The 57,671-nt window shown below is 38.6% G+C and carries 55 protein-coding genes and 1 pseudogene (2 of these 56 running past the window's edge); 40 read left to right on the top strand and 16 right to left on the bottom strand.

Features of this window, described 5'->3' with window-relative positions:
• The 5 genes from IGI42_RS09030 to sstT form a co-directional block, all read left to right on the top strand.
• Positions 1–666 carry the 3' end of an ATP-dependent Clp protease ATP-binding subunit gene (locus tag IGI42_RS09030; RefSeq protein WP_438715516.1) on the top strand. It extends 1,833 nt beyond the left edge of the window, so the window shows 666 of its 2,499 coding nt (coding positions 1,834–2,499); the start codon falls outside the window, past its left edge; its stop codon occupies positions 664–666.
• 301 nt (positions 667–967) lie between these two features.
• Positions 968–1,888, top strand: coding sequence for a peptidase U32 family protein (locus IGI42_RS09025; RefSeq protein WP_438715515.1), 921 nt, complete (start codon positions 968–970; stop codon positions 1,886–1,888).
• Positions 1,889–1,900: 12 nt separating this feature from the next.
• Positions 1,901–3,142 (top strand): peptidase U32 family protein, encoded by a 1,242-nt coding sequence (locus IGI42_RS09020; RefSeq protein ID WP_438715514.1) that lies wholly within the window; start codon positions 1,901–1,903, stop codon positions 3,140–3,142.
• Positions 3,143–3,176: 34 nt separating this feature from the next.
• Positions 3,177–4,526, top strand: a complete 1,350-nt coding sequence (gene gor, locus IGI42_RS09015; RefSeq protein WP_438715513.1) for a glutathione-disulfide reductase — start codon at positions 3,177–3,179, stop codon at positions 4,524–4,526.
• 191 nt (positions 4,527–4,717) lie between these two features.
• Positions 4,718–5,950, top strand: a complete 1,233-nt coding sequence (gene sstT / locus IGI42_RS09010) for a serine/threonine transporter SstT (RefSeq protein ID WP_438715512.1) — start codon at positions 4,718–4,720, stop codon at positions 5,948–5,950.
• A 52-nt stretch (positions 5,951–6,002) separates the two neighbouring features.
• On the opposite strand, the gene IGI42_RS09005 is transcribed toward sstT, so the two are convergent.
• The 4 genes from IGI42_RS09005 to IGI42_RS08990 form a co-directional block, all read right to left on the bottom strand.
• On the bottom strand, positions 6,003–6,959 hold the full coding sequence (locus IGI42_RS09005; protein ID WP_438715511.1) for a biotin--[acetyl-CoA-carboxylase] ligase: 957 nt from the start codon (positions 6,957–6,959) through the stop codon (positions 6,003–6,005).
• Positions 6,960–7,155: 196 nt separating this feature from the next.
• Entirely contained in the window at positions 7,156–7,959 is an 804-nt protein-coding gene (locus IGI42_RS09000; protein WP_438715510.1) for an ABC transporter ATP-binding protein, read from the bottom strand.
• Positions 7,937–8,869: an ABC transporter permease gene (locus IGI42_RS08995; protein WP_438715509.1), complete on the bottom strand. Its 933-nt coding sequence runs from the start codon at positions 8,867–8,869 to the stop codon at positions 7,937–7,939. The genes IGI42_RS09000 and IGI42_RS08995 overlap by 23 nt, the downstream gene beginning before the upstream one ends.
• 25 nt (positions 8,870–8,894) lie before the next feature.
• On the bottom strand, positions 8,895–9,890 hold the full coding sequence (locus IGI42_RS08990; protein ID WP_438715508.1) for an ABC transporter substrate-binding protein: 996 nt from the start codon (positions 9,888–9,890) through the stop codon (positions 8,895–8,897).
• Positions 9,891–10,591: 701 nt separating this feature from the next.
• Between IGI42_RS08990 and rpoB the strand changes: the two genes are divergently transcribed.
• The 3 genes from rpoB to msrA all read left to right on the top strand — a co-directional run bounded on the left by rpoB (position 10,592) and on the right by msrA (position 18,724).
• Complete coding sequence (gene rpoB, locus IGI42_RS08985; protein WP_438715507.1) at positions 10,592–14,212, top strand: DNA-directed RNA polymerase subunit beta; 3,621 nt, start codon at positions 10,592–10,594, stop codon at positions 14,210–14,212.
• A gap of 69 nt (positions 14,213–14,281) precedes the next feature.
• Positions 14,282–17,935: a DNA-directed RNA polymerase subunit beta' gene (gene rpoC / locus IGI42_RS08980; RefSeq protein ID WP_438715506.1), complete on the top strand. Its 3,654-nt coding sequence runs from the start codon at positions 14,282–14,284 to the stop codon at positions 17,933–17,935.
• Positions 17,936–18,202: 267 nt separating this feature from the next.
• Entirely contained in the window at positions 18,203–18,724 is a 522-nt protein-coding gene (gene msrA, locus IGI42_RS08975; protein WP_438715505.1) for a peptide-methionine (S)-S-oxide reductase MsrA, read from the top strand.
• Between the two features lie 23 nt (positions 18,725–18,747).
• Here msrA and IGI42_RS08970 read toward each other — a convergent pair whose 3' ends face one another.
• Positions 18,748–19,443 (bottom strand): prepilin peptidase, encoded by a 696-nt coding sequence (locus IGI42_RS08970; protein ID WP_438715504.1) that lies wholly within the window; start codon positions 19,441–19,443, stop codon positions 18,748–18,750.
• Positions 19,444–19,572: 129 nt separating this feature from the next.
• On the opposite strand from IGI42_RS08970, the gene IGI42_RS08965 reads away from it, so the two are divergent.
• Positions 19,573–20,040, top strand: coding sequence for a Dps family protein (locus IGI42_RS08965; protein WP_438715503.1), 468 nt, complete (start codon positions 19,573–19,575; stop codon positions 20,038–20,040).
• Positions 20,041–20,095: 55 nt separating this feature from the next.
• Here IGI42_RS08965 and argH read toward each other — a convergent pair whose 3' ends face one another.
• Both argH and IGI42_RS08955 read right to left on the bottom strand, forming a co-directional pair.
• Entirely contained in the window at positions 20,096–21,475 is a 1,380-nt protein-coding gene (gene argH / locus IGI42_RS08960) for an argininosuccinate lyase (RefSeq protein ID WP_438715502.1), read from the bottom strand.
• Between the two features lie 332 nt (positions 21,476–21,807).
• On the bottom strand, positions 21,808–23,016 hold the full coding sequence (locus IGI42_RS08955) for an argininosuccinate synthase (RefSeq protein ID WP_438715501.1): 1,209 nt from the start codon (positions 23,014–23,016) through the stop codon (positions 21,808–21,810).
• A gap of 313 nt (positions 23,017–23,329) precedes the next feature.
• Between IGI42_RS08955 and rplM the strand changes: the two genes are divergently transcribed.
• Both rplM and rpsI read left to right on the top strand, forming a co-directional pair.
• A complete protein-coding gene (gene rplM / locus IGI42_RS08950; protein ID WP_347565066.1) occupies positions 23,330–23,776 on the top strand; it encodes a 50S ribosomal protein L13 in 447 nt (148 codons plus the stop codon).
• Positions 23,777–23,791: 15 nt separating this feature from the next.
• On the top strand, positions 23,792–24,184 hold the full coding sequence (rpsI, locus tag IGI42_RS08945; protein ID WP_438715500.1) for a 30S ribosomal protein S9: 393 nt from the start codon (positions 23,792–23,794) through the stop codon (positions 24,182–24,184).
• A gap of 459 nt (positions 24,185–24,643) precedes the next feature.
• Here the strand turns inward: rpsI and IGI42_RS08940 are convergent, their stop codons facing one another.
• Positions 24,644–25,168, bottom strand: a complete 525-nt coding sequence (locus IGI42_RS08940) for a hypothetical protein (protein ID WP_438717069.1) — start codon at positions 25,166–25,168, stop codon at positions 24,644–24,646.
• A 126-nt stretch (positions 25,169–25,294) separates the two neighbouring features.
• On the bottom strand, positions 25,295–25,720 hold the full coding sequence (locus tag IGI42_RS08935) for a sigma-70 family RNA polymerase sigma factor (RefSeq protein WP_438715499.1): 426 nt from the start codon (positions 25,718–25,720) through the stop codon (positions 25,295–25,297).
• Between the two features lie 297 nt (positions 25,721–26,017).
• Here IGI42_RS08935 and IGI42_RS08930 point away from each other — a divergent pair, with 297 nt between their 5' ends.
• Positions 26,018–27,652 (top strand): hypothetical protein, encoded by a 1,635-nt coding sequence (locus tag IGI42_RS08930; protein WP_438715498.1) that lies wholly within the window; start codon positions 26,018–26,020, stop codon positions 27,650–27,652.
• A 59-nt stretch (positions 27,653–27,711) separates the two neighbouring features.
• Here IGI42_RS08930 and IGI42_RS08925 read toward each other — a convergent pair whose 3' ends face one another.
• The 3 genes from IGI42_RS08925 to IGI42_RS08915 form a co-directional block, all read right to left on the bottom strand.
• Positions 27,712–27,990 (bottom strand): hypothetical protein, encoded by a 279-nt coding sequence (locus IGI42_RS08925; RefSeq protein ID WP_438715497.1) that lies wholly within the window; start codon positions 27,988–27,990, stop codon positions 27,712–27,714.
• An 835-nt stretch (positions 27,991–28,825) separates the two neighbouring features.
• On the bottom strand, positions 28,826–29,083 hold the full coding sequence (locus IGI42_RS08920; protein ID WP_438715496.1) for a hypothetical protein: 258 nt from the start codon (positions 29,081–29,083) through the stop codon (positions 28,826–28,828).
• Between the two features lie 574 nt (positions 29,084–29,657).
• Entirely contained in the window at positions 29,658–30,905 is a 1,248-nt protein-coding gene (locus IGI42_RS08915) for a replication initiation factor domain-containing protein (protein WP_438715495.1), read from the bottom strand.
• A 185-nt stretch (positions 30,906–31,090) separates the two neighbouring features.
• On the opposite strand from IGI42_RS08915, the gene IGI42_RS08910 reads away from it, so the two are divergent.
• From IGI42_RS08910 to IGI42_RS08830, 17 genes are all read left to right on the top strand, one after another.
• Positions 31,091–31,912 carry a helix-turn-helix domain-containing protein gene (locus IGI42_RS08910; protein WP_438715494.1) on the top strand — a complete coding sequence of 274 codons (822 nt, stop codon included), beginning with the start codon at positions 31,091–31,093 and terminating at the stop codon, positions 31,910–31,912.
• Between the two features lie 354 nt (positions 31,913–32,266).
• Positions 32,267–32,641, top strand: coding sequence for a hypothetical protein (locus IGI42_RS08905; protein WP_438715492.1), 375 nt, complete (start codon positions 32,267–32,269; stop codon positions 32,639–32,641).
• A 71-nt stretch (positions 32,642–32,712) separates the two neighbouring features.
• A complete protein-coding gene (locus IGI42_RS08900) occupies positions 32,713–33,150 on the top strand; it encodes a hypothetical protein (RefSeq protein ID WP_438715491.1) in 438 nt (145 codons plus the stop codon).
• A gap of 145 nt (positions 33,151–33,295) precedes the next feature.
• Positions 33,296–33,529 carry a hypothetical protein gene (locus IGI42_RS08895; RefSeq protein WP_438715490.1) on the top strand — a complete coding sequence of 78 codons (234 nt, stop codon included), beginning with the start codon at positions 33,296–33,298 and terminating at the stop codon, positions 33,527–33,529.
• Between the two features lie 114 nt (positions 33,530–33,643).
• Entirely contained in the window at positions 33,644–34,270 is a 627-nt protein-coding gene (locus IGI42_RS08890) for a hypothetical protein (protein WP_438715489.1), read from the top strand.
• Positions 34,251–35,204 carry a hypothetical protein gene (locus IGI42_RS08885; RefSeq protein WP_438715488.1) on the top strand — a complete coding sequence of 318 codons (954 nt, stop codon included), beginning with the start codon at positions 34,251–34,253 and terminating at the stop codon, positions 35,202–35,204. The genes IGI42_RS08890 and IGI42_RS08885 overlap by 20 nt, the downstream gene beginning before the upstream one ends.
• Before the next feature lie 1,039 nt (positions 35,205–36,243).
• Entirely contained in the window at positions 36,244–36,522 is a 279-nt protein-coding gene (locus IGI42_RS08880) for a TIGR04197 family type VII secretion effector (protein ID WP_438715487.1), read from the top strand.
• Positions 36,522–36,884 carry a DUF3958 family protein gene (locus IGI42_RS08875; RefSeq protein ID WP_438715486.1) on the top strand — a complete coding sequence of 121 codons (363 nt, stop codon included), beginning with the start codon at positions 36,522–36,524 and terminating at the stop codon, positions 36,882–36,884. The genes IGI42_RS08880 and IGI42_RS08875 overlap by 1 nt, the downstream gene beginning before the upstream one ends.
• Positions 36,874–38,406 carry a T7SS effector LXG polymorphic toxin gene (locus IGI42_RS08870; RefSeq protein WP_438715485.1) on the top strand — a complete coding sequence of 511 codons (1,533 nt, stop codon included), beginning with the start codon at positions 36,874–36,876 and terminating at the stop codon, positions 38,404–38,406. The genes IGI42_RS08875 and IGI42_RS08870 overlap by 11 nt, the downstream gene beginning before the upstream one ends.
• Positions 38,407–38,892, top strand: coding sequence for a hypothetical protein (locus IGI42_RS08865; RefSeq protein ID WP_438715483.1), 486 nt, complete (start codon positions 38,407–38,409; stop codon positions 38,890–38,892).
• A gap of 418 nt (positions 38,893–39,310) precedes the next feature.
• Complete coding sequence (locus tag IGI42_RS08860; protein WP_438715482.1) at positions 39,311–39,796, top strand: hypothetical protein; 486 nt, start codon at positions 39,311–39,313, stop codon at positions 39,794–39,796.
• Positions 39,797–39,821: 25 nt separating this feature from the next.
• Positions 39,822–40,310: a hypothetical protein gene (locus tag IGI42_RS08855; RefSeq protein ID WP_438715481.1), complete on the top strand. Its 489-nt coding sequence runs from the start codon at positions 39,822–39,824 to the stop codon at positions 40,308–40,310.
• A 443-nt stretch (positions 40,311–40,753) separates the two neighbouring features.
• Complete coding sequence (locus IGI42_RS08850; RefSeq protein WP_438715480.1) at positions 40,754–42,700, top strand: BspA family leucine-rich repeat surface protein; 1,947 nt, start codon at positions 40,754–40,756, stop codon at positions 42,698–42,700.
• 10 nt (positions 42,701–42,710) lie between these two features.
• Positions 42,711–43,184: a tRNA (uracil-5-)-methyltransferase gene (locus IGI42_RS08845; protein ID WP_438715479.1), complete on the top strand. Its 474-nt coding sequence runs from the start codon at positions 42,711–42,713 to the stop codon at positions 43,182–43,184.
• Positions 43,185–43,202: 18 nt separating this feature from the next.
• Positions 43,203–43,691: a hypothetical protein gene (locus IGI42_RS08840; protein ID WP_438715478.1), complete on the top strand. Its 489-nt coding sequence runs from the start codon at positions 43,203–43,205 to the stop codon at positions 43,689–43,691.
• Between the two features lie 254 nt (positions 43,692–43,945).
• Positions 43,946–44,407: a hypothetical protein gene (locus tag IGI42_RS08835; protein ID WP_438715477.1), complete on the top strand. Its 462-nt coding sequence runs from the start codon at positions 43,946–43,948 to the stop codon at positions 44,405–44,407.
• A 1-nt stretch (position 44,408) separates the two neighbouring features.
• A complete protein-coding gene (locus IGI42_RS08830) occupies positions 44,409–44,693 on the top strand; it encodes a hypothetical protein (protein ID WP_438715476.1) in 285 nt (94 codons plus the stop codon).
• Positions 44,694–44,718: 25 nt separating this feature from the next.
• Here IGI42_RS08830 and IGI42_RS08825 read toward each other — a convergent pair whose 3' ends face one another.
• Entirely contained in the window at positions 44,719–45,315 is a 597-nt protein-coding gene (locus IGI42_RS08825) for a TetR/AcrR family transcriptional regulator (protein ID WP_438715475.1), read from the bottom strand.
• 274 nt (positions 45,316–45,589) lie between these two features.
• On the opposite strand from IGI42_RS08825, the gene IGI42_RS08820 reads away from it, so the two are divergent.
• Positions 45,590–46,246 carry a TetR/AcrR family transcriptional regulator gene (locus tag IGI42_RS08820; protein ID WP_438715474.1) on the top strand — a complete coding sequence of 219 codons (657 nt, stop codon included), beginning with the start codon at positions 45,590–45,592 and terminating at the stop codon, positions 46,244–46,246.
• A gap of 211 nt (positions 46,247–46,457) precedes the next feature.
• Positions 46,458–47,351, top strand: a complete 894-nt coding sequence (locus IGI42_RS08815; RefSeq protein WP_438715473.1) for a hypothetical protein — start codon at positions 46,458–46,460, stop codon at positions 47,349–47,351.
• Positions 47,352–47,745: 394 nt separating this feature from the next.
• Here IGI42_RS08815 and IGI42_RS08810 read toward each other — a convergent pair.
• A pseudogene (locus tag IGI42_RS08810) lies at positions 47,746–47,862 on the bottom strand (DUF3644 domain-containing protein); the annotation flags it as partial.
• A gap of 215 nt (positions 47,863–48,077) precedes the next feature.
• Here IGI42_RS08810 and IGI42_RS08805 point away from each other — a divergent pair.
• Positions 48,078–49,766: a metallophosphoesterase family protein gene (locus IGI42_RS08805; protein WP_438715472.1), complete on the top strand. Its 1,689-nt coding sequence runs from the start codon at positions 48,078–48,080 to the stop codon at positions 49,764–49,766.
• 398 nt (positions 49,767–50,164) lie between these two features.
• On the opposite strand, the gene IGI42_RS08800 is transcribed toward IGI42_RS08805, so the two are convergent.
• Complete coding sequence (locus IGI42_RS08800) at positions 50,165–51,112, bottom strand: hypothetical protein (protein ID WP_438715471.1); 948 nt, start codon at positions 51,110–51,112, stop codon at positions 50,165–50,167.
• 455 nt (positions 51,113–51,567) lie between these two features.
• Here IGI42_RS08800 and IGI42_RS08795 point away from each other — a divergent pair, with 455 nt between their 5' ends.
• Positions 51,568–52,065, top strand: a complete 498-nt coding sequence (locus IGI42_RS08795) for a macro domain-containing protein (protein WP_438715470.1) — start codon at positions 51,568–51,570, stop codon at positions 52,063–52,065.
• A gap of 246 nt (positions 52,066–52,311) precedes the next feature.
• Here the strand turns inward: IGI42_RS08795 and IGI42_RS08790 are convergent, their stop codons facing one another.
• Positions 52,312–53,085 (bottom strand): EFR1 family ferrodoxin, encoded by a 774-nt coding sequence (locus IGI42_RS08790; RefSeq protein WP_438715469.1) that lies wholly within the window; start codon positions 53,083–53,085, stop codon positions 52,312–52,314.
• Between the two features lie 151 nt (positions 53,086–53,236).
• Between IGI42_RS08790 and IGI42_RS08785 the strand changes: the two genes are divergently transcribed.
• The 7 genes from IGI42_RS08785 to IGI42_RS08755 all read left to right on the top strand — a co-directional run.
• Positions 53,237–53,782: a TetR/AcrR family transcriptional regulator gene (locus IGI42_RS08785; protein ID WP_438715468.1), complete on the top strand. Its 546-nt coding sequence runs from the start codon at positions 53,237–53,239 to the stop codon at positions 53,780–53,782.
• A 167-nt stretch (positions 53,783–53,949) separates the two neighbouring features.
• Positions 53,950–54,540, top strand: a complete 591-nt coding sequence (locus tag IGI42_RS08780) for a TetR/AcrR family transcriptional regulator (RefSeq protein WP_438715467.1) — start codon at positions 53,950–53,952, stop codon at positions 54,538–54,540.
• 21 nt (positions 54,541–54,561) lie between these two features.
• Positions 54,562–54,960, top strand: coding sequence for an FMN-binding protein (locus tag IGI42_RS08775; RefSeq protein WP_438715465.1), 399 nt, complete (start codon positions 54,562–54,564; stop codon positions 54,958–54,960).
• 1 nt (position 54,961) lies between these two features.
• The gene (locus tag IGI42_RS08770; RefSeq protein WP_438715464.1) at positions 54,962–55,297 is read left to right on the top strand and encodes a hypothetical protein; all 336 of its coding nucleotides are present in this window, start codon (positions 54,962–54,964) and stop codon (positions 55,295–55,297) included.
• Between the two features lie 281 nt (positions 55,298–55,578).
• Positions 55,579–56,022: a PTS fructose transporter subunit IIA gene (locus IGI42_RS08765; protein ID WP_438715463.1), complete on the top strand. Its 444-nt coding sequence runs from the start codon at positions 55,579–55,581 to the stop codon at positions 56,020–56,022.
• 11 nt (positions 56,023–56,033) lie between these two features.
• Positions 56,034–57,515 carry a fructose-specific PTS transporter subunit EIIC gene (locus IGI42_RS08760; protein ID WP_438715462.1) on the top strand — a complete coding sequence of 494 codons (1,482 nt, stop codon included), beginning with the start codon at positions 56,034–56,036 and terminating at the stop codon, positions 57,513–57,515.
• 66 nt (positions 57,516–57,581) lie between these two features.
• On the top strand, positions 57,582–57,671 hold the start of the coding sequence (locus tag IGI42_RS08755) for a MalY/PatB family protein (RefSeq protein ID WP_438715461.1). Its footprint extends 1,101 nt past the window's final position; only the first 90 of its 1,191 coding nucleotides appear in the window; the start codon lies at positions 57,582–57,584; the stop codon falls past the right edge of the window.

The following is a 57,671-nucleotide window of genomic DNA, read 5'->3' as shown; positions in this document are numbered from 1 at the left end:
GAAGAAGGTGGACAATTGACGGAAAAAATTCGTCAAAAACCTTACTCAGTCATTTTGCTGGATGAAGTAGAAAAAGCCCACCCAGATGTCTTCAATATTTTACTGCAAGTATTAGATGATGGACATTTAACGGATGCAAAGGGACGTAAAGTTGATTTTCGTAATACAATCTTGATTATGACTTCTAACATTGGCGCAACTGAAATCCGTGAGGAAAAAAATGTTGGGTTTAACGTCAAGGATATTACCAAGGATCACGACGCAATGGAAAAACGAATTCTAGAAGAGCTGAAGAAAGCGTTCCGCCCAGAGTTCTTAAATCGGATTGACGAAACAGTGGTCTTCCAATCATTGGATCAAGAACAAATCCATGAGATTGTGAAAATCATGAGTCGCTCAATTATCGAAAGAATGACTGAGCATGAGATCAAAGTGAAAATTACTGCTGCTGCGTTTGATGTAATCGGTAAGGTTGGCTTTGATCCTGAGTATGGAGCACGACCAATTCGCCGAGCATTGCAAAAAGAAGTAGAAGATCGTTTGGCTGAAGCGTTGCTTTCTGGTCAAATTCAATTAGGAGATTCAGTGACTATTGGTGCCAGCAAAGGTAAGATAACTTTGAATGTGCGTGCACCAAAAGAAGAGAAAATTCCGCAAGAAGTTTAGACTGTAAAAAGAAGTTTCCCTTCATCAATAGTGGGAAGCTTCTTTTTTCACGATTAGTAAGTTTGTTACAGCGGTTTTTTTCGAGTCAGATTTCACAAATTTGGGTGAGTTTGCGAAGCCTTTCTTTATAAAGCTGGTTGGAAACTTCGTAGAGCTATGATAGTATGGAACAGTTATAAAGAAGGTGTTAGTCTAACGTGGCACAGTGGGAAAAGACAAAGAAGCAGATCAATTAATAAACGGTTGAATGACTGATACTGATCGAAAATGTGCGCCACTATACGAAATAGGAGGACAACGGATGGTTGAAATTATAGCTACAGCAGAATCAATGACCCAAGCAAAGGCATTGTTAGCTGCGGGTGTTGATACATTATACATAGGTGAAGATGATTTTAGTTTGCGCTTGCCGACTTCTTTTTCCCGTGAGGAACAAAAAGAGCTGATCGAGTATGCGCATCAGCAAGGTAAAAAGGTGAATATTGCAGTGAACGCAATTATGCACCCAGACAGAATGAAAAAAGTTCCGGAATATCTGGATTTTTTGGCAGTGTGTCAGCCAGATCGGATTGTAGTTGGTGATACCGGTGTGATCCATGTCTTGCGTAAGGGTAACTATGACTTGCCGTTTATTTATGATGCGGAGATTCTAGTCACGAATGCCCGTCAAATTAATTTTTGGCAGAAAAAAGGAGCGGTAGGTGCATTATTGGCCCGGGAAGTTCCTTTTGAGGAAATGAAAGTTTTAGTGGAGCAAGTGGACATTCCAGTAGAAGTCTTAGTTTATGGCGCTACCTGTATTCATCAATCAAAACGGCCACTATTGCAAAACTATTTTAATTATACGAAGCAAGATGAGACGATCGATCGTCAGCGGGGGCTGTTTTTATCTGAGCCTAAAAAGGACGACACCCATTATTCCATCTATGAAGACCAGCATGGCACCCATATTTTTGCGGATAATGACTTGAACCTGATTCATGAGCTCGCTGAATTATATCGTAATGGATTTACTACTTGGAAATTAGATGGTCTGTTTACACCAGGGACGAATTTCATTGGCATCGCTGAAGTATTCGTGGCGGCCAGAGAAGCACTTTTGGCTAACAGCTGGTCTGAGGAACAAGCCCAAGAAGCCGAAGCGAAAATTCAACATCTTCACCCTGAAAGTCGCGGCTTAGACACCGGATTTTATCATTTAGATCCAGAAGCAATAAAATAGAGGAGCAAAACAATGGAACAACGAAAATTAAAACGTCCAGAGGTTTTAGCACCAGCTGGAACGTTAGAAAAATTAAAAACAGCCATTCATTATGGCGCTGATGCTGTATATATTGGTGGTGACGCCTACGGTCTTCGCTCAAGAGCGGGGAACTTTTCATTTGAAGAAATGGAAGAAGGCGTAGCTTTTGCTAATGAACACAATGCCAAGGTCTATGTAGCAGCGAACATGGTAACCCACGAAGGAAATGAAAAAGGTGCGGGGGAATTCTTTCGCAAATTACGAGACATCGGCATTTCTGCTGTAATTGTTTCGGACCCTGCATTAATCGAAATTTGTGCGACAGAAGCACCTGGGTTAGAAATCCATCTTTCCACTCAAGCCTCTGCGACCAATTACGAGACGCTGGAATTTTGGAAGGAAGAAGGCTTAGAGCGGGTTGTTTTAGCCCGAGAAGTATCGATGGAAGAGTTGGCGGAAATTCGCCGTCATACGGATATTCAAATCGAAGCCTTTGTGCATGGTGCAATGTGCATTTCTTACTCTGGTCGCTGTACCTTGTCTAACCATATGTCGATGCGCGATGCCAATCGGGGAGGCTGTTCTCAGTCCTGTCGTTGGAAATATGAACTGTTCGACATGCCTTATGCACAAGAGCATCGTTCACTAACCGCAAATGGTGATGTAACCGAAGAATTCTCCATGAGCGCAGTCGATATGTCGATGATTGAGCATATTCCAGATCTAATTGAAAATGGTGTGGACAGCTTGAAAATTGAAGGTCGCATGAAGTCGATTCATTATGTTTCAACCGTTGCGAATGTTTATAAAGCAGCAGTGGACAGCTACATGGCTGATCCAGAAAATTATGTGTGCAAGCAGGAATGGATCGATGAGCTATGGAAAGTTGCGCAACGTGAATTATCTACCGGGTTTTATTATCAGGTACCGACTGAGGATAATCAGCTGTTTGGTGCCCGTCGGAAGATTCCAGTGTACAAATTCATCGGTGAAGTGTTAAGCTACGATGAGGCGACAGGAATTGCGACGATTCGTCAACGGAATCATTTCCGCGTAGGGGATGAAATTGAATTTTACGGACCGAATTTTCAACACTTCCATCAAAAGGTGGAGGAGATGAAAAATGAAGACGGAGAATCAATCGATCGTGCGCCAAATCCAATGATGATTCTTACGATGCCAGTAGCACAACCTGTCAAACCTGGCGATATGATTCGTAAGAAAAAAGATTAACCCTCAATTTTTTAACCTATAGGAGGAACTTTAAATGGAACAATATGATTACATCGTAATTGGCGGCGGCAGCGGCGGGATCGCTTCAGCAAATCGTGCAGGAATGCATGGAGCTAATGTGTTACTAATTGAAGGCAACGAAATTGGTGGAACTTGCGTAAATGTCGGCTGTGTTCCTAAGAAAGTTATGTGGCAAGCGAGCACCATGTTAGAAATGATTGAACGGGATGTGGAAAGCTATGGGATCTCAGCAGATGTAAAGAATTTCGATTTTGAACAATTAGTTGAACGCCGTGAAAAATATATTGATTTTTTGCATGGTGCATACAACCGTGGATTGGACAGCAACCAAGTGAAACGAATTTATGGTTACGCTACATTTAAGTCTGATCATGTAGTAGAAGTAAATGATGTGGCGTATACGGCCCCCCACATTTTAATTGCTACTGGTGGTCGCCCTACTCAAATGCAAATCCCAGGTGGTGAATTGGCAATTGATTCTAATGGCTTTTTCGAATTGAAGAAGCAACCGCGGGAAGCCATTGTGTTAGGAGCCGGTTATATTGCGGCGGAGCTTAGCGGTGTGTTGCAAGGGATGGGAACTAAAGTTCATTGGGCTTTTCGTTATGGTCAACCATTGCGAACCTTCGATAATATGTTGTCAGAGAATCTAATGCAAATCTATCGTGACAATCACATGGATCTTCATCCTTACTTCGTTGCAGAAAAGATTGAGAAGGATGATCAAGGGAACTTTACTGTGTATTTTGAAAATGGCGAAACATTAACCGGCGATTGCGTCATTTTTGCTGGTGGTCGTCAACCAAATACCGATAAATTAGGAATCGAAAATACTTCGGTTGAATTGAATGAAAAAGGCTTCGTGAAAGTGGATAAATACCAAAATACTACTTCAGCAGGTGTTTATGCCATTGGTGATGTGATCGGTAAAGTTGACTTGACCCCAGTAGCGATCGCAGCTGGCCGTCGTTTGTCAGAGCGTTTATTTAATGGGAAAGAAGACGAATATTTGGATTACGATAATATCCCAACTGTCATCTTTACCCATCCTACGATTGCCACAATTGGCTTATCTGAAGAAGAAGCGATTAAACGTTACGATTCCAAAGACATCAAAATTTATCATTCTCGTTTTACCCCAATGTACTTTGCTTTAGGAGACTATCGTCAAAAATGTGATATGAAATTGGTCTGCCTAGGGGAAGATGAAAAAATCATTGGACTGCACGGAATTGGTGTCGGTGTGGATGAAATGCTGCAAGGTTTTGCCGTAGCAATTAAAATGGGTGCAACGAAAAAAGACTTCGATAATACCGTTGCGATCCATCCAACGGGCAGCGAAGAATTTGTAACCATGCGTTAATCAGTCGTAAACAGCCATCATAATCTCAGAAATGGGACTTATGATGGCTTTTTTGAATAGAAATGAAAGCAAACTTATATTTCTTCTTGAAATCTCATTTTACTACAGATAGAATGGACATGGCTGTACAGCTTTTAGGAATTATTTTTTAAGATTGGTTACAGTAAATGATAAAGAAAGAAGGAATTATTTTGTTGGAGTTTTTTAAGAATTTGTCCCTAATTAAGCGTATTGCAATAGGTATTATTATTGGGGCGCTGTTAGGAGTATTGGTTCCTCAATGGACATTTATCGCCGTTTTGGGGGATTTGTTTGTTGGTGCGTTAAGAGCGATTGCGCCTATTTTGGTTTTCGTATTGATTTTGGCTTCGGTAGCGAAGCATCAAACGGGAACAAAAACATTCATTAAGCCAATTATTGCCTTGTATTTATTTACAACTTTATTGGCGGGTGTCATTGCGGTAGTTGCTAGCTTCATTTTCCCAATGCAAATCACCTTACAACAGGTTTCTGAAATGCAAGAAGCACCACAAGCATTAAGTGATGTGCTAAATACCATTTTGACAAATATTGTTCAAAATCCTTTACTAGCGATGACCGAAGGAAATTATTTGGCAGTCCTGTTTTGGGCAGCGTTGATCGGTTTTGCTCTACGTACCCGTAATCAGCAAACTAAAGACTTGGCTGACGATATCTCAACAGCAATTACGCATGTGGTTCAGTTGATCATTGCGATTGCTCCTTTTGGTATTTTAGGTCTAGTTTATCAATCGGTAGCAACAACCGGGATACAAGGACTGGCTCAATATGGACAACTACTGTTGCTGTTAGTTGGTACGATGTTAGTAGTAGACTTGATCGCTTATCCATTGGTCGCCTTCTTCTTGCTTCGTCAAAATCCTTATCCATTAGTCTTCTTCTGTTTGAAAGAAAGTGCGATTCCAGCTTTCTTCACGCGGAGTTCAGCAGCTAATATTCCAATTAACATGATGCTGGCTAAACATTTAGGGTTGAGTGAAGAATCTTATTCCATCTCTTTACCGTTAGGTGCGACGATTAATATGGGTGGTGCTGCGGTGACAATTTCTATTATGACATTAGCAGCAGTACACACATTAGGTATTGAAGTAAATATTGGTTTGGCTTTGGTACTTTGTATCCTTTCAGCTTTGTCAGCCTGTGGTGCTTCAGGAATTGCTGGCGGTTCACTACTGTTAATTCCATTAGCCTGCAGCTTATTCGGAATTCCAAATGAGATTGCGATGCAAGTGGTCGGAGTTGGCTTTATTATCGGTGTTATCCAAGACTCAGTTGAAACAGCCGTTAACTCTTCCAATGATTTGTTCTTCACAGCAGTTGCAGAGTTGTCTGACTTACGTAAAAAAGGTCAGCCATTAAACTTAAAAGAACGTATTGCAAAATAAAAAAAGGCTCTTCTCATTCGTGAGAGGGGCCATTTTTTGGAAACTGTGAGCCTTATTGAATGGAACTTAAACTGATTTCGCCGGAGGATAAGGCGATCGTCTCATTTCCCAGATCGACGATGAGCTCTCCAGTATCGCTGATGTCGATTGCTTTGCCAGCATATTGTTGGTTTTGACGTTCGAAAGTCACGCGTTTACCTAGAACAAACGATTTTTTGCGGTAGACAGTTAAATAATCAGACTCTTTTTGTTCCAATAAGGCAAAGAAGCGATTCCAGATTTCAATGATCAGTTGATTTCTAGTGATCGTTGGCTCGCTGTGAGCAAACAGCGAAGTCGCCTTTTCCTGTAGTTCAGCCGGGAATTTTTCTTGTGGAACAGAAAAATTGATTCCCATACCGATGATGACGTGCTTCAAGCTGTTGCTTTCAACATCCATCATGGCTTCTGACAAAATACCCACAATTTTTTTACCATTTAAATAAATATCATTGACCCACTTGATCTGCGTTTCTACTCCAACAAGAGCATCAATTGCCTCTGCGACAGCTACGGCCATTAAAACCGTGTATTGAGGCAGCTCATGAAGCTGGGTCTCTGGTTTTAGCAGCAGACTCATGTAAATACCTGATTTTTCCATTGCGAAAAAGGGTCGATTGAAACGACCACGGGGCGCTTCTTGCATGTCCGCTACTACTAAAACAGGGGGGGCTTCCCCATTGATTACCGCTATTTGCGCATCCTTCATTGTGGAAACAGAAGAATCCAGTACACGAACGGCTACCTTTTGGTGAATCCCGTCTGTTAGTTCAGCAGCGTCCAATACATCGGAAGCTTGATAGCGGTAGCCAGTAGAATGATGCTCAATTTGATAACCCGCTTTTTCTAATTCTTTAATGGCTTTCCAGATTGAAGTACGGGATAGGGAAAGTTCTTGCGCCAGCTGTTCACCGGAAACATAGCTGGTGCTAGTTTTTAATTTTTGTAAGACTTTTTCTTTTGTTGACAACAAGGTCGCCTCCTTTTTTGGGAAGTATATGGTTTTTAAAATTAGAAAATTGATTAAACTAAAATTGACGATGTCTGGCTTCGAAAGCTTACTCAGTGTTCCAAAGCGTAAGCGATTTTTTGAAGCCTTTCTTGTCAGTGTATCAAAAAAAGCAGACTACCGCAAAGTAGTCTGCCAAGAAGGATGAATGTGTTAGTTAGCTAAGTAAGAGTGCATCGTCTTTCAACTCGGCACCAGAGTTTTGATGGAAGAGCTCCATCAATTTTGGTACAGTTAAATGCTCTTTTTCTTCTTCACGAATGTCGATTGCGATTTGCCCTTGATGCAGCATGATTAAACGATTGCCGTAACGAATGGCATCTTCCATATCATGGGTAACCATGAAGGCAGTTAGCTGATGCTCTTCGATTAACTTTTCAGTTAAGTGCATTACGGTAATAGAAGTCTTCGGATCTAACGCTGCTGTATGTTCATCTAGCAAAATCAATTCAGGTCGTTGTAAGGTAGCCATCAGCAAGGTAATTGCCTGACGTTGCCCCCCAGATAACAGACCGATTTCGGCATCCAAACGATTTTCTAAATTCAGATCCAGGGTCGCTAATTGTTCACGGAAAAATTCTCGGTCTTTACTGCGAACCCCTAAGCCAAATCCACGTTGAAACCCACGTTTCATAGCTAAAGCCAGATTTTCTTCAACCGTTAAACGTACCGCAGTACCCATACGTGGGTCTTGGAAAACACGGCTGATTTTTTTCGCCCGTCTAGTAACGGAATGCTTGGTAATTTCTTCTTCATTAAGGAAGACTTGACCTTCTTCAATCGGTAAAGTTCCGGCGATACTGTTGAGTAAGGTCGATTTACCAGCACCGTTCCCTCCAATAATCGTAACGAAGTCGCCAGGTTCCAAAGCTAGATCAATGCCTCGCAGCACGTGGTTTTCGTTGACGGTCCCACGTTCAAAGTATTGGTGCAGGTTGCTAATTTTTAAGACTGGTTGCATCGGTCTTCACTCCTTTCTTACGATCTTTTTTTGGGATATTTAATCCTAGTTTTTGGCGAATTTGTGGTAAGGATAGACAAACCACTAACACGATTGCTGAAGCAAGTTTTGAGTCAGTCGGTTGAACATTCATTTCGAATACTAAAGCTAAAATGAAACGGTAGATAATCGCACCACAGACAATGGTAACTAAACGAACACCGATTGGACGATTGTGTAACAATACTTCTGCAATAATAATGGAAGCTAGCCCGATAACGATCGTACCCACACCAGAGTTCAAATCCGCAAAGCCATTATTTTGAGCTAATAAAGCACCGGATAAAGCAATACAGCCATTAGAAATCATGTAGCCTAACAGCTTCATGTTTTCCGTTTTAATGCCGTTGGCTTCACTCATGTCGGGATTATCACCTGTTGCTCGAATGGCCAAACCGATTTCTGTTCGGAAAAATAAAACTAGTAAAACAATTACTAAAATCGCAATAATTAGACCGACAACAATAACGGCATTGTTTTTCAATAAGCCCATATTTTGAATCGGTGTGAAGACCGTATCTTCACCTAACAGAGCGATATTGGGTGCACCCATCACACGAGAGGTGATGGAGTACAAACCAGTCATGGTAATAATCCCAGCTAATAGAGCCGGAACCCGGAATTTAGTATTTAAAATACCGGTAACCAAACCAGCTAGGGAGCCGCCGAAAAAGGCAGCAATCGTAGCTAAAATTGGGTTAGTACCATTGACGATTAAAACCGCTGCGATCCCGCCGCCTAAAGGAAAACTTCCTTCAGCGGTTAGATCGGCAATATCTAAGATACGAAAAGTGAGGTAAACACCAATCGCAAGTAAAGACCATAAAAGCCCTTGGGACGTAGCTGAGAGTAATAGTGACAAAATATTCATCGTTCATCCTTCTTTCTGGAAGTGTTTATGCAGGTTCTTTAATACTTGCTGGATCAATTTCTAATGCTTCAGCCATGTCTTCGTTGATAACCAATTCAAGGTTAGAAGCACTTTCAACTGGTGTTGTTGCTGTTTCTGCGTCGCCGTCTAAGATTTTAGCAGCCATTAAACCAGTTTGTTTGCCTAGTTCTTTGTAGTTGATACCAATTGTTGCTAATCCGCCACCGTCGATTTGATCAGTTGAGCCGGCAACTAATGGAATTTTTTTCTCTTTTACAACTTCACCAACGATTGAAGCGGCACTTGCGAAGGTATTATCTGTTGGAACATAAATACCGTCAACTTCGTTTGCTAATGATTCAGTTACTTGTTGAACATCATTGGTCGTATTTGCAGTTTTAACCACTGCTTCTACACCAGCAGCGTCTAATGCTTCAATTGCTAGATCCGCTTGGATTTTAGAATTGGCTTCACCAGCGTTGTACATGATGCCGACTTTTTTTGCATCAGGGACAATCGATAATAGTAGTTCGATTTGTTTGTCGATCGGCACCATGTCAGTTGTACCCGTTACGTTTCCGCCAGGTTCTTCGTTAGTGTCGACTAATTTCGCTTCTTCTAAATCAGTAACTGCTGTTACGATGATTGGAATATCAGTTGTCGCATTTAGCAATGACTGAGCAGACGGAGTAGCAATTCCTAGCAACAAATCATTTTCGTCTTTGACTAATTTGTCACTCATACTTTTCAGATTGTCTTGATTGTTCTGGGCGTTTTGATAGTCGATGACTAAGTTCTCGCCTTCCGTATAACCGCCTTCTGCTAAACCTTCTTTGAAGCCTTCATAAGCTCCGTCTAATGAAGCATGTTGTACCAATTGTAAAACCCCAACATGTTTTGCATCGCTGTTGGCTGCATCTCCGCCGCCTGTGCTGTCAGTAGTGCCGCCACCCCCGCCGCCACAAGCTCCAAGTGCTAATAATGTAAGTACGCTAATTCCTGCTAATAAAGTTTTTTTCATTTTTCTCTCTCCTTTTGTAATAAAATAAAAAAATCACCCACTCAGAAATGCTAAGTGGATGATTGTACATACGAGATAATCATTTTCTTATCCTCAGCCACTTAGTGATTTCCTCTACGTGGCTGGTGGTACGTGAAATTGCTCTAGCCATCATAGATACAAACTTGCGTTTTGCCCTGTTTGTATCCAGTGATGAATACAAACATTATCTAAAATAGCTAAAGTAGCGGTTATTCAGTTGTGGTTTTTTCATCTTCATCATAAGAATGACCTCCAACTTCTGGTTGTTCATTAGTATAAGGTAAGAAAAATGAGATGTCAATAATAAAAATGACGACTTCATAGAATAAAGGTAGTTTCTAGGTTTATTTCATGAAACAAAAGAAGTAAAAACCTTAAGAATACCTATAGCAGATGCTTTGGTTCTATAAGATAGTATTGACAAGTGTGTAGTAGTGGTGTATTATTTGAAGTTGCTAAAACTATCTGAAATGATCAAAGACAGGAACGAAATATTGTCCGTTCCGGTTTTAAAATAAGGAAACAAAAGTAGAAGCTCAAGAATTTTTTCAAGAGAACGTTCTATTTTTGGTTTTTTTTTGCCTAAAAGCCGCTAAAAATGTCTGGTGTTACACAATTTTAATATTTGTAACATAAATGTCATTCATCTTCGGATCGGTTTTCAGACTTTTTAACAAGGAGTGAAGAACTTGGCTGGATATGACGTGAAATACGGGAAACACCGCACACGTAGAAGCTTTGCCCGAATCAGTGAAGTATTGGAATTACCGAACTTGATCGAAATTCAAACAGATTCTTATCAGTGGTTCTTAGACGAAGGACTAAGAGAAATGTTTGAAGACATTTTGCCAATTGAAGACTTTACCGGAAACTTGTCACTTGAATTTGTTGACTATGAATTAAAGGAACCAAAATACACCGTCGCAGAAGCACGCCAACACGATGCAAATTACTCTGCCCCTTTACATGTTATCTTGCGTTTAGTAAACCGCGAAACAGGTGAAATCAAATCCCAAGAAGTATTCTTTGGCGATTTCCCGTTAATGACTGAACAAGGAACGTTTATTATCAATGGTGCGGAACGAGTAATCGTTTCTCAGCTAGTACGTTCTCCTGGTGTTTACTTCCATGGAAAAGTTGATAAAAACGGAAAAGAAGGCTTCGGCTCAACTGTGATCCCTAACCGTGGTGCATGGTTAGAAATGGAAACAGATGCCAAGGACATTTCTTATGTACGAATTGACCGTACCCGAAAAATTCCTTTGACTACTTTAGTTCGTGCGTTAGGCTTTGGCTCAGATGATACCATCATGGAATTGTTTGGCGAAAGCGACTCATTGCGCAATACGATTGAAAAGGATTTGCACAAAAATCCAAGTGATTCTCGGACTGAAGAAGGCTTGAAAGATGTTTACGAACGTCTTCGTCCCGGCGAACCGAAAACAGCTGACAGCTCACGGAGCCTGTTAACTGCTCGTTTCTTTGATCCAAAACGTTACGACTTAGCAAATGTTGGTCGTTACAAAGTAAATAAAAAACTAGACTTAAAAACCCGTCTATTGAATTTAACCTTGGCTGAAACCTTAGTTGATTCAGAAACTGGCGAAATCATCGTAGAAAAAGATACAGTATTAACCCACCAAGTGATGGATGAATTAGGACCTCATTTGGAAAACGGCTTAAATTCTGTTACTTATTATCCTTCAGATGATGCGGTAGTAACTGATCCAATGACTGTTCAACCAATTAAAGTATATTCACCAAAAGATCCTGAACGCGTAGTAACAGTAATCGGTAATGGCTACCCTACGGCTGCTGTACGGACTGTTCGCCCAGGTGACATCATTGCTTCAATGAGCTACTTCTTGAACTTGATGGAAAACATCGGCAACGTAGATGACATCGACCACTTAGGTAACCGTCGTATTCGTTCCGTTGGTGAATTGTTGCAAAACCAATTCCGTATTGGTTTAGCCCGTATGGAACGTGTGGTTCGTGAGCGGATGTCGATTCAAGACACTGAAACCTTGACACCACAACAATTAATCAATATTCGTCCAGTTGTAGCAAGTATCAAAGAATTCTTTGGTTCTTCACAGTTGTCACAGTTCATGGACCAAACAAACCCTCTTGGGGAATTGACCCATAAACGTCGTCTATCTGCCTTAGGGCCTGGTGGTTTGACTCGTGACCGCGCCGGCTATGAAGTTCGAGACGTTCACTATTCCCACTATGGTCGTATGTGTCCGATTGAAACACCGGAAGGTCCGAATATCGGATTGATCAATAGCTTGGCATCTTATGCGAAGGTCAACAAATTCGGTTTTATCGAAACACCTTACCGTCGTGTCGATCGTGCAACAGGTCGTGTAACTGAACATATTGATTACTTAACTGCTGATACCGAGGACCACTATGTAGTAGCCCAAGCCAACAGTAAATTGAACGAAGATGGCACATTTGCTGAAGAATTGGTTATGGCTCGTGCAACCAGTGAAAACTTGGAAGTAACCATTGATAAAGTGGATTACATGGATGTATCGCCTAAACAGGTAGTTGCTGTTGCGACTGCATGTATTCCTTTCTTGGAAAACGATGACTCCAACCGTGCCTTGATGGGTGCCAACATGCAGCGGCAAGCTGTACCATTGATCCAACCACGTTCTCCTTGGGTTGGTACTGGTATGGAATACACTGCAGCCCATGACTCAGGTGCTGCTCTATTATGTAAAAATGATGGTGTCGTTGAATTTGTTGATGCTAACGAAGTACGCGTTCGTCGCGACAACGGCGCATTAGATAAATACGACATTACGAAATTCCGTCGTTCCAACTCTGGTACCAGCTACAACCAACGTCCGTTAGTCGGCTTAGGCGAAATCGTCGAAGCTGGAGATATTTTGGCAGATGGTCCATCAATGGAAAACGGTGAATTAGCCTTAGGTCAAAACGTAGTCGTTGCCTTCATGACTTGGGAAGGTTACAACTATGAAGATGCGATTATCATGAGTCGTCGTTTAGTGAAAGACGATGTTTATACTTCGGTTCATATTGAAGAATACGAATCAGAAGCACGTGATACCAAATTAGGACCTGAAGAAATTACCCGTGAAATTCCAAACGTTGGGGAAGACGCATTGAAAAACTTGGACGAAATGGGGATTATCCGCATTGGTGCCGAAGTTTATGATGGTGATTTATTAGTTGGGAAAGTAACACCAAAAGGAGTTACTGAACTTTCTGCTGAAGAACGTCTATTGCATGCTATCTTTGGTGAAAAAGCTCGTGAAGTACGTGATACATCATTACGTGTTCCTCATGGCGGCGGCGGGATCGTTCACGATGTGAAGATCTTTACCCGTGAAGCCGGCGATGAATTATCACCAGGCGTAAACATGCTGGTTCGTGTGTATATTGTTCAAAAACGTAAAATCCATGAAGGGGACAAAATGGCCGGTCGTCACGGAAACAAAGGGGTCGTTTCTCGCATTATGCCAGAAGAAGACATGCCTTACTTGCCAGACGGCACACCAGTTGATGTCATGTTGAACCCACTTGGGGTACCATCACGGATGAACATCGGACAAGTACTAGAATTGCACTTGGGGATGGCTGCTCGTTCATTGGGTATCCACGTAGCAACGCCTGTATTCGATGGCGCCGCTGATACTGATGTATGGGAAACTGTTCGTGAAGCTGGAATGGCCAACGATGCGAAAACCGTTTTATACGATGGACGTACCGGTGAACCATTTGACAACCGGATTTCGGTTGGGGTTATGTACATGATCAAATTAGCCCACATGGTTGATGATAAATTACATGCTCGTTCAATTGGACCTTACTCTCTAGTTACACAACAACCTTTAGGTGGTAAAGCACAATTTGGTGGACAACGTTTTGGGGAAATGGAAGTATGGGCACTGGAAGCATACGGTGCCGCATATACCTTGCAAGAAATCTTGACTTACAAGTCAGATGACGTAGTCGGTCGTGTGAAAACATACGAAGCGATTGTCAAAGGTGAACCAATTCCAAAACCAGGTGTTCCTGAATCCTTCCGCGTATTGGTAAAAGAGTTACAAGCACTAGGTTTAGATATGCAAGTATTGGATATCGACGACAAAGAAATTGAGCTGCGTGACATGGATGATGACGATGACGACTTAATCACAGTAGATGCGTTGACCAAGTTTGCTGAGCAACAATCAGCCAAAGAATTGGAACAAAAAGCCGCTGCTGAACGTGAGAGCCAAGCTTCAGATTTAATCCAAGAAATTGAAACAGCAGAAGACTTATAAGAGTCCGTTTGACGCAAGTCATCTAAATCTAGGTGACTTGCGGATTAAAAGAAATGGAGGGAAACCCTTTTGATCGATGTTAACAAGTTCGAAAGTATGCAAATAGGTTTAGCTTCTCCCGAAAAAATCAGAAGCTGGTCTTACGGTGAAGTAAAAAAACCGGAAACCATTAATTACCGTACCTTAAAGCCAGAACGTGAAGGGTTATTTGATGAACGGATCTTTGGTCCTACCAAAGACTGGGAATGTGCCTGCGGAAAGTACAAACGTATCCGTTATAAAGGAATCGTTTGTGACCGTTGTGGCGTGGAAGTAACTCGCTCAAAAGTTCGTCGTGAACGCATGGGCCACATCGAATTAGCTGCTCCTGTGACACACATTTGGTATTTCAAAGGTATTCCTTCTCGTATGGGTCTTGTGTTAGACATGAGTCCTCGTGCGTTAGAAGAAATTATCTACTTTGCCTCTTATGTAGTCATCGAAGCTGGGAACACAAGCTTAGAAAGAAAACAATTATTAACAGAACGCGAATACCGTGAAAAACGTGAACAATATGGTCAAGAATTCCAAGCAGCAATGGGGGCAGAAGCCATCAAACAACTGTTAGATCAAGTTGATTTAGAAGGCGAAACTGCTGAATTGAAAGAGGAATTAAAGACTGCTCAAGGACAAAAACGGACCCGTGCCATCCGTCGTTTAGACGTATTGGAAGCGTTCCGTGCTTCTGGCAACCGTCCAAGCTGGATGGTTATGGATGTTATTCCTGTAATCCCGCCAGACTTGCGTCCAATGGTGCAATTAGAAGGGGGCCGTTTTGCGACTTCTGACTTGAATGATTTGTACCGTCGAGTAATTAACCGTAACAACCGGTTGAAACGTCTATTAGACTTAAATGCACCAAACATCATTGTCCAAAATGAAAAACGGATGCTGCAAGAAGCGGTCGATGCCTTGATCGATAATGGTCGTCGTGGCCGTCCAGTTACTGGACCAGGTAACCGCCCATTGAAATCTCTTTCTCATATGTTGAAAGGGAAACAAGGTCGTTTCCGTCAAAACTTGCTAGGTAAACGTGTCGATTACTCTGCCCGTTCCGTTATCGTTGTAGGACCATTCTTGAAGATGTATCAATGTGGTTTGCCAAAAGAAATGGCCATCGAGTTGTTCAAACCTTTCGTAATGAAAGAATTAGTCCAACGAGAAATTGCTTCAAACATCAAGAATGCAAAACGCAAAATCGAACGTCAAGAAGATGTTGTTTGGGATATCTTAGAAGAAGTTATCCGTGAACATCCTGTTCTATTGAACCGGGCACCTACTTTGCACCGATTAGGTATCCAAGCCTTTGAACCAATCTTAGTTGAAGGTCGTGCCATTCGTCTTCACCCATTAGTATGTGAAGCCTACAATGCCGATTTCGATGGAGACCAAATGGCGGTTCACTTGCCTTTAGGCGAAGAAGCTCAAGCAGAAGCACGTATGCTAATGCTAGCTGCAACCCACATTTTGAATCCAAAAGATGGTAAACCAGTTGTTACACCATCTCAGGATATGGTCCTAGGTAACTACTACCTAACAATGGAAGAAGAAGGTCGTGAAGGGGAAGGCATGGTCTTCCGTGACATGAACGAAGCAGTGTTGGCATGGCGTAATGGCTATGTGCATTTACACTCTCGTGTAGCCGTTGATCCAAATACCTTAGGCGACAAACCATTTACTGAATGGCAAAAAGAACGTCTAATGATTACGACTGTTGGTAAAATTATCTTTAATGATATTATGCCTCAGGAGTTCCCTTACTTGAATGAACCAACTGATTTCAACTTGACGCAGCATACGCCTGACAAATACTTTGTCGAAAGAGGCACTGATATTCCTGCGATTATCAAGGAACAACCAATCATCTTGCCGTTCAAGAAGAAAAACTTAGGAAACATCATCTCCGAAGTCTTCAAGCGTTTCAAAGTCACTGATACCTCAATGATGTTGGACCGTATGAAAGACTTAGGTTACAAACACTCAACTATGGCTGGTATGACTGTGGGTATTGCCGACATCATGGCCTTGGCTGAAAAACAAGAAATCATCGATGCAGCTCATGAACAAGTTGCAACGATCACGAAGCAATTCCGTCGTGGTTTGATTACCGATGAAGAACGTTATGAACGTGTAATTGGCGTTTGGAATGCAGCGAAAGATGCCATCCAACAAAAACTGATGGAATCCTTAGATGCGAAAAACCCAATCTTCATGATGTCCGATTCTGGTGCCCGTGGTAACATCTCCAACTTTACTCAGCTTGCTGGGATGCGTGGATTGATGGCCGCTCCGAATGGACAAATCATGGAATTGCCGATTATTTCAAACTTCCGTGAAGGTTTATCGGTCTTGGAAATGTTTATCTCGACTCACGGAGCTCGTAAAGGGATGACCGATACAGCCTTGAAGACAGCCGATTCTGGTTACTTAACGCGTCGTTTGGTTGACGTTGCCCAAGATGTAATCGTTCGTGAAGATGACTGTGGAACAGACCGTGGATTGGAAATCTCCGCGATTCGTGAAGGCAATGAAATTATCGAATCACTAGAAGAACGTCTAGTGGGTCGTTATACGCAAAAATCAGTAAGACATCCTGAAACAGGTGAAATCTTACTAGGTGGCGATACCCTAATTACCGAAGCTGATGCAAAACGTTTGCTTGATGCTGGCGTTGAAAAACTAACAATCCGTTCAGTCTTTACATGTAACACTAAACATGGTGTATGTAAGCATTGTTACGGCCGTAACTTGGCAACTGGCGATGACGTTGAAGTTGGTGAAGCAGTTGGTACGATCGCTGCTCAATCAATCGGTGAACCTGGTACTCAGTTAACCATGCGTACGTTCCATACCGGTGGGGTTGCTGGAGACGATATTACTCAAGGTCTTCCCCGTGTCCAAGAAATCTTTGAAGCACGTAATCCGAAAGGTTTGGCTGTTATCACCGAAGTTACTGGTGAAGTAACCGAAATCGTTGAAGATGCTGCTACTCGTACCAAAGAAGTAACAGTCAAAGGCGAAACTGATACACGGACATACACCGTTCCTTATACAGGACGTATGAAAGTCGTAGAAGGTGACATGGTTCACCGTGGTGCGCCATTGACAGAAGGTTCAATCGATCCGAAACACTTATTGCAAGTGCGTGACGTGATCTCAGTTGAAACTTACCTGCTTCGTGAAGTACAACGTGTATACCGGATGCAAGGGGTAGAAATCGGCGACAAACATATCGAAGTAATGGTTCGTCAAATGTTGCGTAAAGTCCGTATCATGGACCCAGGTGATTCAGATATCTTACCAGGTACATTATTGGATATTGCCGACTTTAAGGACCGTAACTACAATACAATCGTAGCTGGTGGCACGCCTGCGACATCTCGTCCAGTCTTGCTAGGTATCACCAAAGCATCACTAGAAACAAACAGCTTCTTGTCAGCTGCGTCCTTCCAGGAAACAACGCGTGTCTTGACGGATGCTGCCATTCGCGGTAAGAAAGATCCATTACTTGGATTGAAAGAGAATGTTATTATCGGTAAGATTATTCCTGCCGGTACTGGTATGGCTCGTTACCGTAACATGGAACCAAAAGAAGTTGTCGTAGCCAGCGAAAATGTCTACAGTATCTCTGATATTGAAGCCCAATTAGCTGCCGAAGACGCTTTGAATAATCCATTGAACTAACACCTTAAGGACCTGCTCAAGTTACGAGCAGGTCCTTTTTGCCAGCCTTGCTTTTCGCAGTATACAAAGATAGAAGAACTAACTTGCTCATGATAAACAAATCAGTACGAGCAGTTTAGCAAGGTGGTATGCGCACGAAAATCAGCCTCATTTTTCCCGGTTCTGGAAAAATGAATCCCTAAAAAGAAATTAATAAAACTTGTCTATGAGCAAATTTATTCCATTTTGCGCTAATCAGCATATGATAGAGAAAAGGGGATGAATACAATGGCAGAAGAAAAAGCAATTTTTGCAGGTGGCTGTTTTTGGTGTATGGTCAAACCATTTGATCAAATGCCGGGAATCAAATCGATTGTCTCAGGTTATACTGGCGGACATGTTCCAAATCCGACCTATGAACAGGTAGGGACAGGATTAACAGGGCACACTGAAGCGGTGGAAATTACCTTCGATCCGGAAGTGATATCTTATGAAGAATTAGTGGAAATTTATTGGCAGCAGACGGATCCAACCGATGCGTTTGGTCAATTTGCTGATCGTGGTGATTCCTATCGTCCAGTGATTTTTTATAATTCACCCGAGCAAAAAGCAGCTGCAGAACATTCCAAGGAACAATTACAGATCAGCGGTCGTTTTGATAAACCAATCGTTACGTCAATCGAAGCAGCCAAACCTTTCTATCCAGCAGAAGATTACCATCAAGATTACTATAAGAAAAACAAGCTGCATTACAAAATGTACAGCGAAGGATCCGGTCGTGCAGGATTTATTCGCAAAAATTGGAAATAGATTTAAGCCTAGAGCAAAGCGCTTTAGGCTTTTTTCGTCAGCTGTATTAGACAAAGACCTAAGAAAAGAAAAGGCAAAAAAGGAATTTCCCGTAAGGCTTTCTTTCGCAGCTGGCGATAGCTGTAAAAGAGAATGCCGCTAGCTGAAGCGATCAACAGAATCACTAGTAGCTCATATATGGATAAAAATAAACTCCACAAAGCAAGGACCCAAAGATCACCGGTCCCCATGCTGTCAGGCATAAGCTTTTGGAGCAAGTAAAAGCAAGCAATCAGAATCAACGGATGACTCCAGTACAAAGGAATAGCCAACAAGAGAGCGCCAATCACCAATACACTTCCTGTAAAAAGCAGGATTCTACCCTCTACTAAATAAGTATCGTAATCAATTAATGCTAAGACAAAACTGCTCAGAAGCCAAACCAATACCCAAAAGTTTTGCCACGTAGGTTCATTCGGTAAAATTAACAGCGCTAAACAACCGGTGAATACCTCACAAAATAAATAGCGAAGGGGGAGCTTATGCTGGCAATGCTTACAGCGGAATTTCTGTAAGATGACTGAAAAGATCGGAATCATTTCCTTTAGTGATAGTCGATGGCCGCAAAATGAACAATGGGATCTAGGATAGAGAATCGATTGTTGTCTAGGCATACGGTCAACCACTAGGCAAAGAAATGACCCGACGATTGTATTAACAATAAAGTATGGAATTTGCATAGCTATCTCCCCCTTCACCTATAATTACGCAAAAAAAGTCAAAATGATTTTTTTTTTGACGAAATCTTTGTACTTTTGTAGAAATTGTACTATGCTTTAAGTGAGACAAAATTTAGGAGGAATGTATTTATGAAATTTGAAAAAACTAAAGAAGTATTGAACCAGTTGGTAGCCGATCTTAGTCAATTTTCAGTTGTTATTCATCAAACGCACTGGTATATGCGAGGACCTGAATTTTTAACATTACACCCATTGATGGACGACTATATGGATGAAATCAATGACCAATTGGATGTAATTTCTGAACGCTTAATCACCTTAGATGGCTCACCTTATTCAACGTTGAGTGAATGGGCGGAACATACCGGCATCGAAGACGAAAAAGGCCGTTGGGATCGCACTATTCCAGAACGGATGGAAATTTTAGTGAAGGGCTACCGTTACTTAGCGGACCTTTATCAAAAGGGAATCGAAGTGGCTGGCGAAGAAGGCGACGATAGCACTCAAGATATCTTCACGGGCTTCAAAACAGACTTAGAAAAGAAAATCTGGATGCTGCAAGCTAAATTAGGCAAAGCACCTGAAATTGATGCGTAACTAAAAAATGACTGTAGACCAAGCTCGAAAAGGAGGTCTACAGTCATTTTTATTTTCATTTCGCTTGCAAGGATTTTTTCGCTTCTTGAATTTGCCATTCTACTTGTTCAAAGCTGGTGCCACCTAAAGAAGTCCGGCGTACAACGGCGGTTTTTGAAGCCAGCGTGTTGTAAATATCTTCTTCGATTAGGTCAGAGATCGCTTGATATTCTTCTAACGGAACATCTTGCAAGTAGATCCCTTTTTGCGTACAACTTAGAACCAATTTTCCAACGATTTCGTGAGCTTGACGGAAAGGAATGCCCTTAGTTGCCAAGTAGTCCGCTAGCTCAGTCGCATTAGAGAAATCTTTTTCAGTTGCGTCGTGCATCGTTTGCGTGTGTACATTCATGGTGTCGATCATGCCAGTCATGATTTCCAAGCTGGTTGCTACCGTATGAACCGTGTCAAACATGCCTTCCTTGTCTTCCTGCAGGTCTTTGTTGTAGGCTAGCGGCAAACCCTTCATCACTGTTAACAAACCGATTAGATCGCCAACCACGCGTCCTGACTTGCCTCGAATTAACTCTGCCATGTCAGGATTTTTCTTTTGCGGCATAATCGAGCTGCCGGTAGAGAAGGTATCCGTTAATTCCACGAATTTAAACTCATGGCTGCACCATAAAATGATTTCTTCACAAAACCGTGATAAGTGCATCATTAAAATCGAGCTATTGCTTAAAAATTCCAAGATAAAGTCCCGATCACTAACCCCATCTAAGCTGTTGGAGTAAATCCCGCCAAAACCCAGTTCGTCAGCCGTCATTTGACGATCAATCGGAAAAGTTGTTCCCGCCAGCGCAGCACAACCTAATGGCGAAAGATCGATCCGTTTCAAGCTTTCTGTCAAACGCTCTTGATCTCTAGTCAGCATGTTGTAATAAGCCATTAAATGATGACCGAAAGAAATCGGCTGTGCATGTTGCAGGTGAGTATAGCCAGGCATGATTGTTTCGGTATGTTCTTCGGCTTTTGCCACCAGCACTTCACGAAAGGCAGTGATTTTTTCAACGATGTCTTGTACATGTTCCTTTAAATATAAATGCATGTCCGTTGCCACTTGGTCATTCCGGCTACGAGCTGTGTGAAGTTTACCAGCCACCGGTCCGATTTCATCATGCAGCATTTTTTCCAAGTTTAAATGAATATCTTCGTTTTCAATCGTAAAGGTTAATTCGTTTTTTGCTAATTTGTCGGCTAATGTATTCAGGCCAGCAACGATTGCTTGGGCATCCTCTTCTGAAATAATCCCTGTTTTGCCTAACATTTTCACGTGAGCCAAGCTTCCTGTAATATCTTGTTTGGCTAATTGTTGATCAAAAGGAATCGATGCGCCAAATGCATCAATCCATGCTTCATTTTTACCGTCAAACCGACCGCCCCAAAGCTTTGCCATAATTGTTCCTCCGCTTCATTAATAAAGTTCCTACTATCTAGATTAGCTGTTTTTCACCGAAATGGAAACAGTATTTTATTGATTCATCAAAAAAAGGCTCCCCAAACTGCTGAAAAGGCCAGTTCGTGAAGCCTAAAAAAGACCGCCGAAACGGTCCTGTTTGCTTGGGAGGAGGCATCTTCTCAGATACCTCAGGATGAAACACACTGCTGGTTTCCTTATTTCCTTACAGGAAAAGAAACTCACCTATGAGCAATGGCAAGATGTGAACCGGACAGCCTTATTTACCGGCAAGTAAAAGCTGCCTCACATCTGGTTCACCTTGCAAGTTCTTATAAACTAGGTTGTTTGTTGCTTGCTTGTACTTCAGCATTTACCTTTGTTGGTAGACCCCATAATTTAATGAAGCCAATTGCTGCATCTTGATCGAAAGTATCGGCAGAAGTATAAGTTGCCAAGTTTTCGTTATATAAGCTGTTGTTAGACTTACGTCCTTCAACAATCACGTTGCCTTTAAACATTTTCACCCGTAACACACCGTTCACAACTTTTTGTGACTCTGCCAAGAAAGCTTTCAGTGCGTCCATTGTTGGGTTGAACCATAGACCATCATAGATCATTTGACCTAATTTTTGTTCGATGATTGGTTTGAAATGCGCCATTTCCCGTACAAAGGTTAAATCTTCTAATTCTTTATGAGCTGCCATTAGAACCGTCGCACCTGGGCATTCGTAAACTTCCCGTGATTTGATTCCTACAAGACGGTTTTCAATGTGGTCGATCCGGCCAATTCCGTGTTTGCCAGCTTCGGCATTCAAGGTCATGATCAAGTCTGACAACAACATTTCTTCTCCATCTAAAGCAACTGGAACCCCTTGTTCAAAGGTAATTTCAGTAATTGTTGGTACATCTGGTGTATCTTCTAATTCCGCTGTGATATCATAAGCACCTTTAGGCGGTGTAGCCCAAGGATCTTCTAAGATTCCGCATTCACAAGCTCTGCCCCATAGATTTTGGTCGATTGAATAAGGATTGTCCAAATCCGCTGGAATCGGCACACCTTTTTCAGCAGCATAATGAATTTCTTCTTCTCTAGACCATTTCCATTCCCGAACAGGAGCGATGATCTTCAAGTTTGGATCAAGTGCGGAAATTGATACTTCAAAACGTACTTGGTCGTTTCCTTTACCTGTACAGCCATGAGCGATCGTTGTTGCGCCGGTTTGATGTGCTAGCTCAACTAATTTTTTAGAAATTAGTGGACGAGATAAAGCCGAAACTAATGGGTATGAATTTTCATAGTAGGTATTTCCTTGTAAAGCGACTAAAACGAACTCTTTTGCGAATTCTTCTCTTGCATCGATTGCATAAGAAGCACTAGCGCCAACGTCCAACGCTTTCTTTTTGATGGATTCAGTATCTCTTCCTTCACCAATATCCAAACAACATGCGACTACGTCATATCCTTCATCAACTAACCATTTAATAGAAACTGAAGTGTCTAAACCACCTGAATAAGCTAAAATTACTTTTTCTTTCATCCTGAAAACTCCCTTTTTCCTTGAACTCTAATTTTGTGTTGAAGTTATCTTAGCACCATAAAATACAAAAATCAACCCCTTTTTAAATATTTATACAAAAAAGTTTTGGATTAGTGTCTATTTATGCATTTAGCTTACAGCAGCGAGATCGAGTATATAAGGAAAGAATTAGAAAAAACTTTGTAAAGACGACAGAAAAACGTTGACACGGCGGGCATTAGGAAGTATTATGGTAAATGGTATTGTTTGCCCCACGAGAGCCCCGGAAACTCAAGTGTTTGTCAAACATTCGAAATTGAAATTGGAGGAAGAAATCGTGCGCACAACATATATGGCTAAGCCAGGCGAAGTAGAACGTAAATGGTACGTTATCGATGCAACAGATGTTCCTTTGGGACGTCTATCAACTGTAGCTGCTACTATCTTACGTGGAAAAAATAAACCAACATTTACACCCCATGTAGATACTGGAGATTTTGTAATTGTAATTAATGCTGACAAAGTGAAACTTACAGGTAATAAGGCTTCAGACAAGATGTACTACCGTCACTCAATGTATCCAGGCGGATTAAAATCAGTCTCTGCAGGCGAATTACGTGCTAAAAATTCTCGTCGTTTAGTTGAAACTTCTGTTAAAGGTATGTTGCCTAAGAACACTCTAGGCCGCAAACAAGGCATGAAACTTCACGTATACGGTGAAGCAACACATCCACACACAGCTCAACAGCCAGAAGTTTTAGACATCACAAACTTAATTTAACAGGAGGGAAATTCATTGGCACAAGTACAATATAACGGCACAGGTCGTCGTAAAAATGCAGTTGCTCGCGTACGCTTAGTACCAGGAACTGGTAAAATTACTGTAAATAAAAAAGACGTTGAAGAATATATTCCACATGCTGACTTGCGTTTAGTTATCAACCAACCTTTTGGTGTAACTGAAACAACTGGTTCATACGATGTATTCGTAAATGTTAACGGCGGAGGCTACGCTGGACAATCAGGCGCTATCCGTCACGGTATCGCTCGTGCGTTACTAGAAGTTGATCCTGACTTCCGTCTTCCATTAAAACGCGCTGGATTACTTACTCGTGATTCACGTATGGTTGAACGTAAGAAACCAGGTTTGAAAAAAGCCCGCAAAGCGAGCCAATTCTCAAAACGTTAATTCGTTTATACAGAAGATCGAAGGCACTTTCCATTTGGAAGGTGTCTTTTTTACTTTTCAATACATTGAATTTAACTACTCAATTAGGAGAAAACCAGTTAAACTTTGGAATTTTGAACTATTTTTGATTACTGATTACTGATTACTGATTACTGATTACTGATTACTGATTACTGGGGATCGTAGTTCAATATCTTAATGTGAGTTAAAGATAATAAAAGGCGCCGGTGGCTTTCACTTCTTGAGCCACGACGCCGATTTTTATCCTTTTGTTACCCTCGAACTAAAGAGCGTTTTTTACTCTATTAGGTGTCGAGAAATAATAGTCAGGGTTTCGATTTTCTGTTTCTTCCTTTATGTGTGACTCCATTTCTTTTAGGAACTTTTGTACTTGCTGATTGTTTGATGTCTTAACATATAAAATTACACGGTCTTGGTGAATATCCATAACGCATTTATTTACAGCACAATTGAAAGTGCGAATGATAGGATTATATGTGGTGATATTTGGGCTTCGATAGTTATTAATTTTTCTATTTGTTCGGCTTGAGTTAAGAAATGGCGAAATAGCATGGTGATATACACAGATTTAAAGTAATTCATGATTTTATCAGATTTAAATCGCTTAACTAATTCAATTGTTATTACTAACACTTTCACAGCAGTTTCTAGAAGGCTGATTCTTATTAAATATCCATTGATTTGTTTTATAATGTTTGAAATTTGTTGAATAAGTGTAACATCACTTTTTGAGAGAGAAACAATAATAAATTTAGCTGAGAATCCTAACAATAGAGCAAGCAATGCCGTAATAAATAAAAAGATAGTCGAATTTAAACTCAGCATAAAATAAGATTTTTTATTATAAAACACCTCGCTTCGTATAATAATTTGGACATAACAAAGGCAATGCTTGATAAAGATGAACGTTAGCTGCACGTCCCAATAAAGAAATTTGAGACAACTTTTATATCTTGTTTTCATAATATTTCCCTCTTTATTAGATTATTAACTCACTATTTTTGAGCTTGATGTTACAGTGATTTTCCCTCCTTACTATTAAGGAGAAAAAATGCTGAAGATTCGGAATCTCCAGCATTTAGAAATCTATTATTTTTCTCGAAGGATATCCTTCATTTTTTGTAATGAAGATTCAAGGCGTTTCTTCACAGTCTTATCACTCACAGCTAATTCTTTAGCGAGTCGCGAATATGGTTTATTGTCCCAGTAATATCCTAGGATAATCTGTTTCTCTAGTTTTGATAAAATGGATAGTGCGTTTTTGAGTTGTTGTGCATCTTCTTGAATAATCAGATGTTCAAGTGGGTCTAGATTAGGCTCAGCAATATTGTTAATATATTCTTTTTGTTCACCACAACTAGAAATTTGATTATTCATACTAACTGTATTGTAATGTCGATCTTTTCGTAAATCATTTTCAAACGGTTGATCTAGTAAGTTTAACGCTTGATCCCAATTGTTACTAGCGATTGCCTCATTAATTTTTTTTTCACGTTTTTTTTCAACTTTAGACATGGTATGTTCTTTCCGCCATTATGGACAGAAAGAAACGTGTATGAGCTAATAATTGATGCTAGAGATAAAATAAGCGCACCAAAAAACAGATAAACAATATTTAGCAAAGACAGACGGTTGTTGTCTGGTCATCATATTTGTTTCCATCCATCCATTTGGTGGCCACCGTAAGGACTTAATTATTTACAAGAAATATCTTGTATAAATGTATTTTCGCATGACTCAATATGGGCTATTAGGTAAAGTGGAAAAAAATGAATCTTTGTGAAAAAAGTTTCAAAGTGATACAATGTTTATATGAAAAAGAAGACACTAAATAAACAAATAGATGATTTTTTAAATACTGTTTCAAAGATGGGAGTTACAACCAAAATGATCTCAGAGGATATAGGGGTGTCTCTACACAGCTTATCGGACTGGCGACAAGGGAAAAGTACTCCAAACCAAACGAATCTACTTAAACTAAGGGATTACTCTTTAAAAATAATGGCAAAATATAGTCTAGATTTTCCATTAATAAAAGAGTTGAGGGAACCAATTGAAAGATTTTACAAGTTTGTAGAAGAATTTTTAAGAGAGATGCCTAAAGAAAACGATAAGGAGGATATTATTTTTTCTGACCATCAAAAAAATCTAGAAGCTAAAGAAATTTTGATGCCAATACTTGATTTTCAAAATCTTGATTTCTATTTTAATATTGAGACAGGCGAAGGATTTGGATTAGATCATAAAAATAGGACTGATAGGAAGATTGAAAAAAAATACAGAGAAAATTTCGTGAATAATTTTAACTTACTAGTACATTTTATTGATAAGAATTCACAAAAAGATGTTGAGGAACTCATTTTTGACGGATGGGAGAAAGATCGTGCTGAAGAATTTTATTTAAATCTTCCACATGATGATGATTATAATGTAAAAGAGAAAATTTCATCAGTAGCTGAATTATGGCTTTCAAAAAAATTAAAAGTTAGTAAAACTCAAATTCTAAATTGGAAAAAAGGAAAGGACTTTCCGAGTGCTGAAAATTTGATGAATTTGAAAAAGATATTACATTTGAAAGGAAAAGGATCCTTTTTGATGTATGAGTTTGATTGTGAGCAACTTAAAAGCATGTTTCTACCAAGTTTAAGAAAGGATTCTAATAAAAGAATGGAGGATTACCTCTATTATAAAACTTTGGAATTTTTCACAAATATTCTGTTCGTATATTGTGTTGAAAATCCTATGGTTGAGAAATTAAGAGAAGATATGAAAGATAGTTTAATTGAAGAAAATCATAAGAACGTTGTACTTTCATTTTTTAAAGAAACACATCTTATGAAAGTTTCTAGAGCTTTTATATTAGCTGAAGATGGAATAAGTCATAATCCAGAATTAGAACCATATATTAGTATGAATGAGACACGCTTAAGTTATATAATTAGGAAAAATGAGGAGCTACTAAATAGAGTTTTTACTAAAGAAAATGTGGGACTATTAAATGAAGTAAGTGAAAAAAGATTTGTTAATGAACAGAAAGAGGGGCTAGCCGAGATTATTTCACTTCTTGAGAAAAATGAAGGAGTCAGTAATACGGCTATGTTGAATCTAGCACCCAAATTCAGACTGTTATACTCTCATGACGAGCATACAATGGAACAAATTGATGTTTTGACGGATCAATTAGCTACTTATCTTCAAAGTCCATTAATAAAAAAGTGGTTTGATTCAGAATACTCATTTGAAGGTTTGACGGAGATAAATGAAATTGAAATTATGAGATTCATGCGACATGCTATGCTGTACAACAATCAAGAACTAAGAAAAAAAGTGATAGAATGCGCTAAAAAAAAAATGAAACTTGATTCAGGTTCCCAGTATGATGATTTACTTATACTTTTTGATGATTTATCAATGCCCTCTGTTATTGAAAGAATCTTTAGAAGATAAGTAGTTGTATTAATCAGGAATGCATATGTAACATACATTTTCATAAGGAATAGCTTGCATTAAGGAGTAGAGAAATCTGCTCTTTTTTTGTCTGAAAGTTCAGAAGATACAATCTCACTTTTGCAAAATAGAGTGAAACAGTTTCTTTCATCTTCTAAACGTTGTTCAAAACTTCTATGAGTTGAAAGATCTACAATATTCTCTGTATTGATATAAATGCTTGTCGTGTCTTTATCGCTGTGAGTCAAAGCATTTTGAATATCATCTAAGTTTGCTCCACCTCCTCGTGCGAGAGTCGCATAGGTGTGTCGTAATTTTTGTGGATTTAGATAAGCCAAATGTTCATGTCTTTTTTTAAGGACTTCAAACGAGTGTTTAGATATTCTGTATAAAGTCTTGCATTCATTTCGCCTTTTTTATTTATAAGGGTAAAAAACGAACTGTTCTTCATTAACAGAAATCCTATTCTTGGATAATTCTGCTTCTTGCTGAATTTTACATGTTTTTAATAATCCTACAAGTAAAGTTGGAATTTGAATCTTGATTCGTTTATTTCCTTTTATCTAAACTTTGCACTAATAATAGGGTTTCATTTGAAAAATCAATATGCTTCTACTGGAAGCCATGAGCTCCACTATTTTTTATGCCTGTTCGAAGTGTTAAATGAAATAATAGATAGCCCATCAGAGTAAATTTACCAGTGGTGTGATCTGTCTTTATATCTATTGAATCATTTAAAATAGAATTCATTGATAAAGCAAAATAAGAATTTGGTATGCTACAAATAAACGATAAATTGTAGAGTGATTCAATAATAAATTTTCTGAAATTATTCGACAATTGCACGAAAAATATTTTGAAAATAAAATTTTGAGTATTGGATATCAATTAGCTGATTTATACATACTAAGAAATGATATTTGGCTTCAAAAAATTGGGACATAGAGATAATGCGTTCCAATATTTCAGCATTGACTGTTGATTTAAAGTTAGCTGTTTTGACTGAAGAGGAGTATAATTCGATCGAACAAAATAAAAAAGGGTCTGTGATTACTTTCAGACCCTCTGGCTTCTCAAGATAGATTTGGAAGGATGTTAATATCATTTGGAATACTTGAGAATAGAATCCTATCTTATTCTCTAGAATTTTTAATATAAACTAGCAATTTAGCGTTAACACCAGTCTCGCCCCTGCCTAACTAAATTGCTAGCTTGGTTATCAACCCTTTTGATAATTACTACCGATTCTTGAAGAGGTATAAGACTCGGGGTAATATCGCGAGGACCTATGTGTAACCTACTGTTGCCCTCAGTTTTTTTGTAAATTGTTGTTGTTTCTACAATATTATTATTATCCAACTTTTGAGCAATTAGTGAACTACCGACACTAAAAGTGGCCAATAATAAGGTTATTAATACTTTTCTTTTCATTTGCGTCTCCCCCTGAACAATTTGTGCAACTATTTCTGCTATTATTGTTACTAAAATACTATTAACTAAACCTAAAGTAGCAATCCCGATGGCGAGATTAGGAATCGAACCTAAATAGCAGTGGAATTTAGTGTTAGTCAAGTATGGGTGTAATCAAAGATACAAATGAAGGTACTAATAATATGGTATCATAGTTAAAATTAAAATGGAACCATGTTCTGGACAATGAATATATGGATATCAGGGTATTTGTCTGAAAAGGAGTAAGGTTTTATGAGTTTTTTATTTTGTCAAATTTCTTCTGTATTGAGCATTAGTGACAGGAAATTTGACCAAAGAAAGAGTTACTTATATCACCGTATTTATTATCTTATCTGCCATACCATTTTGTAGTTTAGTTTGAATAAAAAGGCTGTGACATAAAACGTCACCACCTCTTTGTCGTAAGCTGTAAGTGTATATTTTTCTGATTGAATTAATTGGCAGTTTTTTTGCAACACTGAGCACTTAGTATCTCAGTGCCCCTTTTGCCTTCAACTTTGAAGTTGTCTTCCGAAATTAAAATAAACAGACCTCATTGTTTGCGGTGCTTTGCTTTTCTTTGATGTTGTAGTTTACTTTCCAACATTTTTTGATAAAATTTGATTTCTCCCTTGAACCACTCAGGATTTTCATAAACAGTGTTTAGCATCTTTTCCCCCTCTTCATTCAATTTTGCAACTTGTAAGATAAGTCCGAGTAAGTTCACATGATAAATATTTCCAAATTCTTTGATCAATTTTAGCGAGGGTGCCACATTGTTTAATATCCAATTGAAGCTCTTTTCTAAAGTCATGGGATCAGCTTTTAAGCTAAGTGAAATTTCCTCATGGTTACTAATAAAATTTTTCCATTTTTGATCGATTTTAGCTTGTGGTTTTTCAGGTGGACTGTCATAAAAGCAAATTGAATGGTTGATCAAACCCAAAATAATTGCTTCGAAATTATCAGTTTTTATCAATTTTCGAGCTAGTTCTTGAGCTTTTTCATGGCGAGTTCGGAGTTCATAGCGGTTAATGATTGGTGCCTCATCTAAGGCGACTCCTTTTTTTCTCCTTTGTTCGTAATCTTTTTGATAAAAACAGAAATGCATTAAACTTTTCCGAGAGCCAAAGTAGATGGTTGTTCCGTGCGAATCTTGATTTGAAAAGTCCTTAGACTGATAAACATCTCCTATACGGAAAGAGGAACGAAATTCGTTTCGTTCAATTTTTTTTGCTAAATCAGGAATGTTTAAGTAACCATAACGATCATTGATTGCCAGGTCTATTCGAGTGAAATTTCCACCATATTCAAAAACTCGCTTAAAAAAATCATTCCATGTTTCTTTCTTCCCATTCAGCCAACCAGCTAAATAATGACAACCAGTTCCCTTTAATTCAAAGAGTGTCCCTTTCTTCTTGTCCTCTGAAATCCGAATATCGATTGCCTTCAATAAACTATAGCGCCCACTGTATCCAAGAATCTTCGTCTCATGGAAGACCATATGGTTCATACTGATATTTAGCACTTTATCAATCAGCATTTCATAATCTGTTGAGAAGAAATGGATCGTGAGATAATCGACTATCCCTTCTAAATGCTCATTCTTTTCTTTTGAAAGAAGGCAATTTAAGAGTTGTTCAATTTTTTCGTCTGATAATTTTCTACTACCGTTTTCAAATTTTGCTAGCAAGGATCGAGAAATCCCAACTTTGTAAGCAAGTTTCTGTTGAGACCATCCTTTCTCTAAACGAGTTTCTCTCACAGCAGTTCTCATTTCTTCCAATGTTAATCCATTCATAAGTACCTCTGTTCAGTATTTGGTTTTCAAAGATCAAAAAAGTACTTATTTAAGTACTTTTTAATGATACGCCCTCTAGACGTCTTTGTCAACTAAAAAAGTACGAAAAAAAGTACCTGACTATTGTTGTTGCTAAGATAATCTGTTATGATTTTAGTAGTCAAAAGTTTGGAGAGATAAACGAAATGAAACCAGATGCTATTGAAGTAGGTAGAAGAATCAAGGAAATAAGAACGAATTTAGGCTACAGTATGTCGCAATTTGGGGAACTAATTAGTAACTCTCCAAAAACGACTGTAAATAATTGGGAACGTGGCATCAATCTGCCCAAAGAAGATAAACTGAAAAAAATTGCTCTCCTGGGAAAGACGACAACTAATGAGCTGCTTTATGGTTCCCCAGAAGAATTTATTACAAAGATTGTGGTGGATCATTTTCGGTTACAGTTAAATCCACTGTTTATACAGCAGATCATCCTTTTTTTGAATCAGCAGAAAATTGATTTGTATGATGAAATGACAATCATTGAATTTATCCAAGGAATTTTTGATTCAGGTTTATTTATTGAAGAGGAGAGCAGTTATTTGAGTTACAGCCCAGTTATCGGTTATGACAATCTGTATACTGCATCAGAGAAGAAAAATAAAGAAATTGGAGCACCGATTTTTTATGTATATATTGAGAGGGAAGGGAATAGAGTTCACTATTTACCTTTTACTTTCTTGGAACATCAAAAGGAACAGCTTCGTACTTTACCGGCTTTGAGATCTCAAATAGAAATTGATTATTATACCCGTCAATTTCCTTTATTGGATGTAGTGTTGAAAGAATCGATGATTTTTTACTATGGAATTAAAGAAGACAATACAGCTATCGTTGCTCGATATGAATATGATAATCAAAAGAAATCCTACAGTATCAATCAAAAAAATGATGAGATAGATATCTATGATCCGTTTGAGGTTGAATTAGACAAGATGGTAGCATTTTTTGAAGGGGGATATTAATTTCTCCGTTTGTGACACTATCATTGCCAATGAGACATCGAGAACGTTGATATCTCAATCCGTAATCGGAAATTTTTAGCTTTTATTGTTTATAGCTAGCCCCCTGTTAGAACGGGGCATGCATAGCGGCCACGCCGCTATGCAACAGGCAAAATCACCACAAAGGGTTATTCGCTTGTGGCGAAACCCTTCGTGGTGATTGCCTAATCTAAGAAATAAATTCTGGAATACCTCAATGTAGCTCTTATCAATTGTAATTATAGAATATACTCAAATACTCATTTGATTAAGCATTTGGAAAACGAACATACATTCTGTATTGTTGAATTAAAAATATATGTGGGATGTTAAACTATGAATGATTTTAATACAATTAAGTTTTTTATTCCTGCGGATTCTGAGTTTTTTATAAGAAGGACTTTTTCTAACTGTGGAGAAATTTTCAAATTGTCTGTAAAAGTATTTCAAGAGGATTTTCAGATTTTGCAGTGGTGTCCCAGCTGTGGGTTGCATGGACAATCATTCATTGGTAAAGAAGAAATTGAACTGGCAGAAAATATGGCTGCAAATGCTACTTACGATATGCTTAATGATTTTTTTAAAGGGTTGGAAAAAAATACAAAAAGGAGACTGTTGTATTTAAAGCTGGGAAAAAGCTTGCGCCTGAACCTATGGATATATTGTTTCAAAAACAGAAAATTTGGAATTACAAAAATATTATTATTGTAATGAACAAGCTAGAATTACCACAAGCTTAAAATTTGAAGGTGGCTATTGTCCGTATTGTGGAGAGATTACAGATGGAGATAACTAAAATAGAGCTTAGAAATGTCAGTAGAAGGTTTAGAGGTTTAGGATCAAGAGTGATGCACGCTCATTATAATGAAGTAAATTCGATAATAAAAATGTTTGTTACCTACATTGACATTACACCTATAATAAATGAGTTTGCGGGAAGTCTATATAAAGAAATCTCGGATTTTGAATCTAATTTAATTCGTGCTTCTGGTTATTGTCAGGATACTATGGAAACTGGGAATACACCGGAAGATGAGGTTAATACCATATATCAGTTATTAAAGTATATTTCTGAACATCCCGAAATGGATGTTGCCATGCTTGGTTGGGGATATACTTCTTCAAAAAAATTTCAAGATATGGTAGAAGAGTTTGAAAATAGAGTGATTCAACCTTTTATTTCATTACTTAATGGATATTTCAACCGACATGGAATTTGATGAGGAGAATATGTTTATAATTACAATTAATGGCAGTAACCCACAAGTAAATATTTCTAACGAGAACAGTAGGTTAATAGCGACATAGAATAATGGTACTAATTTAGAGCTATTGAGTAAAATTATTGTAGATGTTTGAAAAAAATTGAAAGAATCTGATATTGATGAAGATACTAAAGAAATTCTATTAGCAAATCTTAATACTGTTGAGGCGGAGACAAAGAAAGAAAACCCCAAAAAATCCATTATGAAAACAGCAATGTCTACTCTATCTACAGTTATTAAGGGCATACCAGAAGCTGTTGTTGCGTTGGAGGGTGTTCAAAAAATTATGGATATTTTTACAGTTTTTTTAACTAGCACCTCTATTTCCCTTTAAGCAAAAACTAAATTTACCTACTATACTAACATTACCGAATATCTCAAACTTTAGTATAGGGTAATTTTGATGAGAAAGTTGAAATGTTAATGCCCAAAATGAAGGAGGTATAATATGTTTCAAGGTACACGATTGTACTATAAAGTTCTATATTTCATTACAGCTATGGCTCCTTCCTATTTATTGTTTTTATTGCAATTAGGCAAGGAATTCGGATATATACTAACTTTTTCTTTTTTTAATTGTGAAGTAAAAATAAAAATATATTTCGTTGTTTTTTCGTTATTTGTTATCCTTTTTCTCTGTGCCTTTTTATTAAAAAAAATACTTATGAGACAATATTTCCATTCAAGTACTGACCAAGTGTTAGAACCGGATAAAGAGTATTTCGATTCAAGGAATGTAGAAGAAAAGAATAGTGGTATGGTAACCTTCCTTTTGGGAAATATTTTACCTGCAGTTTTTATTTTAGGGAAATCAGCACTATCTTCTATTCTTGTTTTTATATCGTTGCAGTTAGTAATCTATATTCTCGTAATGAAGAGTTCCGATATATTTCCCAATGTTTTATTAGTTCTACTAAAGATTGATTTATATAAAACGTCCGACACTAGATATTTTTTCTCATTTAAATCAAAAAAATACGAAGAATTGAAAATTTATCAACTCGGTGACGTTAATGCTTCTAAAATTTATATTACAATGTATGATAAGGATGGAGTTGGAAAATGTGTTTCTTGAAAGGGTATATGTATGTACATCTAAACAAACAAAATTGTATAAAATTCACAAGCTGCGGACTGGTGATGAAGAAAAAGAAAAAATTTTTTCGGCCTTTAAAGCAGATTTAACAACAAAGATGGAAAATGAAAACGATATGGAGTCTTATAATCAAAATTCACTAATTCAAGATATTCCATATAAGATCAATTTTTCTGGAATTAATTCAGATAGTTATCTAATAGAGTTCAAAGAGGCGATTGAAACTTTGTTAGAAAACAATACGGATGAAGTCATTAAGTTTAAAAAGGCATTAAGAAGCTCTAGCACGGGAATAATTGATAGTTTTGAAGAAAATGAAGGCATTAAATTTTTGATTGTTCAAGAAAAAGAGTCTCTGTTTTTTTTAGAAATTTCCAGAAATTCTGTTATTAAGAACAAACCTGTAATGTCGTTGTCTATTACGGAGGACACAACCGTTTTTGATATCCCAAAGGGGGTACAAATCCCACCGACTGTAACGGCTAGATTGAATATTGAAACAAAAACATTATTTGTTTACGACGTAAACAAGTTTGAAAAGATGCTGACGTTAAATGAGAATCTTAAGGCAAAATCTCACAGAGTAATTGATAAATTTAAAGATGGAACTTATAAAATATCACAAGAAGGATACAAGTTTCGAGGGTTAGATAGCTCGGACGTAACCAATCAACTATTCAGCAGTGCCAGAGCAGTTAGAAGACTGGCTAAGTACTCTCCAGATGAATCACAATATGGAATAAATCAAATAAAAAGCGCGGTTAATAAATTAGATGAGGAATTTAGAGTTTCCTTTAATGATGATGAAAGAGAAATATATGTTACGGATAAAACTGCAAAAACTTTTGTAGGAATTATTCATAATGCGATTGTACAGAGGTTAATTTCTGGTGATGTCGAAATAACTATTTAATTCAAAAATGATAGTTAATGAAAGCTGGATATTTCATGCAGTAAGGAATACTGGCGAGTTTTTTAACCATACTTTTGACCTTCTCGGACAAGTTTTACTGACAATTACCAAGTTTTTTCTTTTAACTAAAATGTTGATTTGAAGTGGTTTATGTTAAGCCAGATACAATTAGATTTTAAGGAAACACACAATATGGTCTCAAAGAGATAAACAGAATTTAAAATAATTACTCAAATATAGATTGATAAACTAGTAAATAAATTGTATTCAACTAACATCTATCATGGTTCAAATTGGTTCAAGTACTATCAGTAAAAGTCCAATTTCTTCTATTTATATCCGCTTCAAGAGCTGTTAAAATTTGCTGTAAATGGATTTGACAACATAAATGTTTGTATAGAGTACTTAATTTCGTTCTCAAAACGTTAATATATTTTATATATCAACCTTTCAAGACGTTTCGCAATTCAGTTTGCGAAGCGTCTTTTTTTGTGTTAACACCAGTCAGGTCTGTATTTATGTGGGCTTTAGACAATAAAACGGTTTAACAGGGCTCAAGATTGTGTGGATAATCATTTTATGAGGTTCTATTCACTGTATCTTCTAAAAAAACAAAGTAAATAAAACATAAAAGCATTGTCTTCGAATTCATACTCTAAGACTGTGCTTTTTCTGCATGTTAAATTACAGATGGATTAAACTACTTCTTAACTCCTTCGGTTAGCCACTCGATTTCTAATCATCTCCTTGACAGCAATTCGTTTTTTTACATATTCCAACTAAGAATGATGGCGCAAAAACGACACATATGTATCATAAACGACACTTAAGTGCTAAAAACGGTACATAATGAAATTTTAGTATGAAATGGGGGTATAATAAAATATGTTCCATTAATCAATAGTTAAAAGTGAGAACTACAGCTTCTTAGCAGATGGGATTTTAAAGACTACAACCACGAGTATACAGAAATAATTAACCGCAATAAAAATGCAATGGTGATCTGCAGGAACACGATTGCCTTAAAAGGAGAAAGAAGATGACAGGAATAAAAAGTAATTTCGGACAAGCACAACTAAAAGCTACAGCACTACGAAATGCTGCAACAGAAATTTCAAGCGTGGCTTCAGCGAATAAGGATACTAAGACAACTGTTTCTGGAAATGCGAATGCCCAGTCAGCGATTGACGCAGTAAGTAAAGCAGCTCAAAAAGTATCTAGTGCCGTTAACAGTGCCTCCGTAAATATTCAGAGTGTTGCTCAAAATTTCCAAGCACTTGATCAAACTGGAAAGAACTTGTTTAGGAGGGATCTGTAATGCGGCAGGATAAATTGACCGATATCCGCAAACAAGAGCGACAGCTGGACGAAATGAGAAACACCGTCTATAAGGAGCGGCGAGATCTCTTGAGAATGCAAGAAATGGTAGAAAACGAATACCGAAAATCACAAAATATCTTTCAGGAGCTAAGGTTTATGCTGCAAAAAAACGACGACCGTCACGAGTTTGGTGATTTATACGGTGAATTCTCCCGCGATTCCAGCAAAACCATGGTGGCATTTGCAGAGCGAAGTCGAGAATTAAAACGAGAAGAACAGCGATTAGCTGAAGCGCAAGAACAATTGATCCAAGAAAAGAAAAAAATAAACCGAGAAGAGGACAATAAAAATGAGCATTGATATGTATGTTGGTAGTTCCCAAGCGCAAGCTTCTAGTGTCAGTAGGATGTGTAGACAACAAAAGCAAAGCTACCAACAGTTGCAGCAGGCAATTGGCAGTTTTGTACTAAGCAGTGATCAGCTACAAGGAAAAACTTATGATTCCGCTAAGCAATACTTTGCGTCTGTGTTAACCCCACTTGCAAAAGGCGGCATGCTGTTAACTGAGGCAGTAGAACAAGCCTGCAAAAAGTTTCCAAGTGAATATGCCGCAAAAGTAGACAGTGGCGATCTAAAACAATCCGAGTTAGAGCAAAAAATTCGAGCATTAGAAAGGCAAATAAATGTGTACCAACAAATCATTCAGATGATGAATGCCGCAGCCAAAGAGAACGACATTATGCGAGGAATAAAAAGATCTTTTGAAAGAACCTTACGAACACACGAAAAGGCCAAGGAGAAACTAGAGAAAAAATTACGGAAGCTATTGGAATTTAACGCCAGCTCCCCTTCTATATTCTCAGAGATCGCTGCATTAGAAGCCGCCGTCAACCAAGGAGCCGAAGTCAGCGGCAGCTGCTGGAATGCCAGCACCGGAACATTCCGGATGCCAAGCGCAGATAAAATGAGCTGGGCCAAAACAATTAATGACTATCAGACTACTAAAGCAGTCGCTGCATTAATGGAGCAATATGGACTAACCGAAGAACTGGCAAAGGACATCGCTACCTTCAACAAAAGATTTGAGGCGTATGCGAAAAAGAACGGCTTGTCTGTTGAGGAACAGAATCATCTTTATGCCCTGCTGATTGCGTCTGTTTCCGGTGCGTATACTAACAAGATGTGGAAGTTTGCTGGTGGGACAGTGGATGTGGACGTGGCGATGAAGAGGTTGAAAGAGATGGGGTATTCTGACGAAGAGATAGAGAAATTTCAATATTCTCTTCAACAAAATCACAATGGACGTGACAATATTAATCAAAACGATTTCGTTCACATGATGGGTTCACTATCCGTAATGATAAATACTAACCCTGGTTCTGATGTAGTCATGAAAATTGGAACTTCGACTAGTACCTATTTCAATTTTGCAAATTTTATTTTTGGTTTGAAAGATATCAATCAATCAAGCTACTTCTTAATTTCAAGTTTGAATGATAATACAGGCAAGAACGCAGCAGCTACGTATCGAGGAGATATTGCTTCAGCCTCACTAGATATTTGTGATGTTCGTGCAGATATTGATGCCTTAAATATTTATAATCGTGCGAAATCTCAACCCAATGTTCCAATAACAGAAATTATGTCGCAATACGCAAATGATTTAAACAATGGCGGAAATCGAGCAAAAGAACTGGCAGAACATTTCGGTGAGGGTGACTTCGAAAAAGGAAAAGATAAGTTTTACAACGAAATTTACACAGCACCTATTGATCCGGGTAACCTTGTTTTAATGAAAAAAGATGGCAAAAGTATAAGCGATACAAAGAAAGCCGCAAACGAATTCTGGAGATTTTACGAACAAGAGCTGAAAGGAAAGTAAATGTCTAAGAAAAACAGAAGAATTTTACTCATAATATCATTGGTATTCTTATCAACATTAGGTTATTTCGGTTATCAAAGATGGCATTATGAACGAGCGAATGCATTTTACCTTAGTTATAAAAAACATGAGTCTTTAGTTAAACAGCAGGAAGCTTTTGTTAATAACATTGATTCAGAGGTAATGGAGAAACTCGACATAGATTTTACTTATAAAGACAGAACCCACGAATTGTACGGGATGTCAATTACTAAGGATAATAAAGAATATACTTTTTACCCTTTACAAAATGGGGAATTAAACGTAGGAGTTATAGACAAAAACTCGCTGGAAGAATTATGTGCAATACGTATGGACAATGATTTAAAAGATAGCCATCCAATTACTGGGAAAGATACAAAAAACTTCCCGAAATATAGAGACGAAGCCATGGAAATCTACCGTAACATCTTCAAGGAAGTCTACGAAAACTGGGAGATTAAGTAAGAGTAAGTTACTTTGTGGTATCTTGCTTGAATGACAGCATAGGCAAAAATGCAGCAGCTAGTATCGTGGAGACATTGCTTAAGCTTCTCTAGATGCTTGTGATGTCCGTTCTGACCTTGACGCTTTAAACATATATTATCGTACAAAGTCACTACCCAATGTTCCAATAACAGAAATTATGTCGCAATACGCAAGTGATTTAAACAATGCGGAAATCGAGCAAAAGAACTGGCAGAACATTTCGGTGAGGGAGACTTCGAAAAAGGAAAAGATAAGTTTTACAACGAAATCTACACAGCCCCTATTGAACCAGGTAACCTTGTTTTAATGAAAAATGATGGGCAAGAGTCTAAGTGATACAAAGAAAGCCGCAGACGAATTCTGGCGATTGTATGAACAAGAGCTGAAAGGAAAGTAAATGACTAAGAAGAATAGAAAAATTTTACTCATAATATCATTAGCATTCTTACTGACACTAGGTTATTTCGGTTATCAAAGATGGCATTATGAGACAGCTAATGCATTCTATATTAGCTATAAAAACAAGGAACCATTGGTTAAACAGCAGGAAGCTTTTGTTAATAATATTGATCCAGAATTGATGAAACAATTGAAGGTTGATGTTCAATACAAGGAGAGAAGTAGTGAACTGTATAGTATGTCTGTCAATAAGAATAAAAAAAAATATGTCTTCGCACCTAAAACTGCTAAAGATTTAATTGTCCAAATTTATGATGCAAAATCTTCTGAGAATATATATTCGTTTTGGATAGAAATTGATTCAAATGAGTTTTTATCCCTTCGTGAAAACGAAAAAATCGATTACGAAAAATGTCAGGACGAAGCAATGGAAATCTATCAGAACATCTTCAAAGAAGTCTACGAAAACTGGGAGATTAAGTAATGCTAGTTCCTTTGAAAAGGATTGAATGATGAAAACTAAAAATAGACGAAATGTGAGAATAGTTTTAGCCAGTATATTTGTCATAATTGGATTCCTTGGCTACTCAAAATGGCACTATGAACGAGCAAATGCATTCTACTTGAGTTATAAGAACGGAGAATCTTTAGCAGAGCAGCAAGCTGCTTTTGTTAATAATGTCGACCCAGAAATAATGGAGGAGCTAAACATTGAGGTCACCTGTGCAGCAAGAAGTAGTAGATTATATGCGATGTCAGTCATTCGAGACAACAAAGAGTACATCTTTATCCCGAGGGAGTATTCTGAATTACTAGTGATCATCAATAATGATAAAAATAACGAGGAACTTTGTTCTTTAAAAATAGAGAACAATCTTAAAGATAGTCATCCTATTTCAGGAGAAGATGAAAAAAACTTCCCGAAATACAGAGATGAAGCTATGGAAATCTACCGAAACATCTTCAAGGAAGTCTACGAAAACTGGGAGATTAAGTAGCATTTTGATTTTTTAAAGGTTTGAACACTGTTAACCAAGTAAAGAATAAATTTATTAATAGTAGCTATCAGATGCGTGTAAAGGATGAACTGATACACCAGTTTAACTAGAAGAATAGTCATTTCTCAGAAAATCTTATAGATTTTCGAGAAATGACTATTTTTTTGTTTATAGAAATAAAAGTCTGACGCAAGCAAAAATTATGGTAATAAAAGTCCGGTTGGAAAGACTAATTTTTCGAGTGCTAAATAGAATTTTGGCACTGTTTTATACGTTTTAAATCACTTAATTTGCCGTTTCTTTCACCGATATAATAAAAGCGAAAATAAGAGTAATAATGAAAATGTGAACACGAAGGTGATTTTTGTAAACCTATCAAGTAATCGTATTTGATAAACTTTTTTTGTTCGGGAGTTGAGTGTTAGTTGAAATGGGGGCGAATGATGAAAAGAAAAATCTTATTTGTAACTATCCTGATGGTATTCATTTCACCGGTAAATCCAATTCATGCAGCTGAAAACGAAGAGCCACTAGAGAATACTCTTACTAGTGAAGCAATAGAGGGGACAAAAGAAGGGCACTTGAGTGATGAGGAATCTTTATTTTATAAGAAAAATGAAGAAGATTTAGAGGATACAATTGATGTAGAGATTGCGAATGAAGAAATAGATTCTACAGAATTGATAAAATTATCAGATTCAGAAGTAGTGGCTAATGGGCAAAATGGGACAGGCTTTACTTGGACGTTATATAAAGATGGATTATTGACACTTGGTGGAGGAACTTGGCTTGGAGGATTTCCACCTTGGTACACAAGACGTCATGAAATTACAGTTGCCGTCATTACGGATAGAATAGAAATTTTGCCTGATAATAAGGATGGATTCGGGCTTATGTTTTATGATTGTCGAAATTTGCTTTCTATAGGAGGATTAGAATTATTAGATACAGCTAATTCGAAATCATTTGGAAGAATGTTTTATCGTTGTGAAAATTTAAAAAATGTTGACGTGTCATCTTTTGACACGAGTAACTCTACAAGTTTTCTTGAAATGTTTTACGAGTGCTTAAATTTAGAAACAATTGATGTCTCAGGATTCAATACAAGTAATGCGATTACGTTTGAAGGAATGTTTGCAGGTTGTGCTCAATTAACGAGTCTAGATGTCTCTAACTTTAAGACGGAGAATACGGTGTCTTTTGCAAGAATGTTTTCGGGTTGTGCTCAATTAACGAGTCTAGATGTCTCTAACTTTAAGACGGAGAATACGGTGTCTTTTGCAAGAATGTTTGCAGGTTGTAGGAACTTAACAGAGCTAGATATCTCTAAGTTCAAGACTAAAAAAGCGACCAATTTAAGCGGTATGTTTCAGAATATGGTGGGTATAACAGAATTGAATGTTTCTCACTTCGATACGCAAAATGTAACAAATATGGAATATATGTTTTATGGGATGTCAAATTTAATAAGTTTGAATACAGAAGGATTTGATGTTACAAATGTTCAGCAATTTAACGCTTGTTTTTCTGATTTAACTAGTATTGAAAGTTTGGATTTATCACACTTCGTAACGAGCAGTATTAGAGAAGCAGATTACGTTTTTCGTAACATGTCAAATTTGAGAGAATTGAACATTGATAATTGGATCATACCCTCTGGACTTTTAGCTTATAAATTTTTTGGCAATACAGTTCCTGAAAAAATAACTGTAGGTCCTGAATTTGTGATGAATACTCATATGGATGTTCCGAGTTTATCTACAGGATACGTATGGGCAGATAAGAATGATGAAGTGATTTTTAGTCCTCAGTTAATTGATTTTCATAATAAAAATGGTATTAGCAATACGTATCGTATTGAAAAACTATATACGCTGTTGCTTGATACTAACGGTGGTTCGGCTGTATCTAATCAAAAAAGCATCGCTGGAAAGACTTGGTCGGTACCGGAAATGCCAGAAAAAAATGGGTTCATTTTTGAGTATTGGTCCACAGATCCAGAAGGAAAGAATCCCTATGATTTTACAACGCCTGTTCTGGGCTCTTTAACGCTATATGCTCAGTACACAGTAGCATATGTAGTAACAATACCTGCAAGCATGGATCTAAACGAAACGAATCAAATGCAGATATCTGCAGAAAATTATCAGGATGAAAAATACCTAGTGGTTTCAGCAGCCGAAAAGGTGACGGTCACTAACATTCATGATACGACCCGTACAATTGAAAAAGCGATAACCAAAGAAAAGGAATTCTCTGAATCCACCCATGTGCTGGAAATCAGGGGACCTGGAGAAGTAGAAAATACATTGGTCATTCAAGAGCCAGCGGAAAAAGAACCAGCGGGGACGTATAAAGGTATCCTCAATTTCATAGTGGAATTTTATTAGGAGGAGATCAATGAGAGAAAAGAAAAAAATCATGACTATTATTGGCTTATTTATTTTCCTTGGCTTAATCGTAATTGGAATAGGTTTTAATAAAAAGACTAATGACGCTGTAGTAGAAACAGAAGGGCAAGAGTGGACTGGAAAGAAAAATATCCCCGTCAAAAAAGAAAGTGAATCCATCGCTATTCCTGGATTTGAATCAATGACTTTTGTCAAAGATGAAAAGAAGCAGACAGTGAATTTATATAATCCAGAGATAAATACCTGTTACTTCAAATTATCTTTATTATTGCCGGACGGAACTCAAATTTGGGAATCAAAATTCATTGAACCAGGTAATGGTATATATGAGATTGAATTAAATCAAGAACTAGCGGAAGGAGAGTATGAAAATGCCATATTGAAATATGAATGTTTTTCAATGAACGAGCAACAAACCCCATTAAACGGATCAGAAATTAAATTTAACTTACACATAGTTTAAAGAAGGAGAACGGAAAAGATGAAAAAAATTTTAAGCACAGGAATGTTAACACTAGCAGCAGTAGGGGTGTTTGGGATTAAAGCCCAGGCAAGTGATCAAACAGAAGTAGAATATGAGGTCGGCAGTGATTACGTTATCTCAATACCTGCTAAAATTACATTAGATGACTATGGTCCCACACAATTAGTAATTAACTCTGTTTCTCATAATTTAAGTCCAATGAAGCTAGTATCAGTGTCATTAACAGAAGGCTTAGTCGACGCAGGAGAAATTACGATGGAGCGATTTCTTGACCCGACCACTACTATAAATGCTTATGTTACATTCAATGGGAATGCACTCCCAATAAACAATACGCTAAGAACTTATGATTATACAGCTGGACAAACTGAAGAATTAGCAAGGTTAGAAATAGGACCGCTAGCAGGACTTAATTCGCGTAAGGCCGGAACATACTCTACTACTTTAACATTTACATCAGAGATGACTGATAAAGTAATCGGCTAGTGAAATCACTTTAAAAAGAGATGGCGATACCACCACGAATATTAGTACGCTTAAAAGCACTATCACAAAATCTGGAGCACCTATACTAATTAGTAACCCTGAAATTGGTGCATTTGATTATAAAAGTGGTCAAACTGATAGCGTAGCGACTTTGTTTGTGGATGAGCCAGAAGGAGATAAAAGAGCTGGAACCTATTTAACGAGGCTAACTTTTACTTCAGAATATAAATCAAAGCTATTAGGAGAAGATTAATATGAAACGTAAAGCAATCAATAAATTCAGCATTTTACTAGCCAGCTTTATTCCTTTATCAACGAGTACGGTTGCGCTAGCAGATACAACAGAATTAACTGCAAACTTTGAAAGTACCTATGTTCTAACGATTCCTTCAAATCAGACAATCACTGAAAAAAATGTAAATATCGGAGATTTGTATGTAACTGGTGATATTGCACCTGATCAATTAGTACAAGTCACTGCAGAAACCAAGCAATTTGAACGTGTTGGTAGTAACGATGTGCTGCCTTTCGTACTCAAACATAACCAGTCTTCAACTCTATTAGAAGATTTCCAATTTGAAGAGGCGGATATGTTATCTGGTTCAGAAACAAAATTGGATCTTTGGACAGATATCAACGAAACCGATTGGTCAAATGCAAAAGCGGGTGAATATAAAGGAAGCATCGTGTTTACCGCTGAACTAACAGAGCACTAATATGAAGAAACTGTTCAAGGGAACAACCATGCTGTTTTTAGGAATGTTCATCAGTCTAACTGTAAACACTCCTGTCCTCGCAGATACGAACCAGACAGAGCTGACCTTAATTATTGAAAAAGAAGAACTGCCAAAACAAATTGAAGTAAATAAAAATGTCGTACTGCCGAAGTTAAGTGAGCATTCTAATGGTAATTTTTTACAAATAGGTGTCGCAGTTTGTTTACTAGCTTGTATTGGATTTACTTTTCAACGGATACTCAAGTATAAAGAGGATCAGTGTTGAAGTTCGGCTATTAGTTTCGAGGTATTCAAGCGCGATATGCCCGATGGTAAATATTATATAGACTAGGGCTTAGAACGTTCAAAATAATGTCTGTAATTTCTTGAGGTGACTGCTTAAAATCTTTGCGAAACCACGTTCCAAGGAGCAGGGCAGTTCCTCGAGTTAAAAAGTCCAAGTATTGCTTGAATGTTTTAGGATCATAGTTTATTTGAAATTTTGGTGGCAGCCATAACTTGAAATACTGATAAAATTTGTCGTAAGTGATTTTGAGTATATCGATATCACTTGTAGATAACATAAGTGTCTGAATCAGTTTTTTTTCATTGTATAAAAATGAAACTATTTCAAAAGCATGGGGTGCTAAACCATTTTTTATCTCAGTACTATCAGAAAAATCAATTTGGTTTAATGCTTTTATGTTGGAATAAAGAATGCCGTCTAAATCAGACCCAAAGTCATTTACAAGTTGCTCTAAGACTGCTTCCTTATCAGGAAAATGTTTATAGAAGGTCACTCGACTTACACCAGCGGCTGCAGCTATTTCGTAAACTCTTATTTCATCCATGCACTGCTTAGCTAATAACGTAGTCAAAGCCTCTTTAATCTTGTCTTTCGAATCCATATGAATCTTCCCCCACTCTGATTTTAGCATAACAAAATGAAAACAAACGAACAAGTTTTCTTGTCAATGAACTTCAATGAAAAGGGGCATCAAAAAACAAAATTACTTCCTGAGATAGCGAGTATTTCTCTGGTGAAATTTGAATTGGACATCTTGAAAACTCCGTTAGATTGGTCGTCATCGACTTTATTCTAAGGGGATTCAAGAGGTCTTTTTTTAGATCGCACCAGATATCGTCGTCACGTCAATAGTATCTTGAATGAAAAGAGGAAAAATGCGTAATCATAGTATAAACCAAACGATTGAAACTTCTTTTATTGAACTAATACAAGAGCAATCCTATGAGCAAATAACCGTTTCGGCTATTGTTAAAAATGCGTTCATTAGCAGAACGACTTTTTATAATTATTTTAAGAATAAAGAGGATATCTTATCCGGCATTTCTGCGAACTTTTTGTCTGAATTTGATCACTTACAGAAAGAAAACATTGATTTTTTAAATCAGATTGATATGACCAACAAAGATGCGATTAAGAACATTCTATATCCTAACACCTTAAAAATTGTCGAATACTTCTACAGTAATAAAAAAATTATTACTACGCTACTGAGTCCCAACCTTCCAATTGATTTTATGAAAAGAATGCAAAAAGTCTACTATGAACATTTTATTCAAGCACTACCGGAACTTTATTATCAAAAAATCGACAAAGAAATACTGGAATACTATTCACTGTTTTTAACAAATGGTGTGGCTTCCATTGTAGAGAATTGGTTCCAACATGACTTTGAGGAAACACCTAAAAAAGTCTCAGAAAAAATTTTAAATCTGTTAGCAGTGAATCTGCAAAATATATATATAGAAATCTGCAAAATCGATTTGTGGCATTCGACCGGGCTTACAAGTGAAAACAGTAACAAGTACCTATAGGGTATGATTCGCTAAAGCTAACTTATGGCATGAATTTAGTTACAAAAAATAAAATGAGAACCATGTAAGAGGGCTAACTGCTATTATCGTCCGATGAAACTATAAGGTTATGCCTTGGCAATAGCACGTAAAACAATTAAACTTTATGTGTAAGCTAAATTTTTGTTGGTAGTTGTCTAAAAAATTATTATGAAAGATGGAGGGGTTAAAAATGAAGAAAAAAGCAGGTATTATTGGACTTTTTATGAGCGTCCTTTTATTAGGCGCGTGTCAAAAACCGAATCCTGATACAACAGAAAAATCCACGATGCAGACTAGCAGCGTAGAAACTTCTAGCAGTACAACAGTAAATAGTACAACTAGTAGTTTGGAAAAGCAAAGTAATGAGGTGCAAGATTCTTCTGTAAATGAAATAGACACGATAAGTATTGCACGGGAACAATTAATCGGGAAGAATTTTTTCCTAGTACCTTCCTTGTATGATGGAATCGATGCAAATCAAGCAATGGAAGAAAACATAGCCCCACAAAGTTTGATCCATGACGGTTCGGCTGGGATCAGCTTTATTGATGATTCCAATGTGCATATTGAACTAGCAGGCACGTATAGACCAGACTACGATGCCCCATATACATTAACTGATAATCTGTTAATTATTGAACATCGAAATATTCCGTATTCCATAACTGATGGAGTTATTTCTTTCGATTCTTGGACAACCGATATCGAAGGCCATACAATTACTTGGTCTTTTGGTCCTTATAATGAATCGTCTGCAAGTCAAGGTTCAGCAACGTCCAACACAACTGTAGACACCAAAAATCTGACTTCCGAGCAACTGAAAGCATGGGTAAGTGCCGTTCTAGATCAGCAGTTTCGTATGGGAAGAAGCTCGTTTCCGTATAAGTTATCAGTGGAGAACCGAGATGGATACACCTATGTTCGTGTACAGCATAGTGAACTACAAGTAGACACGATTACCATGTTCCGAGTGAACGGTGCCGGCCAATTAGAAGAATCGGATCACTCTAACGGCTTCCCTGTAACTTATAAAGTCATGTCTTCGAACTTTATGGATACTTCGGAAGTGACGGTGTTGTATTGATGGATCATAACTTTTTTTAAGTCTTCACTAAACTTAGATCTATCTTGACGTCCAATTAGCTAAAAAATCCTTTTTTACCCAGTTTGGTGTATAGCAAACACTAGTGGCTGATGATAAAAAGGATTTTTCTGGATTTTAATTAGTTTTTAAATTGTATGGATTTTAAAGGCGCATAGTTTTTTATAATTGCTATTTGCAATTCAAGCAAAAGCTAGTATTTGTGACTATGAGAAAGCTCGAAGATTAGACTATAGAATTATTAGAAATTAAGCAAACTACTACTCACAGCGTATATTTTCCGTTATAATATTAGTAAGATAGATGACTTGAGAAGGATAAACACTGGGTCCCATAATGGGGTAGGCTTCGGCTGAGCATTCCTATGTGCCTGGGGTCATCTTTTTTTTAAGCTTTCAACAAAATTCTCTGGATTATTTTCAATTTCTGTGACTATAAAATCGATAAGCTGCTGTGAATAAGTGTAATGCTCTTGATTTCCAATAGTATGTTTGTAAGTGTATTCTAGGGCATATCTTTAATTAGTCGTTCGACTCACTGAGGAGATGCCTTCTATCTATTACACCTGCGAATACTATTGCAAATTCATTTTCCCCTCTTATGCTTTTTGCTATTCTAATCCCCCCTTAACCAAATTATCCACTCCACCTTTGGCTTTTTACGGTATAATCTTCCATAAAGATAGAAGTGAGGAGGTGGCAACTGAACATGGAGAAGGACCAACATGCTTTAGCAATTAAGAAGCAAAGTCCTCTTTTGCCAGTGGGAACGGCAAGTGCCTTGCCACCACAGCTGGCTGCTCGGATCGAACTTTATCCGGAGAATAGGCGGAGACCGGTTAATAAGACGTTGTTTCAAAATGAGTATTTCCAACTGACTTATAATACGCGGGGGCATTCGCTGGATATCTCTTCTCGAGGGGATATTGTTTATTCGGCGATTCCGTATGATACGGCGCGGAATTATGTTCAGCGGGCAGCGATTCAGTATTTGCTGCACCCTAAAGAGGCGCGAGAATATATTGAATCCCATAAAGCTACTTTGGAGAAGTATTTAGGGCTGAGTATTCTCCAAGTGACGAACCAGAAGGTGGACAAGGATTCGATTGAAGTGAGGCAGGCATATCAGGCGATTTTTCAGAATCCGTTGTTTGAGATTCAAATCTTGGGTCGGCTGTTGCAGCATGATGAAACAGGGCCGCTTTCAGCGAACTTGGCGGGGAAATTTTTGTTTAGCGAGAATGTGAAGACGGGGATTGCAGAATATTTGGCGGAGTATTTGAACTTTGTTATTCAGTTGACGCAATTTTTCCCAGTGATGACCGATGGTAGAGGAATTCAACTGTTGGAAACTGAGCAGTCGGCACAACTATTGCTTGATAATGGGTTGAGTTTTGAATCGGATATTAAACCGGCGTTGGACTTGTTGCCGCAAGAAGTGAATCAACGGATTGCCGGCTCTCTAGTGGCTAGTGACCAGCTGATGCCGTTAAGAAGTAAGCCGTTGTTGCGTTCTGAGTATGGCAAGGAATTGGCTGAGGTTCGGAAAAATTATGTGGCACACAGTGTGCATCCAGATGAATTGGGGCAATACTTTGAAAATGTTCATTCGACAGAAAATGCTAACTTGGTTAATGTTGTTTCAGATATTCATGCACGGGAGGGTGAATTGCCGATTACCAATACGAACTTCAATATTTTAGCTGGGGATGTTTCTGATTCGCGGGTAACTAATCAGGAAATTCGGGGAATTTATGTGATCGGTGGTCACGAACTAATCGATGTGTTGCCGGATAGCTCCGATCAAGAGGAAGCACAGTGGGATAAATGGCAGGCATTTTTCAAGTATGAGTGGTTCAAGGAGCTTCGAGAAAATCCGGCTGAATCGTGGTACTTACTGCCAGTAGGCAATCATCCATTTTATGAAGTGGTGACGGCTGAGTTAGCGACACGTTTCCCTAAAATGAACGTGTTGAATAACCGTAGTCTAGTTCAGGAGGGTATTCGTTATATTGGGCTGACGATTCCGGTAGCACTGGTGCAGCGCAAAAAGGAGCAACAGCGATTTATTCTTGAGACGTTGCAGGAATTGTTAGGAGAAGATCAGGATATTCCAACGGTGATTGTTTCCCATGCGCCCTTGTTTAATGAGCTGAGTATGCTTTCGCCAGACAGCGAGGCTTATAATAAAGACTATAATTGTTCGGAGCCGGAAATTGAAAAGCTGTTTGAGGAATACAATATTCTGGGTGCGATTCATGGGCACCACCATATTCCGGCATCTTCTAGACGCTTCAAAAAGACGACATTTGCTGGAAAACAGCTGTTTGTCGTGTGTTCGATTTATTCGCGGATTAATACCGGATTGGATTTGATGAGTGTAATAAATCCCGATTAAGGCAGTGAAAAAGCTTGCGTCACCTAAATTAGAGCGGATCTCCCAGAGCATAGGTATCTGGGAGATTTTCTATTTTTAAGTAAGATTGGCGTAAAGGGACCAACGTTTTTTCTGACTGCAGGGTACACTAATTAGCAGGTATTTTTACAAGAAAAGATACTTGGACAGCGAATAGTGGCACCTTCATTGTACAAGTCAAACACTCTTTAGTTACAAAGCCACGACAAAAAAGCATTAAGATCAAGTCACAGGTTCCCAAATCCACAAGGCACTAAACCAACTCAAAGCCAGCATTCGTTCTTTCCCATAGCAAATGCGCAACGTTACATTCCATGGTATATTGATCCTCTGTAAATAGCAGTAAACGCCCTTCGATGACTTTAGACACAAGTCTCCCGTCATTTCCGCTTTTTATGACGTTTTTTCTTATGGACTTTCTTCCACAGCTTGTCTTGTTTTCGCCTTTCCAGTACCTGTTCTTTGTCTTGCGACGGCCAGTATTCTTTTTTCTTCGGTCGCGTGCCTTTCGAAGTACCTCCGGGGTCCTTTAAGCCTGTTGGTTCTTTTTTACTGGTAGCTGAATTCGAAAGGGTCGTGTCTACGAATTCTTGGTTGACGGCAATTTCAGGAGCTTTCTTTTCCTGGGAGTTAGCCGCACTCTTTTTAACCGCTTCCATTGGTTGCGGTTTTTTCTCTTTTTCCACCCAACGAATGGCTGTCTCATTTTCTCGTTCACTATCGTACACAGGTTCAGTCGGTGAGTAAACATAGCGAATTAATTCAGTGAAGCGGCGCACACCATTGTGCTGGAAGATCGTCAACGTGTTTAAAATACATAGAAGGTCATTGGTTATTTGAACAGAATAGCAAGGATCAAGATTTTTGAAGGTATAGCGATGCTTTTTGCCATTTTCATCCTTGAAGGTGGTGACAATGTTTTGAAGTTCTTTAGCATTGCGACTGCCGGAGTGCAGCAGCGTATGAAGATGGTCGGTATTTGAACGAGTTCCCTCGGTGATTGCTAAATATTCTTTTTGGCTAGTAAACAGACGAGTAGTGACGGTTTTCCACTCTTTTTTGGTGAAATATTCTTGGAAATAAACGCACAAATGACGCACGGAAGCCAACGAATCGCTGGTGAAAAACAACTTGCGGATCAAATCCTTGGCTATAAATGAAAAATCTTCAGGACTAAAAGCGTTGCGAACCATCACAGCTACAGCACATTGAATTAGGTAAGCATCGTCCTGTTCTTGTTGCTGGTATTGAGAAAATCGATTTTCTAATCCTTTGCGTCTCATAGTAAAAATCTGAGTGTGAGTAAGTTTGAATTGTTTTTCAGTCATTTGGCTAGGCTCCTTCTCGTTTGTTTTATTCCTCCATCGCTAGCTTACATGTCTATGTTATAAAAACTTGCGAACAAAATCAATAGCTAAAACTAATTATTTGCTTTTCTTTTCGCAGAACATATGAATAATAATGTAAAATTGATGTTTCTTGATCGGTGGGATGAAATGAAAAACACTTATAAAAGTGATTTTTTTTGTTTAATTTATTGAAGGAATAAGAGGGGATAGTCTCGAAAAAAGTACAGCGAGTCATAAAATGTATCGGCTTTGTAAACTTATCGGGTTTTTGGGTAAAATATCAGAAAAAATAATGTTGAAAAGTTAATTTAAGTGAAAATGAGAAATAACATGAAACTTACAAGAAAATAATCAGCAGGTTAACAACACGAACGGAAATCTCGAAACGGCGGCGAGAAAATGGTACGCTAGAAGAAAGGAAGGGAGAGATTTTTATGGTTGAAGTCATTTTAGGCGATATCACGAAACTAGCTTTCCATGTGGATGCAATCGTAAATGCTGCCAATGCCCAGTTGATTCCGGGAGGCGGCGTCGATGGGGCGATTAATCGAGCAGCCGGTCCAGAATTAGGCAAGGCAATGGCTAAATTCGGTGGCACGCCAACTGGTACAGCTGTTATTACACCAGCGTACAACTTAAATGCAGAGTATGTCATTCATACTGTCGGTCCTATCTACCGCGATGGCAAACATGGAGAAGAAGCCCTGCTTTATTCTGCCTATGAATCTGTCTTTGCTCTGGCTCACCAACAAAAGATTCAGTCGTTGGCGACCCCCATCGTCAGTGCCGGCGTCTATCACTATCCGAAAGCTGAAGCGGCGAAGATTCTTTACGAGGTGGCAACAAGGGAAGAGAATCAAGCCATTCAAGTGACAATCGTAGCATTTAACGAGAACTGGTTGCCGATTTTTGCGGAGTTAGAAGGAAAATAGAAGATTTTGTCAAAACATCTGAGAACATTTCAAGTAACCATCCATCAAATCCCAACAACTTATTTTTGACACTAAAAAAAGCACCTTATCCCATTCTGTGCTTAGAATTGGTGAGGTGCTTTACACATTTCAAGTTTTCAAGAAAGAAAATGAAGTGAAAAAACGTAAATCGACGCAGTACCAGTCAGACCAGCAATGATTAGTGCCGGGATTACGTACATAATAGGACAACAAAACCTTTGAAGCTTATAGAGTGTCCGTTACGCTTTTCTTTAAGTAATACCTTTTTTTACCTTGTGTTCTCTTTTTATACTCAACTGCCTGAACCGGACAAACGCCGATACATGCCATACAATGGGTACAAGTATCTCCCCAAGACGGAGTGCCGGTTTCTGCTTCAATATTGTTCAAAGGGCAAATGGCAGCACATTTTCCACATTGAATACACTTAGAAGTAGCATAAAATCCCTTTCCATCAATGATCACTCGATAAAAGAAGCGGTTCACTAGGCTGCTGGTGAATTTCCCGACAATTCCTCCCGTCTTAGAGAAAGGTGGTAGCGTTTCTTCAGCTAAGACCAATCTTGCCAAACGTTGAACTTCTTGTTCTGCGTGAGTTAGTCGTTTTTGAATTTCTACATCTGGCCGGATATTTTTTACTAGCACAATATAATTATCTACCATAATGATCTCTGCAAATCCTGCTAGGTCCCACGCTTTTTTCTGACAAGTTTCTTGGACATAATGGATGGCATTGAGGGTATTAGTATCACAAGTCATAAAGAAATAAACCTTTTGACTACCCAAAAAATTGGTTTGCTCAATGAATTCAATAACGATTTTCGGCGGTTGCCAGGCGTAAGTCGGACAAACAATCACCCAAGGACGGTCAGAAAAAAGTTCCACAGATTCCTGCTCTTTTATTAGCTGATTCATTGATAGTCGTTCGTCCCCAAGTTCCCTTGCCAATAATTCAGCAATATACCGACTATTCCCTGTACCTGAAAAATACAAAATCATACACTCACCCCGATCATTTTGATGAACAGCTGTTGATTAACTATCATGTGTTCATTATACTGAAGACAAAAAAGGAGCGCCATCGTCAATTAAAGGGAAACTGTTAGTTAGTAGACACTTCTTGACGAGTTGTTCAGAAAAAAGGAGAACCATGGTAGACCGACGAACGATAAAAACTAAAAAAGCGATTCACCAAGCATTTATCGAATTGCTGAAAGCAAAGCCCTTGAACAAAATAACCATCTCAGAATTGTCAGAGAAAGCGGATCTAGGACGGGGAACGTTTTATCTGCATTACAAAGATATCTACGATTTGTATGAACAACTGGAGCATGAGCTCTATGACGAGTTAGTGGAGCTGTTCGATCAATTTGCTCCCTATGATACGTCGTTAAGTATGCAATCAGTGACTGAGGCAATCACTGGATATATCGAAGGAAAAAAGGAACTCTTTTTGTTACTCATTCAATCCAATGCAAACGGCAATGTCCTCTACAAAATCAAAGAGATTTTCAAAGAAAAAGTTTTGCAGGATGAGTGCTACCAGCAAATTTCCCCCTATGAACAGATTGAAGCATTATTTATCGTCTCTGGCATGCTCGGCGTGCTGGAAGAGTGGCTAACCTCTGATTTGGAGCTATCGATGGAACAAGTATCCGAGCTGCTTCATCGACTGTTGTTGAAGTTTGACTGTTGAAATGGGTTTTTGATTTCTTTGCTCGAGATAAACAAAAATTAAAACAGCCGCATTGAGTAGCGTCTTTTTGTCTGCTGGAAAAATGTGAATATTTTTTCAACAGGCCTCTAGCCGGTTGCACATTTAGGTTAACAGTGTTAACCTAAATGGTAACGGAGGTGGAACAAATGACCGATTCCAGAAGAACGGATACGAAACAAAAATTGATCGAGACAGCCCTAGACGAAATTCAACAAAAAGGCTACCAGCAGGTTTCCATCAGAGAAATTGCCAAAAAGAATCAGCTAACCGCCGCAGCAGTCTACAAACATTTTGGCGGGAAAGAGGATCTGATGCTGGAAGTGTTGGCTAGGGCATCCCAACAATTTGAAGCCTATCTTACTGAGTATCTGGCTGAACATCAAACCGAGGACAGCTACCAAAAGGTGGTCTTGCTTGGAGAAGCGAATGTTCGTTGGAACGAAGAAGAAGCGTTGCTGGCAGAGTTTTTATTTTTTAGTCCAGTAGCGACCCGCGCGCTGCAACAATACATCGATGATCAAAACAGCCCGTTTATTGGCCTGAGTAAAAACTACAAGATTATCGCTCACTTTGTCGAAGAAAATCAGCTAAGCATGGATCCTAAGCGGATGTTTATCCAGCTCTGGTCATTTATTCAAGGCTACGCCACTTTGGTCAAAAATCATATTTGCCCGTATGAGCGCACCTTTATTGAAGAAACACTGGACGCCTTGATTCGCGGATTGATCAGCAAATAAAAAAATAGGAGAGTTGTTTAGGTGAATAAAAAAAGAAAGATTGTTTTAACATTAGTAGTAGTAGCGCTTGTAATCGGAGGTGCCTATGGCCTTTACTCGCTGCAACGAACCAAGAAATACCGTCAAGCGGTGGAAGACACCCTCATTAATGAGGTAGATCTGTCTCAAGTAGAAGATGGCAGCTATACCGGTTCGCATGATGTCGATCGGATCAATGCGACTGTGCAAGTAGATGTAAAGGACCACAAAATTACTAACATTGAATTAGTTGAACATAAGAATGAACGAGGGGAAGCAGCCGAAAAAATTGTACCCGAAATGGTCGATCAGCAAAAGATCAAGGTAGATGCCGTATCAGGGGCGACCAATTCCAGCAAAGTCATTCAAAAAGCTGTCCAAAATGCGTTAGAGGAAAAATAGTATGTCACTTTCAACTATCCTAGGTTGGCTAGCTGTAGCATGTATGATTCCGGTGATGCTCAAAGGTGTCCCGGCCAAAAACAAAATCCTGCGCTTTTTGCATAACAACCATTACCTGTTTGGGTGGCTGATGCTGATTGTGAGTACCTTTCATCTTTTATTGATGTTCGGCATTATCCTGAAGCATCCTCTCGGGCTGGCCGCCTATATTCTGCTGGTAATCTTAAACAGCCTGCTTTTTGTCAAAAAGAAAACCCGACGCTCAATTAAGATCCATAAAATGCTAGCACTCCTAGTGCTGGGTTTAGTTGTTCTGCATGTTTGGTTAAAGGTGTAAGAAGAAAAAGCTCGTATGTACTAAAAGAATAAGGTAAGTCAACAATTAGACCGCAACTCGACTAACTAAACTTAGTCGAGTTGCGGTCATTTCTTTGCGCTTCGTCATTCCCCACCTATTTTACAGTTCAAACTATTTGTCCACCAGCCTATGACAAAAGCTAGACAACGCTACTTCTTTGTCCATCTCCCGATGACAAAGAAGGTGTTTTTGATTTAAGGGGAACAAGTTAAGATGAGTTCATAAGAAAGAAAACACTAGCTAAACAAAAGGAGCACATCATGGATAAATTAACTGAAAAAGACGCAAATTTTCAATTGAAAGCGAATACGCAAAAGGAAGTGTTGCAGCAACTAGCTGAGTTAGCCTTCGAACGAGGCAAGGTGGCGGATGCCCAAACCTTCTATCAAGAGCTGTGCAAACGGGAAGAAGAAAGTACGACCGGTTTTGGTAACGGCGTAGCAATTCCCCATGCTCGTCATAGTATTGTGAAGGAAGCGGGCGTCTTAGTGGCTCGTACACAAAACGAGATTGAATGGCAGGCAATGGATGATGAGCCGGTGAATGTATTTATTTGTCTGATCGCACCAGATGATCAAAATGATTTCCATTTAAAGACCTTATCAAAAATTTCACGACGGTTGATTCACGACGATTTTATTGACACCTTAAAACATGCTTCACAACCAGAAGTATTGGATGCGATAAACCAAATCATAGTTTAGGAGGAACGAAGATGAAAAAGTACAAGATTGTTGCAATCACGAATTGTCCGGCCGGTATTGCCCATACCTACATGGTAGCCGAAGCCTTTGAAAAACGGGCACGGGAATTAGGGCACGAAATTCATGTAGAAACGCAAGGTGCCAGCGGGGTGGAAGATCAACTAACCGATCAGCAGATTGCCGAAGCGGATTACGTCATTTTGGCGATGGGTAAGTCACTGACTGATACCGATCGGGCACGTTTTAATGGGAAGAAAGTAGTTAACTTAAAGGTAAGCGATGCGTTAAAGGAAGCCAAAACCATTTTCGATCATTTAGAAGAACGTGCGGTGCTTTTCGAAGGGGAAAAACCGAATGTGAAGCTAGGCAAACAGAATACGCCGCAAGGATCGATCATGTCTCATTTGATGGCAGGGATCTCAGCTGCTTTACCGTTTGTAATCGGTGGCGGGGTACTGGTAGCAATGGCAAACGTATTAATGCGTTTTGGCTTACCGTATACCGGATTTGAGGATGGCGGCGCATCATTTGCTTGGATTATGGAACAAGTTGGTTACCTTGGCTTCAAGTTTATGATTCCGATTATGGGTGCTTATATCGCTAACAGTATTGGGGACAAGCCAGCTTTGGCACCGGCATTTATTATCACTTACTTTGCTAATGACAATACTATGCTGGGAACTGAATCCGGCTGCGGCTTTTTCGGAGCGATCTTCTTTGGTTTAACGATTGGTTACTTTGTTAAATGGATTAAGAGCTTCAAGTACCCGCAAGCGGTGAAATCATTAATGAATTTGACGATTATTCCGTTTTTGACGATTTTGATTTTTGGTACCTTGACCTTCTACTTAGTGGGACCGTTTTTAGGTGGTTTGATGAGCGGCATGTTGAACTTCTTGAATGGTGTGCCAGCCGAATTCAAGATTCCACTTGCCTTCTTAATCGGTGCGATGCTGGCCTTTGATATGGGGGGACCGATTAACAAAATTGCTTGGTTCTTCTGCTTCTCATTAGTGGCAGAAAAAGTATATATCTGGTATGCCATTGTTGGGGTAGTCGCTTCAGTACCGCCAGTTGCGGCAGGAATCGCTTCAATGATCTGGCCAACTATGTTTTCAAAAGAAGTACGGGATACAGCCGCTTCAGCGATTGTCGTAGGAGCAACCGTAGCGACTGAGCCAGCAATTCCTTTTGCGATGTCTGACCCAATTCCAATGATTGCGGCCAATACCTTGTCTGGTGGTTTGACTGGTGTGGTAACGATTCTATTGGGCATTGAACGACTAGCACCCGGCATCGGTATATTCGATCCACTGCTTGGTTTGATGACTCCCGGGTGGGCATTCTATCTAGCGTATGCGTTTGGTGTAGGTACCAACATTTTGTTCATTGTTATCTTCAAGAAAATGCGCATGAAGCATACGGCGAAGAAAGTGGCGAACAAACAACCCGCACAGGAAATCATTCAAGGGGAAATTATCAAAGAAAAATAATCAAAGTCAGCGTGAGAGAAGAAGCCATCTTTTCTCACGCTTCTATACATAGGGGAGGTAAGACGAATGAGTTACAATTTTGATCGAATGATTGAACGAAAAAATACCTACAGCACCCAATGGGATTATATTGCCGATCGATTTGGTCGGTCGGAT

It is taken from the genome of Enterococcus sp. AZ109 (assembly GCF_051714625.1).
Classification (GTDB): domain Bacteria; phylum Bacillota; class Bacilli; order Lactobacillales; family Enterococcaceae; genus Enterococcus_A.
Note: the sequence above shows the minus strand (reverse complement) of the source record. Positions and strands in the feature narration are given on the sequence as shown.

Excerpts from the sequence above, each read along its gene's own strand:
- IGI42_RS08875 (WP_438715486.1), top strand. The coding sequence starts at position 36,522 with ATGCGGCAGGATAAATTGACCGATATCCGCAAACAAGAGCGACAGCTG.
- IGI42_RS08900 (WP_438715491.1), top strand. The coding sequence starts at position 32,713 with ATGGAGATAACTAAAATAGAGCTTAGAAATGTCAGTAGAAGGTTTAGA.
- IGI42_RS08825 (WP_438715475.1), bottom strand. The coding sequence starts at position 45,315 with ATGGATTCGAAAGACAAGATTAAAGAGGCTTTGACTACGTTATTAGCT.
- IGI42_RS08850 (WP_438715480.1), top strand. The coding sequence starts at position 40,754 with ATGAAAAGAAAAATCTTATTTGTAACTATCCTGATGGTATTCATTTCA.
- IGI42_RS08795 (WP_438715470.1), top strand. The coding sequence starts at position 51,568 with ATGGTTGAAGTCATTTTAGGCGATATCACGAAACTAGCTTTCCATGTG.
- IGI42_RS08790 (WP_438715469.1), bottom strand. The coding sequence starts at position 53,085 with ATGATTTTGTATTTTTCAGGTACAGGGAATAGTCGGTATATTGCTGAA.
- IGI42_RS08935 (WP_438715499.1), bottom strand. The coding sequence starts at position 25,720 with ATGTCTAAAGTTGAAAAAAAACGTGAAAAAAAAATTAATGAGGCAATC.
- IGI42_RS08890 (WP_438715489.1), top strand. The coding sequence starts at position 33,644 with ATGTTTCAAGGTACACGATTGTACTATAAAGTTCTATATTTCATTACA.
- IGI42_RS08905 (WP_438715492.1), top strand. The coding sequence starts at position 32,267 with ATGAATGATTTTAATACAATTAAGTTTTTTATTCCTGCGGATTCTGAG.
- IGI42_RS08870 (WP_438715485.1), top strand. The coding sequence starts at position 36,874 with ATGAGCATTGATATGTATGTTGGTAGTTCCCAAGCGCAAGCTTCTAGT.
- IGI42_RS08915 (WP_438715495.1), bottom strand. The coding sequence starts at position 30,905 with ATGAATGGATTAACATTGGAAGAAATGAGAACTGCTGTGAGAGAAACT.
- IGI42_RS08800 (WP_438715471.1), bottom strand. The coding sequence starts at position 51,112 with ATGACTGAAAAACAATTCAAACTTACTCACACTCAGATTTTTACTATG.
- IGI42_RS09025 (WP_438715515.1), top strand. The coding sequence starts at position 968 with ATGGTTGAAATTATAGCTACAGCAGAATCAATGACCCAAGCAAAGGCA.
- IGI42_RS08760 (WP_438715462.1), top strand. The coding sequence starts at position 56,034 with ATGAAAAAGTACAAGATTGTTGCAATCACGAATTGTCCGGCCGGTATT.
- IGI42_RS08920 (WP_438715496.1), bottom strand. The coding sequence starts at position 29,083 with ATGAAAAGAAAAGTATTAATAACCTTATTATTGGCCACTTTTAGTGTC.
- IGI42_RS08860 (WP_438715482.1), top strand. The coding sequence starts at position 39,311 with ATGACTAAGAAGAATAGAAAAATTTTACTCATAATATCATTAGCATTC.
- IGI42_RS08940 (WP_438717069.1), bottom strand. The coding sequence starts at position 25,168 with ATGAAAACAAGATATAAAAGTTGTCTCAAATTTCTTTATTGGGACGTG.
- IGI42_RS08965 (WP_438715503.1), top strand. The coding sequence starts at position 19,573 with ATGAAATTTGAAAAAACTAAAGAAGTATTGAACCAGTTGGTAGCCGAT.
- IGI42_RS08855 (WP_438715481.1), top strand. The coding sequence starts at position 39,822 with ATGATGAAAACTAAAAATAGACGAAATGTGAGAATAGTTTTAGCCAGT.
- IGI42_RS08970 (WP_438715504.1), bottom strand. The coding sequence starts at position 19,443 with ATGCAAATTCCATACTTTATTGTTAATACAATCGTCGGGTCATTTCTT.
- msrA (WP_438715505.1), top strand. The coding sequence starts at position 18,203 with ATGGCAGAAGAAAAAGCAATTTTTGCAGGTGGCTGTTTTTGGTGTATG.
- IGI42_RS08820 (WP_438715474.1), top strand. The coding sequence starts at position 45,590 with ATGCGTAATCATAGTATAAACCAAACGATTGAAACTTCTTTTATTGAA.
- IGI42_RS08955 (WP_438715501.1), bottom strand. The coding sequence starts at position 23,016 with ATGAAAGAAAAAGTAATTTTAGCTTATTCAGGTGGTTTAGACACTTCA.
- IGI42_RS09000 (WP_438715510.1), bottom strand. The coding sequence starts at position 7,959 with ATGCAACCAGTCTTAAAAATTAGCAACCTGCACCAATACTTTGAACGT.
- IGI42_RS08840 (WP_438715478.1), top strand. The coding sequence starts at position 43,203 with ATGAAAAAAATTTTAAGCACAGGAATGTTAACACTAGCAGCAGTAGGG.
- IGI42_RS08845 (WP_438715479.1), top strand. The coding sequence starts at position 42,711 with ATGAGAGAAAAGAAAAAAATCATGACTATTATTGGCTTATTTATTTTC.
- gor (WP_438715513.1), top strand. The coding sequence starts at position 3,177 with ATGGAACAATATGATTACATCGTAATTGGCGGCGGCAGCGGCGGGATC.
- IGI42_RS08805 (WP_438715472.1), top strand. The coding sequence starts at position 48,078 with ATGGAGAAGGACCAACATGCTTTAGCAATTAAGAAGCAAAGTCCTCTT.
- argH (WP_438715502.1), bottom strand. The coding sequence starts at position 21,475 with ATGGCAAAGCTTTGGGGCGGTCGGTTTGACGGTAAAAATGAAGCATGG.
- IGI42_RS08765 (WP_438715463.1), top strand. The coding sequence starts at position 55,579 with ATGGATAAATTAACTGAAAAAGACGCAAATTTTCAATTGAAAGCGAAT.
- IGI42_RS08930 (WP_438715498.1), top strand. The coding sequence starts at position 26,018 with ATGAAAAAGAAGACACTAAATAAACAAATAGATGATTTTTTAAATACT.
- IGI42_RS08990 (WP_438715508.1), bottom strand. The coding sequence starts at position 9,890 with ATGAAAAAAACTTTATTAGCAGGAATTAGCGTACTTACATTATTAGCA.
- IGI42_RS08785 (WP_438715468.1), top strand. The coding sequence starts at position 53,237 with ATGGTAGACCGACGAACGATAAAAACTAAAAAAGCGATTCACCAAGCA.
- IGI42_RS08880 (WP_438715487.1), top strand. The coding sequence starts at position 36,244 with ATGACAGGAATAAAAAGTAATTTCGGACAAGCACAACTAAAAGCTACA.
- IGI42_RS08770 (WP_438715464.1), top strand. The coding sequence starts at position 54,962 with ATGTCACTTTCAACTATCCTAGGTTGGCTAGCTGTAGCATGTATGATT.
- IGI42_RS08865 (WP_438715483.1), top strand. The coding sequence starts at position 38,407 with ATGTCTAAGAAAAACAGAAGAATTTTACTCATAATATCATTGGTATTC.
- IGI42_RS08835 (WP_438715477.1), top strand. The coding sequence starts at position 43,946 with ATGAAACGTAAAGCAATCAATAAATTCAGCATTTTACTAGCCAGCTTT.
- IGI42_RS08815 (WP_438715473.1), top strand. The coding sequence starts at position 46,458 with ATGAAGAAAAAAGCAGGTATTATTGGACTTTTTATGAGCGTCCTTTTA.
- IGI42_RS08995 (WP_438715509.1), bottom strand. The coding sequence starts at position 8,869 with ATGAATATTTTGTCACTATTACTCTCAGCTACGTCCCAAGGGCTTTTA.
- IGI42_RS08830 (WP_438715476.1), top strand. The coding sequence starts at position 44,409 with ATGAAGAAACTGTTCAAGGGAACAACCATGCTGTTTTTAGGAATGTTC.
- IGI42_RS08780 (WP_438715467.1), top strand. The coding sequence starts at position 53,950 with ATGACCGATTCCAGAAGAACGGATACGAAACAAAAATTGATCGAGACA.
- IGI42_RS09020 (WP_438715514.1), top strand. The coding sequence starts at position 1,901 with ATGGAACAACGAAAATTAAAACGTCCAGAGGTTTTAGCACCAGCTGGA.
- IGI42_RS08910 (WP_438715494.1), top strand. The coding sequence starts at position 31,091 with ATGAAACCAGATGCTATTGAAGTAGGTAGAAGAATCAAGGAAATAAGA.